Below are 57671 nucleotides of genomic sequence, written 5' to 3'. Positions count from 1 at the left end.
CCCGGAGTTCCACGCCGTCGGAGTCGCCCACCCACAGCGGGGCGGTGGCGCCTCGCACACGCCCCGACGTGCTCTCGGGTGTGTCCCGGTCGGCGGCGTGCTCGGTGTTGTGGGTCTCCACGTCCTGCCAGCCCGACCAGGCGCCGGTCTCCACGGCGCGGGTGCGGACCTGGACGCGGCCGTGCAATTCGGCTTCGGGGTCGTCCCAGACGACCCCGACGAGGGAGAAGTGGCGTACGGCACGGCGGGGCAGGCCCTGCTCGGTGGCAGGGGCGGAGGGGGTGGCGCGGTTGCGGGTGAGGGGTTCCAGGGGGAGGGACTGGGTGCTGCCGGGGGTGAACGGTTCGGCAGCGCGGCGGGTGGTCGTGGGCGGCGTCCCCGCAGGGGGCGCGGGTCTCGCCGCCGTGGCGGCTTCCCTGGTCGGCACCGGTCCAGCGGTCGCCGCGAGGGCGGGCGGGGTGAGGGGAAGGGCCAGAGCGGCCGCACAAGTGACACCGATCGAGGAGGCAAGGAATCCACGCATGCCCCTGATCTTGGACATAGTCGTATAAGTCTGTCTATTTGGGAGTTGACGGACTGTCGGTCGGGGTTCGGCCGAACCGGTGGCGGATTCGCGCCGGGGCGGTGGGCGGGCCGTTGGGTGCGGGCCCGGGTGTTGCGTACGCTTGCGCGGTGAACGCCACCGATCGCACCCCCGCCGACCTGCTGGGTTCCGCGCTCGCCGCGGATCCGGGACGTCCCCTGGTGACCTTCTACGACGACGCCACGGGCGAACGGGTCGAACTCTCCGTGGCCACCTTCGCCAATTGGGTGGCCAAGACCTCGAACCTGCTCCAGGACGAGTTGTCCGTCGAGCCCGGGGACCGGGTGGCGCTGCTGCTGCCCGCGCACTGGCAGACGGCGGTGTGGCTGCTGGCGTGTTCGTCGGTAGGGGCCGTCGCGGACATGACCGGGGAAGTCCGGGCCGCCGATGTCGTGGTGAGCGGACCGGACGGGCTGGAGACGGCTCGGGCGTGCTCCGGGGCACGGATCGCGATGGCGCTGCGGCCGCTCGGCGGGCGGTTCCCGCAGGTGCCCGAGGGCTTCGTCGACTACGCGGTGGAGGTGCCGGGGCAGGGGGACCGGTTCGTGCCGTACGCGCCGGTGGATCCGGAGGGGCCCGCACTGATCGTGGCCGGACGGGAGTTCAGCGGGGCCGAGGTCGTCGAGCGGGCCCGGGCCGAGGCGACGGGACTGGGGCTGACCGGGCCCGGGTCGCGGATTCTGTCGGCGCTTGCCTACGACACGTGGGAGGGGCTGAACGCGGGGTTGTACGGGCCGCTCGCCACGGGGGGTTCCGTGGTGCTGTGCCGGAACCTGGAGCGGGCCGGGGACGGGGTGCTGGACAAGCGGATCGAGAGCGAGCGGGTCACGGCCGTCGCCCGCGGCTGAGGAAGACCGCGGCCGGGCCCCTCCCCCGTTCGGCCCATCCCCACCCCTCCCCCGGCGCCCGGCCGCGCCACAGTCGTAGGAACAGTGCGCGCGGCACGTTCGCATGTCAGGCGTCAGGAGGGGTGGTCCCTGTCGTGGCCGACACCGGTGGTGTGTCCTTGCGGAGGCTGGGGCCGGGGGCCGGGGCCTCCGCCAGCGGCCGGGGGCTGGTGCGGCGGCGCCGGCGGCGGTGGGTGCGGATCGCGGCGTTCGGGGTCACCGGTGTCGTCGTCGCGGCCGGGGGCGCCGGCTGGGTCGTGTACGCCAAGCTCAGCGGGAACATCACGCCCGACGAGGCGGCCGCGGCCGAACTCGCGCGGTACGACAAGGAGCGGCCCACCGCCCTGGTCAAGGACGCGCGGAACATCCTGCTGATCGGATCGGACTCGCGTGAGGGCGACGGCAACGCCCGGTACGGGAGAAACCCGGGCACCGAGCGGTCCGACACCGCGATCCTGCTGCACCTGTCCGCGGGCCGGCGCAGTGCCACCGCCGTCTCCCTCCCCCGGGACCTGATGGTGGACATGCCGGGCTGCCGCCGCCCGGACGGGTCCCGCAGCGCGCCCCGGTTCGCCATGTTCAACCAGGCCTTCCAGGTGGGCGGTTCGGCCTGCACCATCCGGACCGTCGAGAAGCTCACCCGCATCCGCGTCGACCACCACGTCGTCGTCGACTTCCACGGCTTCAAGAAGATGGTGGACGCGGTCGACGGCGTCGGGGTGTGCCTGCGGGAACCGATCGACGACCGCGCCGCCAAGCTGAGCCTGCCCGCCGGGCGGGTGACGCTCGACGGCGAGCAGGCCCTCGGCTACGTCCGCGCCCGCAAGTCCCTCGGCGACGGCAGCGACACGGAGCGGATGGAGCGGCAGCAACGATTCCTCGGGGCGCTCGTCAACAAGGTGCGCAGCAATGACGTTCTGCTGAATCCGGCAAAGCTGTATCCCGTGCTGGACGCCGCCACGTCCTCTCTCACAACCGACCCGGATCTGGCGAGCCTGCGCGGCTTGTACGAACTCGTGCGGGGTCTGCGCCACATCCCCATGGAACAAGTGCAATTCCTCACCGTCCCCCGGGAGTCGTACGCGTACGACGCCAATCGCGACCAACTCGTGGAGCCCGAGGCGGAGAAACTGTTCGAACGGCTGCGCACCGACACACCCGTGGTCGTGGCGGGAAACGTACCGCACGGTTCCGCCCCGCTGAGGCCTCCCGACGCGCGTGCCGGGCCCCACGGGGATTCACATCCGGGGCCTTCCGGGAAGCCCTCCGTCACCGTTTCTCCTCCACCGACGTTCCGGGGGAACACGGCAGCCGAGGACACCTGTGAGTAAAGCGGGCACCAAGGTCACTCCAAGGGAACGAACTCTTCACCTGAGAAATGGGCGAATTGCCCAGGTGTAGGGACGTGGAATTTGTCACGGTCGTCGTTTGACGCTGGAGTGGGCGGTTAGTGTGAGCGATCCGGTGCGCCCGGCTCTGAGGGACGGTCCTGAGTTCGCGCACTGTGACCGAGACCCGAGCGCCTTGGAGGGGAAGGCGCCGCGTGCCCCGACGGAGGAATCAGACAACCGTGGACGCGCAAGGCCGTGGGCGGGCGGACGACATCGATCCCGCAGACCAGTGGGTGCTCAACCCGGACACCGGCGAATACGAACTGCGACTGGGTTCTTCCGCACCGCAGTCGGCCGTCCCCGGGCCCCGCAGGCCGCCGTCCTCCGACGCGGACCCGCCGGCGCGCGGCCGTACAGAGGCGCGCGGCCGTACAGAGGCGCGCGGCGGTACCGAGGCGCGCGGCCGTACGGAGGCGCCCGGCCGGCCGCGACGCGAGACGCAGGGACGTGCGGTGCAGCCGCGCAGGCGCCGCGGGGCGCCGGAGGAGCCGCTGCCGGGGCGGCGCGGCAGGCGGCCGGCCAAGAAGGCCTCGAAGGGCAGGAAGGCCCTGCTGTGGACCGGCGGCACGATGGCGTTCGTGCTGGTCGCGGGTGCGGGCGCCGCGTACTTCTACATCGAGCACCTGAACGACAACATCGCCTCCTTCTCCGACGACGGCGCGAGCACCGGTGGCTTCGAGAAGGACAAGGCGATCAACATCCTGCTGATCGGCACCGACAAGCGCACCGGCAAGGGCAACGAGAAGTACGGCGACGCGGGCAGTGTCGGGCACGCCGACACCACCATCCTGCTGCACGTCTCCAAGGACCGTTCGAACGCCACCGCGCTGAGCATCCCGCGTGACCTGATCGTGGACGTGCCGGACTGCCCGACCACGCAGGAGGACGGCTCCCAGAAGGTCATCCCCGGCACGCAGCAGGTCCGCTTCAACACCAGCCTCGGCCAGGACGGCCGTACGCCCAGCTGCACCATGCGGACCGTGACCGAGCTGACCGGGGTCAAGCCGGACAACTTCATGGTGGCCGACTTCAACGCGGTCAAGACCCTGACCAGCGCGGTGGGTGGGGTCGAGGTCTGCCTGGGCAAGGACATAGACGACCCGGACTCGCATCTGAAGCTGTCGAAGGGCACGCACACCATCGAGGGCGAGCAGGCGCTGGCGTTCGTGCGGACCCGGCACGCCGTCGGCTTCGGCGGCGACCTGAGCCGGATCGGGCTGCAACAGCAGTTCCTGAGTGCGCTGATGCGCAAGCTGAAGTCCAACGACACGCTGACCAACCCGTCGAAGATGCTCGACCTGGCCGAGGCGGGCACGAAGGCGCTGACCGTCGACTCGCAGCTGGACAGCATCGGCAAGCTGAAGGACCTCGGTCTGGAGCTGGGCAAGCTGGACACCAAGAACCTGACCTTCACCACCGTGCCGGTGATCGACAACCCGGCGGAGACGGTGAAGGCCACGGTCGTCCTCAACGAGTCGACGGCCCCGCAGGTCTTCAGCATGATCAGGAACGACGTCTCCTTCACCGCGGTCAAGGAGCAGAAGAAGAAGGAGGCCGCCGCGGTGGCCGCCCGGCTGAAGGGCACCAAGGCCCCGGCCTCCGAGGTGCGGGTGCGGATCCTCAACGGCGGTGCCGTCGCCGGGAGCGCGCAGGAGACGCTCAGCTGGCTGCAGAACGAGGAGGGCGTGACCAAGTCGGAGAACGCCGGCAACGCGCCCGCCGCCCTGGCGAAGACGACGCTGGAGTACGCGCCCGACCAGGCCGAGCAGGCCCGCCGCCTCGCCGACATCATGGGCCTGTCCGGGTCCGCGATGAAGCCGGGCAAGAGCGTGACCAACTCCCAGGGGCTGCCCGCGATGACCCTGACCCTCGGCAAGGACTTCGAGGGCGCGGGCGTCTCCCTGACCGCGCCGGCGAAGGCACCGGAGGGCGTCGACAAGTCCACGGCGGACAAGGTCGAGTGCGCCGAGTGACCTGACCGGCCCGCCGTACGTCTCACAGGGCGTACGGCGGGCCGTGTCCGATGACGCGCGAACGCACGCGGGGTGGGGAAGCGGGAGAGATGGCGCAGGGCAGCAGTGTGTACGGGGAGGGGACGAAGCCGGGTGCCGTTCCGCGGGGTCCGGCCACGGACGGAAGCGGACCGGACAGGTCCGCGGGTGCCGGCGGCTCCGGGGGCCGGCCGCCCGGCCGCCGCGGCGGCCGCGTCCTGCGCTGGTCGGTTACCGGCCTCTCGGTGCTCGTCCTCGCGACGGCCGGTGCCGGCTGCGTCTACTACGAGCACCTGAACGGCAACATCCACAAGGGCCGGCGCAGCAGCGGCGACTTCGAGGCCACCAGGGCGGAGCCGAACGCGGCGGGGCAGACGCCCCTGAACATCCTGCTGATCGGCTCGGACAGCCGTGCCTCCGACGAGAACGTCCGGCTGGGCGGTGGCCGGGACAGCCGCGGCAACCCCCCGCTCGGCGACGTGCAGATGCTCATCCACCTGGCCGCCGACCGCAAGAGCGCGTCCGTGGTGAGCATTCCGCGCGACACCCGGGTCGACATACCGAAGTGCACCGACCCGAGGAGCGGCCGGACGTACCGGCCGGTCAACACCATCATCAACACCTCGCTGGCCCGTGGCGGAGCGGGCTGCACGCTGGCGACCTGGGAGAACCTCACCGGGGTCTACATCGACCACTGGATGACGATCGACTTCGCCGGCGTGGTGCAGATGGCGGACGCCGTCGGCGGGGTCGAGGTCTGCGTGAACCAGAACGTGTGGGACCGCCCGCTGCCGGGTGTGCCCGGCGGCTCCGGCCTGAAGCTGCGGGCCGGCCACCCGAAGGTCAAGGGCGAGCAGGCGCTGCGGTGGCTGCGCACCCGCCACGCCTGGGGCAGCGACCCGCTGCGGGCCCGGGCGCAGCACATGTACATGAACTCGATGATCCGCACGCTCAAGGCGCAGAACGTCTTCACCGACACCGGCAGGCTGACGGACCTCGCGGAGGCGGCCACGAAGTCGCTGCACGTCTCGGAGGAGATCGGCACGGTCAAGAAGCTGTACGACCTGGGGACGCAGCTGAGGACGGTTCCGACGGACCGCATCACCATGACGACGCTGCCCACGGCCGCGGACCCCCGGGACGCCAACCACCTGGTTCCGGCCGGCGCCGACGCCGACCGGGTGTGGCAGATGCTCCGCGACGACGTGCCCTTCGACGGCAAGGGCGGGAAGCGGGGCACGGCGAAGAAGGCCGGAGCGAAGCCCTCCCCGGACCCGGCCGCCCCGGACGGCGAGATCGGCGTCCTGGTGCGGAACGCCACACGTTCGAGCACGCTCGGGCCGGTCGCCGGACGCGCGGGCGCCGTCGCGCAGTCGCTCGTCGGGAAGGGCTTCACGAAGGCCGCCGCGGACACCTCCGGCGCGCTCTCCGAGGAGCGGACCGTCGTGCGCTACCCGGGCGCCGAGCTGGAGGGTGACGCGCGGCGGGTCGCCAAGTCGCTGGGCATCCCGTCGAGTTCCGTGCGGCGGTCGACCGACGTCTCGGGCGTCACGGTCGACGTGGGCGCCGACTGGCGTACGGGTACGGCGTATCCGAAGCCGCCGAAGCCCAAGGCCGAGGATCTGCCCGGCGACGCGGACGCGCTCAACGGCTCGGACGCCGGTACGTGCATGGACGTCTACAAGCCCTATCGCTGGTAGCTGCCGGAGCGTCACACGCACACGGGTCCGCCGAATCCCCGTTCGCGGACTTGGGATGTATTGCCCCGTGTGTGGATGTTGAATTTGTCATTCAGCGCACACCGACGTTCAACTGGGCGGATAGTGTGAGCGATCCAGTGCTTCTGTGATGACCAAGTACCCGTGCGCGCCTTCCGGGGGGAGAGGGCGCCGCGTGCCCCGACGGAGGAATCGGACGACCGTGGACGCGCAACACCGTGGGCGGGGGGGCCAGACGGACCCCGCAGACCAATGGGTACTCAATCCGAAGACCGGTGAATACGAACTGCGACTGACCCCGTCCGCATCGCGGTCGCCGGTTCCCGGGACACACGCATCCACGGCGGCTCCGCGTACGGCGGCCGCCCGTTCAGGAGCCCCGCGTACGGCGGCTCCCCGTGGAGGCGCGACCCGCAAGGACGTTCCGCCGCAGCGCAGGCGCCGCGCCGTGCCCGAGGAGCCCGCGGTGGGCCGGCGAGGTGGACGCCGGTCGGTGCAGCGCAAGCCCAAGAAGGCGAAGAAGGCGCTGATGTGGACCGGCGGCACGATGGCGTTCGTGCTGGTCGGGGTCGGCGCGGCCGGCTACTTCTACCTCCGGCACCTGGAGGGCAACGTCAAGACGACCGACATCGGCAGCGCCGGTGCCGGCAACTTCAGCAAGGACGAGGCCTTCAGCATCCTCATCATCGGCACGGACAAGCGCACCGGTGAGGGCAACGAGGGCTACGGCGACAAGGGCAGCTCCGGGCACGCCGACACCACGATCCTGCTGCACGTCGCCAAGGACCGCTCCAACGCGACCGCGCTCAGCATCCCCCGGGACCTGATCGTGAACATCCCCGACTGCCCGACGAAGCTCGAGGACGGCTCGGAGAAGATCGTCCCGGGCCAGCGGGGCGTCCGGTTCAACCGCAGCCTCGGGGAGAGCGGCCGGGACCCGGGCTGCACGATGCGCACGGTGAAGGAGAACACCGGCATCTCCGTCGACCACTTCATGATGGCCGACTTCAACGCGGTGAAGACGCTGACCACGGCGGTGGACGGGGTCGACGTGTGTGTGGAGAAGGCGGTCAACGACAAGGAGTCCAAACTCGTCCTGCCCGCGGGCCCGTCGAAGGTCGAGGGCGAGCAGGCCCTCGCGTTCGTCCGGACCCGCAAGAGCTTCGGCAACAGCGGTGACCTCGACCGGATCAAGGTGCAGCAGCAGTTCCTCGGCTCGCTGATGCGCAAGATGTCCTCAGGCGACACCCTCACGAGCCCCTCCAAGCTGCTGAAGCTGGCCGAGGCCGCGACCGAGGCGCTGACCGTGGACAAGGCGATCGGCTCGGTCGGCACGCTGAAGGATGTCGCGCTGGAGCTGAAGCAGGTGCCGACGAAGAACATCACCTTCACGACGGTCCCGGTGAAGGACAACCCGGCGGAGACGGTGAAGGCGACGGTCGTCCTCAACGAGTCGCGGGCTCCCCAGGTGTTCGACATGATCAAGAACGATGTCTCCTTCACCGAGGTCAAGCAGCAGAAGAAGAAGGAGAAGGACGCCGAGGCGGCGCGGCTGAAGGGCACCAAGGCCCCGGCCTCCGAGGTCCGGGTCCGGATCTTCAACGGCGGTGCTGTCGCCGGCGGTGCACAGAAGATGGTCCGGTACCTCCAGGTCGAGGAGGGCGTCACCAAGTCCGAGAACGCCGGCAACGCGCCCGCCGCGCTCGCGAAGACGACCCTCGAGTACGCCCCCGACCAGGCCGATCAGGCCCGCCGCCTCGCCGACATCATGGGCCTGTCCGGGTCCGCGCTGAAGCCCGGCGAGAGTGTGACCAACTCCCAGGGGCTGCCCGCGATGACCCTGACCCTCGGCAGGGACTTCGAGGGCGCCGGCGTGAAGCTGAACGCCCCGGTCGAGGTGCCGGACGTGGAGAAGTCCACGGCCGACAAGGTCAAGTGCGCGAGTTGACCCGCTGAGGGCAACTGACAGGCCCGTCGTGCGTCTAACAGGGGGCAGGACGGGCCTGTTGCATGCGCCGGGGGCGGAGAGGACCGGGGAAGTGACGCAGAGCGGTGTGCGGGAGGACGGAGCGCGACGGAGCGTCCGCGAACCGGGAGTGGACGAGGTCGAGCCCGGCACCCGGGGCACGGACGGTGACGAGCCGGCACCGGGCGCCCAGCGGCCTGCCGGCGACGGAACATCGGCGACACCGGGCAATGACCGCCGGGCACGGAACACGAAGACACCCGCCGACGGCACCCCGGCCGACGACGCGAACACCCCCGGCAGCGACGGCACTCCGGCCAAGGACGCGAAGACACCCACCCGCGAGGGCAGCGGTGCGCGAGCGCACGACGGGGACACACCGCCGCGCGGCGCCCCGGCCTCCGGCCGCGACGGCGGTTCGGGCAGCGGCGGTGAGGGCAGCGGCCGGCTCCGCGGCGCCCGCCCTTCGCGTCGGCGGCGGGCCCTGAAGTGGGCCGCGGTCGTGCTGGCCGTTCTGATACTCGGGACCGCTGGCGCCGGTTACGTCTACTACCTGCGTCTGAACGGCAACATCAAGAAGGACGACCTCAACCTCGGCGACAGCAAGGTCGCCGCTCCGACACCGAACGCCGCCGGTCAGACGCCGTTGAACATCCTGCTCATCGGATCCGACGCGCGGGACACCGAGGAGAACCAGAAACTCGGCGGTGCCCGCGAGACCTTCGGCGGCACCCCCCTCGCGGACGTCCAGATGCTGCTGCACCTGTCCGCCGACCGCACCAACATGTCGGTCATCAGCATGCCCCGCGACACCCTGGTGAAGATCCCCAAGTGCACCGACCCGGACGACGGCAAGGTGTACCCGGCGACGCGGGGCCGGACGATGACCAACCAGAGCCTCGGGCACGGCGGCCCCGGCTGCACCGTCGCCACCTGGCAGGAGCTCACCGGCATCCGCATCGACCACTTCATCATGGTCGACTTCGCGGGCGTGGTGTCGATGGCGGACGCCGTCGGCGGAGTCCCGGTGTGCGTGGACGCCAACATCCACTCCCGCACCTCCGACGGCAAGGGCTCGGGCCTGAAACTGGAGAAGGGCACCTCCTACATCCAGGGCGAGCAGGCCCTGCAGTGGCTGCGCACCCGTTACGGTTTCGAGGACGGCAGCGACCTCGCCCGCGCCAAGGCCCAGCACATGTACATGAACGCGATGGTCCGCCGGCTGCGCGACAACGCCACCCTCAGCAGCCCGAACCAGCTGCGCAGGCTCGCCGAGGAAGCCACCCGGGCCATGACCGTCGACCCGGGCCTCGACACCGTCAGGAAGCTCTACGACCTCAGCAACGAGCTGCGCAGGGTGGAGCCGGAACGCATCACCATGACCACCATGCCCAACCGGTACGTGGGCGCCCGGGTCGAGCCCACCGAGGACGCCGAGCAGCTGTTCCGGCTGGTGAGGGAGGACATCGCCCTGGACGGCAAGGACGAGCCGAAGAGGGCGACCGAGGAGAAGGCCTCCACCGACCCGGCCGCGGCCGACGACGCCATCGCCGTCCAGGTCCGCAACGGCACCCGCACCGACACCCTGGCCCCGGCCGGTGGGCGTGCGAGCACGGTGGCCGGGCTGTTGAAGGAGAAGGGCTTCACCGAGGCCGTCGCCGACACCGGCGGCTCCTGGAGCGAGGGCACGACCGTCGTCCGCTACCCGAGCGCCGACCTGGAGGGCGACGCCCGGCGGGTGGCCAAGTCCCTCGGTATCCCGCTCGGTTCGGTGAAGCGGTCGACCGACGTCACGGGCGTCACCCTCGTCGTCGGCGCGGACTGGCGTACCGGCACCGACTACGAGGCACCCGAGCGCAACAACAAGACCCCCGAGTCGGCCGACGCCCTCAACGGCGCGGACGACAAGGCCTGCATGCACGTGAACCCGGGCTTCACCTGGTGACGGGAACGGGCTCCCTCCCGAACGGGAAGGAGCCCGTGATCGCGCCCGGTCAGCTCGCGGCCGCGTCCGCGCGGACCGCCGGCCGCCGGGAGGCGATGACCTTCTTCGCCAGCGACCGTGGACTGGTCAGGAAGCCCCAACCCCACGACATGTGCATCGTGGCGAGCGCCACGGGGATCTGCAGCCGCGCCTTCAGCGGCAGCCCCTTGCCCGCCGGCACCGAGCCGAGCAGGATCGCCGCGAGATAACCGCCGGGCACCACGAAGCCCCACGGCGTCAGCAGCGCGCCCACCACCGCCCCGGCCGCGATCGCGCACACGGCGGTCGGCGGGGCGAGGTAGCGCAGGTTGATCGAGCCCTCGTGGTAGCGGGCGACGACGTGCCGCCACCGGCCGTAGTCCTTGTACTGCTTGGCGAGCGCCTTCACGCTCGGCCGCGGCCGGTACGACACCTTGAGCTCGGGCGAGAACCAGATGAGGCCCCCGGCCTCCCTGATCCGGAAGTTCAGCTCCCAGTCCTGGGCGCGGATGAACTCCACGTTGTAGCCGCCCTGCTGCTCCAGCGCCTCGCGCCGGAACACTCCCAGGTAGACGGTCTCGGCGGGGCCCGCCTGCCCGCCCGTGTGGAAGGCGGCGTTGCCGACCCCGATCTTCGAGGTCATCGCGGCGGCGACGGCGTGCTCCCAGTCGTTCTCGCCCTCGGCGTGCATGATGCCGCCGACGTTCTGTGCTCCGGTCTCCTCCAGGAGCCGTACGGCGGTGGCGATGTAGTTCGGCGAGAGCATCCCGTGCCCGTCGACGCGGACGACGATCGGATGCCGGGAGGCGTTGATCGCGGCGTTCAGCGCGGCCGGCGTACGGCCCGTGGGGTTGGGAACGGTGTGCACACGCTTGCTTGTGAGAGACGCGGTTTCGGCCACGAGCTCGGCGGCGATCTCGTCCGTGCGGTCCGTGGACGGACCGAGGGCGATCACGACCTCCATCTCGCCGGCGTACTCCTGCGCGAGGATCGCTTGGACTGCTCCCCGCAGATGCCGTTCCTCGTTGAGGACGGGCATGATCACGGAAACGGCGGGGAGCCGCACGTCGGGATTGGCGTTCATAGGGGGCTCACGTTACCGCGAACGGGGGACACCGGTGCGCGCCACCGGGGCGGTACCGCGGGCCGCAGATCGTATCGGCCTACGGTTTCACGGATCCCACGTACGGCCGTCGTCCGGAGGTGTCCCCATGCCCACGCCGCCGCGATCCCCTCGGTCCACCGCCGCCTCGCAACGCCGACCGCAGCAGCCCTCCCCCCACCCCCGTGCTCCGCGCCGGCCCGCACCACCCGCCCGGCGCCGGAAGCCGCAGTGGGGCGTGCGTGCCGTCACCACGCTGTCCGTGGTGGTCCTCGCCTCCGCCGGGATCGGGCACGCGGTGATGACCAGCCTGGACGCGGACATCGCCCGGGTCGACCCCTTCAAGGACATGAAGAACCGGCCGCAGGCGGGCCACGGTATGAACGTCCTGCTGGTCGGCACCGACGGCCGCGAGAAGATCAGCAAGGAGGAGCGGCGGAAGTACCGGCTGGGCGGTGCCCCCTGCCACTGCACCGACACGATGATGATCGTGCACATCTCCCAGGACCGGAAGCGGGCGAGCGTGGTGAGCCTGCCGCGCGACTCGTACGCCGTGACGCCGGCGCACGTCGACCGTACGTCGGGCAGGCGGCACCACGGGCACCCCGTCAAGCTGAACGCCGCGTACGCCGAGGGCGGTCCGCAGTTGACCGTGCGCACCGTCGAGAGCATGACCAAGGTGAAGATCGACCACTACCTGGAGGTCGACTTCACCAGCTTCATGAAGACCGTGGACGTGGTCGGCGGCGTGCGGATCTGCACCGCGGACCCCCTGAAGGACAGCTACACCGGCCTGGACCTGCCGGCGGGCCGGCACACGCTCGCCGGCGGGCAGGCGCTTCAGTACGTACGCGCCCGCCATGTGGACGGCTCGTCCGATCTGAGCCGCATGAAACGGCAGCAGCGGTTCATGGCGGCGCTCGTGGAGCGCATCACGTCCTCCGGGCTCCTCCTCAACCCGATGAAGTTCCGGGACGTGACCCGGGCGGTGCTCGGCTCGGTGCGGGTCGACAAGGGCTTCGGCACGGAGGAAATGCTGGACCTGGGGCGGGCCATGCGTAACTTCTCCCCCTCCTCGTCCGAGTTCACGACCGTCCCCATCGGGCGGATGGGCTACGCCGTGAAGGGTGTCGGCTCGACCCTGAAGTGGGACCCCGTGAAGGCCGAGCGCCTCTTCCACGCCCTGCGCCAGGACCAGCCGCTGTCCGCGAACCGGCCGCACGGCACGGCCCGGATCGTCCCGGTCGCCCCGCAGCAGATCCGCGTCCAGGTGGAGAACGGCACCCGCACCCCCGGCCTCGGGCACCGGATGGACGCGGCCCTGGCCTCGACGGGCTTCCGCACGACCAAGGCCCCGGTGAACGCCGCCGACCGCGATGTGAAGCGCACGATCGTCGCCCACGACCCCCGCTGGGACCGCTCGGCCAAATCCCTCGCGGCCGCCCTGCCGGGCAGCGAACTCCGCGCGGTCAAGGGCCTGGGCCCGACGCTGAAGGTGATCGCGGGCACGGACTTCGAACGCGTGCGGAAGGTGCGGGCCGAGGACCCGGGGCAGGGCGAGTTCGGGGTGGTGCGGGGGGACGAGGTGGCGTGCTCGTAGGCGCGCGTCAGTCCTCGAACCCCTCCGCCGCCCGCTTCTCCCGGAGTTCCATGATCGCCCGGCGGCGGGCCAGGCGGTGGGTGCGGCGGATCTGGGCCTCCTGGTAGCGGCGCTTGTCGCGCTCGGTCTCCGGGAGGACCGGCGGGACCCGGCGGGGCTTGCCGTCGGCGTCGACGGCGGCGAAGACGAGGTAGGCCGATCCGACCTGGGTGGGCGGGGCGGACTCGTTCCAGCGCTCGGCCAGGACCCGGACACCGACCTCCATCGAGGTCCGGCCGGTCCAGTTGACCTGTGCCTTCACGTGGACCAGGTCACCGACGCGGACAGGCTCCAGGAACGCCATCTCGTCCATCGACGCCGTCACCGCCGGCCCGCCGGAGTGGCGCCCGGCGACGGCCCCCGCCGCGTCGTCGACCAGCTTCATGATCACCCCGCCGTGCACCGTCCCCAGAAGGTTCGTGTCGTTGTGGGTCATGATGTGGCTGAGGGTGGTGCGGGAGGCCGAAGTCGGCTTGCCCGGGATCTCCGGAGTGCCGGAATCCGCAGCCGGCGCCTGGTCTGTCATGGCCCCTACCTTATGCCGAGGCGGTATGAGGGGTTTTTGTGTCAGCTTCGCCACAGCCGTGCTCTGATTTTCCGACGACTCTTGTATGGCCCACTGCGGTGACCTGCACACTGGGGCGCATGAACACTTGGCCCGAGGGACGGTCCGACGACAACCGCGGCAACCGCTACGGACGCGGAAGCTCGAGCGCCCAGCCCGAGAGCGCCCGCGTCATGCGGCAGGTCCGCCGCGGCCCGGCGGCGTCGCCCGGGCCGGCCGGCTACGGAGGCGCCCCGCCGTACCAGGGCGGAGTGCCGCAGCAGCCGTCGTACGTCGACGGCGGCGGCCACGGTCCCGCCGACCGTTACGACAGCGGATACAACACCGGCCAGGTCTACGGCTCCCCCGGCGGCAGAGGCCCGGGCGGTCCGGGCGGTCCGGGCGGTCCGGGCGACGGAGGGTACGAGCCGCGCCCCGCGCCGAACTGGCGCCGCCGTATCAAGGTGACGACGATCACCGTGGTGACGGTGCTGGTGGTGACGAGTGTCGCCACGTACTTCTGGGCCGACTCCAAGCTCAACCGCGACGTCGACCTGTCGAAGGTCATCGAGCGGCCGGAGGCGGGCGAGGGCACCAACTACCTGATCGTCGGCTCCGACAGCCGCGCGGGCATGTCGGCCGAGGAGAAGAAGAAGCTGCACACCGGGTCCGCCGAGGGCAAGCGCACGGACTCGATGATGATCCTGCACACCGGCGGCAACGGCCCGACGCTGATCTCGCTGCCCCGTGACTCGAACGTCACGATCCCGTCCTTCAAGGGCTCCGACTCCGGCAAGTTCTACCCGGCCACGGGCCGCCAGGTGAAGCTGAACGCGGCGTACGCGGAGGACGGCCCGGAGCTGCTGGTCCGTACCGTCGAGGCCAACACGGGCCTGCACATCGACCACTACGTGGAGATCGGCTTCGGCGGCTTCGCGAGCATCGTGGACGCGGTCGGCGGGGTCGAGATGGACATCCCGCAGGACATCAAGGACACCAAGTCGGGTGCCGACCTCAAGAAGGGCAAGCAGACGCTCAACGGCGAGCAGGCCCTCGCCTTCGTCCGCACGCGCTATGCCCTCCGGGGCTCCGACCTGGACCGTACGAAGAACCAGCAGAAGTTCCTCTCGGCCCTGGCCAACCAGGTCGCCACGCCGAGCACGGTCCTCAACCCGTTCAAGCTGTACCCGACCATGGGCGCGGGCCTGGACTCCCTGGTGGTCGACAAGGACATGGGCCTGTTCGACCTGGCGTCGATGTTCTGGGCGATGAAGGGCGTCAGTGGCGGTGAGGGCAAGTCGATGAACATGCCGATCGCGGGCAGCTCCGCGAACGGCAACCTGCAGTGGGACACCGCGAAGGTGAAGACGCTGGTGAACCAGCTGAAGAACGACGAGAAGGTCACCGTCTCGGGCAACTGAGCACAAGCGGCAGGAAGGAAGGGGGCACCCGGGCGGGTGCCCCCTTTCGCCGTGAGGCGGTCTCACATCGTGGCGGCCGACATCGAGCGGCACATGTCCGCGCAGCGGCGACACGCCTCGGCGCAGCGCATCATCTGCTCGTCGTCCGGCATGGACATACACGCCTCGGCGCACATGTCACAGGCGCGGGCGCACATCGCGCACATCTCGGCCGCGAGGGGCGAGCGGCGCATCATCATGTCGGCGCACATGCGGGTCATCTCGGCGCAGTCCATGACGGCACTCATGATCTGCATCTGGGCCGGGCCGCCCATCTGCAGGCAGGAGCTCATGGTCTCCTCGCACACGCTGTGGCAGGCCATGCACGCCTGGACGCAGTCCTGCGTCTCCTTGCTCAGCGGGGTCGCGGTGGCGGGCTGCTGTGTCATGACTTCCTCCCGGGGGACGACGGGAGCCGCGGATCGGCGCCCGCCCCTCCGTCCTACGCCTCTCACCCCATGAGCACCACAGGACGCCCGCCCGTGTGCGGTCGCCGGTGCGGCGCTCTCCACACGTGAGGCACGCCTCACCCGGGTCTGCGTGAAAACGCCGACAGCGGCAAAGAGGGTGTGCAGGCGCGTCCCCGGGGCGCCCGGTGCCGCGCAGGTGGGGGCGGCGAGCAGCCCGTGGCAGGGGAGACCACACGTGACACAGCAGACGTACGACGAACGGCGGGGGCCGGGGCAGACAGAACCGGAGGCGCGGAAGCAGCGGCTGCGCAGGCGGCTGGAGCGGCTGATCGGCATCGCCGCGACCGAGGGCAACGAACTCGTGGCGCTGCGCAACGGCGACGAGATCTTCCCCGCCATGCTGGCCGCCATCCGCGCCGCGGAACACACCGTCGACATGATGACGTTCGTGTACTGGCGCGGCGAGATCGCGCACGAATTCGCCGCCGCCCTGGCCGAGCGGGCACGCGCCGGCGTACGGGTGCGGTTGCTGCTGGACGGCTTCGGGGCCAAGGAGATCGAGCCGGACCTGCTGGACGCCATGGACGATGCGGGTGTCCAGGTGGCCTGGTTCCGCAAGCCCACGCGCTTGTCGCCGATGCGGCAGAACCACCGCTGTCACCGCAAGGTGCTGGTCACGGACGAGCACACCGCCTTCACCGGGGGCGTCGGCATAGCGCAGGAGTGGTGCGGCGACGCCCGGAACCCGGACGAGTGGCGCGACACCCACGTGCGGGTCCGCGGACCCGCAGTGGACGGCATCGCCGCGGCCTTCGCCCAGAACTGGGCCGAGTGCCACGACGACCTCTACGACGACCATGACCGCTTCATCGCGCAGGACCAGCCGGGCCGGGCCACGGTCCAGGTCGTGCGGGGCTCGGCGGGCTTCGGCTGGCAGGACATGCAGACGGTCCTGCGGGTGGTGATCCGCTCGGCGCAGGAGCGCCTGCGGCTGGCCACGGCCTACTTCGCGCCCGACACCTACTTCATCGGCCTCCTCGCCGCCGCGGCCCGCCGCGGGGTCCGGGTCGAGATCCTGCTGCCCGGGCCGCACACCGACCAGCGGGCGTGCCTGCTGGCCGGGCGGCAGCATTATCAGAGCCTCGTCGACGCCGGGGTGGAGGTGCGGGAGTACCAGCCGACCATGCTCCACACGAAGATCATCACCGTGGACGGGGTGTGCTCCCTCATCGGCTCCACCAACTTCAACCGCCGCTCGATGGAGCACGACGAGGAGGTCGTCCTGGCCGTCCTCGACGAGGACTTCACCGCGGCGCTCGACGCGGATTTCGAGGCCGACCGGAAGCTGAGCGAGCCGATCGATCCCTCCCGCTGGAAGCGGCGCCCCCTGCCCCAGCGCCTCACCGAGGCCGCGGTCACCCCGATCCGCCGCTTCCTGTGAGGGCATGGCCGGGCCGTCGGCAGCCGCCCGTGGAACGAGCGCGGCCCCCGGCGGGAGCCGGGGACCGCGGTGTCGCGCGAGGCCGAAGGCTCCGGCCGGCGAGACCGGTTACGGCAGGTTGCGGGCCATGACGATCCGCTGGACCTGGTTCGTGCCCTCGTATATCTGCGTGATCTTGGCGTCACGCATCATGCGCTCCACCGGGTAGTCCCGCGTGTAGCCGTAGCCGCCGAGGAGCTGAACGGCGTCCGTGGTGACCTCCATCGCCACGTCCGAGGCGAAGCACTTGGCGGCGGCCCCCTGGTAGGTGAGGTCGGCGTCGACGCGCTGGGAGGCGGCGGCGGCCTGGTACGTCAGGGCACGGGCTGCGGAGATCTTCATGGCCATGTCGGCGAGCATGAACTGGATGCCCTGGAAGTCCGCGATGGGCTTGCCGAACTGCTTGCGCTCCTTGACGTAGCCCTTGGCGTAGTCGAGGGCGCCCTGGGCGATGCCGAGGGCCTGGGCGGCGATGGTGATGCGGGTGTGGTCGAGGGTCTTCATCGCCGTGGCGAAGCCGGTGCCCTCCTCGCCGATCATGCGGTCGGCGGGGATGCGGACGTTGTCGAGGTAGACCTCGCGGGTCGGGGAGCCCTTGATGCCGAGCTTCTTCTCCGGGGCGCCGAAGGAGACGCCCTCGTCGGACTTCTCGACGACGAACGCGGAGATGCCCTTGGAGCGCTTCTCCGGGTCGGTGACCGCCATCACCGTGTAGTACTCGGACTCACCGGCGTTGGTGATCCAGCGCTTCACGCCGTTGAGGACGTAGTGGTCGCCGTCGCGGACGGCCTTGGTCTTCATGCCGGCGGCGTCGGAGCCGGCGTCCGGCTCGGAGAGGCAGTAGGAGAACATGCCGTCGCCCTTGGCGAGCGGGGTCATGTACTTCTTCTTCAGCTCCTCGGATCCGGAGAGGATCACCGGAAGGGAGCCGAGCTTGTTGACGGCCGGGATGAGGGAGGACGAGGCGCAGACACGCGCGACCTCCTCGATCACGATGACGGTGGCCAGCGCGTCGGCGCCCGCGCCGCCGTACTCCTCGGGGACGTGCACGGCGTGCAGGTCGTTCGCCACCAGCGCCTGGAGCGCCTCGCGCGGGAAGCGGGCCTCTTCGTCCACCGCGGCGGCGTGGGGCGCGATCTTCGCCTCGGCCAGGGAGCGGACGGCGTCACGGAGCATGTCGTGCTCCTCGGACGGGCGGTACAGGTCGAAGTCAGCCGATCCGGCCAAGGTCTCTCACGCTCCAAAACGCTGCGATGCTGACGCTAACTACCGTTAAGTAATCAAAAGTTTATGGGGTCGCCCAGGCGAGTGGATACGTGAGGTAGGCGACAGCGGAGAAGTTGCCCTGTGAAGCGTGCCGTCATGCCCCGGCTATGCTCGGGCGCGCACGACATGCCGCAGACCCCTGGAGCATCCATGGCCCTGAAGATCACCGTGATCGGCACCGGTTATCTCGGTGCGACACATGCGGCGGCCATGGCCGAGCTGGGCTTCGAGGTGCTCGCCCTCGACATCGTGCGCGAGAAGATCGAGAAGCTGGAGCGCGCCGAGGCCCCGATGTACGAGCCGGGGTTGGATGACCTCCTGCGGCGGCATGTCGCGGGCATCGAGGGCTCCAGCGGGCGGCTGCGCTTCACCCAGGACTGGGCCGAGATCGGCGCGTTCGGTGACGTGCACTTCGTCTGTGTGAACACACCGCAGCGGCACGGCGAGTACGCCTGCGACATGTCCTACGTGGACTCGGCGATGGCCTCGCTCGCCCCGCATCTGCACGGTCCGGCCCTGGTGGTCGGCAAGTCGACCGTGCCCGTCGGGTCCGCGGACCGCCTCGCCACCTACCTGGCCGCGCACGCGCCCGCCGGGGAGGACGCCGAGCTGGCCTGGAACCCGGAGTTCCTGCGTGAGGGCTTCGCGGTCGACGACACGCTGCACCCCGACCGGATCGTGGTGGGCGTGCGCAGCGAACGGGCCGAGAAGCTGCTGCGGGACGTGTACGCGACGCCGATCGCCGAGGGCTCGCCGTTCGTGGTGACCGACTTCCCGACGTCCGAGCTGGTGAAGACCTCCGCGAACTCCTTCCTCGCGACGAAGATCTCGTTCATCAACGCCATGGCGGAGGTGTGCGAGGCCGCCGGCGGTGACGTCGCCAAGCTCGCCGAGGCGATCGGCTACGACGACCGCATCGGCAAGAAGTTCCTGCGGGCCGGGATCGGCTTCGGCGGTGGCTGTCTGCCGAAGGACATCCGGGCGTTCATGGCGCGCGCCGGTGAGCTGGGCGCGGACCAGGCGCTGACGTTCCTGCGGGAGATCGACTCCATCAACATGCGCCAGCGTGGGCAGATGGTCGAGCTGGCCCGGGAGGCGCTGGGCGGCGGGCCGTTCCTCGGCAAGCGGGTGGCGGTGCTGGGCGCGACCTTCAAGCCCGACTCGGACGACGTCCGGGACTCCCCCGCGCTGAACGTCGCCGGGCAGATCCACCTCCAGGGCGGGCAGGTCACGATCTACGACCCCAAGGGCATGGACAACGCCCGCCGGATCTTCCCGACCCTCGGCTACGCGGAGTCGGCGCTGGAGGCCGTGCGGGGCGCCGACATCGTGCTGCATCTGACGGAGTGGCGGGAGTTCCGCGAACTGGACGAGGAGGCCCTCGGCGAGGTCGCCGCGGCCCGGGTCGTCCTCGACGGCCGCAACGCCCTCGACCCGGAGCGCTGGCGCAAGGCCGGCTGGACGTACCGGGCGATGGGCCGCCCGAAGGCCTGAGCGCGCGACGCCGAGACGGGTGACGCCGGTTCGGCCGAGGCTCAGTCGGCCGGACCGGCGTCTTGGTGCATTCCGCACCACGGGGCCGGGCTCGGGGTGCTACACCTCCTTGGCCCGGTACCTGCGCATCTTCGCCCTGGCCCCGCACACCCGCATCGAGCACCAGCGGCCGCGGCCGGCCGGGCTGCGGTCGTAGTAGGCCCAGTGGCAGTCGGGGGCCTCGCAGGCCTTGAGACGGGTCCAGGTGCCGGTGATCAAGGACTCGGCGACGGCGGCTGCCACGCGGGCGTGGAGGGAATGGTCGCCGGCGGGGGTCAGGGCGGCCGAGCCGTCCGCCGCGTCGACCGTGACGACCAGGGGGGCCGCGGCCAGGAGGTCGCCGAGCGGAGGCACCCGGCGGTGCGGCGGGTGGCCCGCGTGGGCGAGGAGGGTCGCGCGCAGGGACTCCCGCAGGGCACGGGCCCCGTCCGTCTCCCCCGGTCCGATGCCGAAGCGCGCCCGGCCCTCAAGCGTGTCCAGCGCGTCCGCGCCCGACTCGATGTCGAGCGTGTTCACCAGGGCCTCGACCAGGGCCAGGCCGCCGGGCGCGGGCGATCTCTCCGTCATGGCTGGACCGTACCTCTCGCGTTTCCCTTGCGACGTTACCGCCAATGCGGGAGCATGCGGTAACGGTTACCGGTTACCCGCACCATGAAGGTAACCAGCATGAAGCAACCAGCATGAAGCCCACAGCCACTTCAAGGAGGAAGTCATGGCTCTCGCCAAGCTGGGTGTCGTCGTCCTGGACTGTCCCGACCCGCGCGCACTGGCGGGCTTCTACGCCGAGGTGCTCGGTGGCACGCCGACGGTGGAGACCGACGGCGAGGACGAGTGGGTCGACCTGAAGGTGCCGGGCGGACCGGCGCTGGCGTTCCAGACCGCCCCGGGATACGTACCGCCGCAGTGGCCCTCGCCCGAGCACTCGCAGCAGTTCCACCTCGACTTGGACGTGGAGGACCTGGACGCGGCCGAGAAGGGCGTGCTGGCGCTCGGCGCGAAGCCGCTGGACGCCGAGGACCGGACGCGGAGCTTCCGGGTTTACGCGGATCCGGCGGGGCACCCGTTCTGCCTCTGCGCCTGCTGACACCGGGAGGCTCCATGCCTGTTGTGGCACGTTTCCGTTCCGTCGTCGTGGACTGCCCCGATCCGCGCGCGCTGGCCCGCTTCTACGCGGCGGTCGGAGGCGGCACGCCCGAGGAGGACGACCCGGACTGGGTGGTGCTGCGGATCCCCGACGGGCCGCGGCTCGCCTTCCAGCGGTCACCCGGGTACACGCCGCCGGAGTGGCCGCGGGCCGACCGCAACGCACAGCAGTTCCACCTCGACTTCGACGCGGGGTCCACCTGGGAGGAGGTCGACGCGGCCGAGGCACGGGTGCTCACGCTGGGGGCGCGGGTGCTGCACCGGGAGGACTACGAGAAGAAGGACTTCCGGGTGTACGCCGATCCGGTCGGGCATCCGTTCTGCCTCTGCCGCATAGAGCACACCTAGGCGACCGGCCGCTCACCCGTCCAGCTCGGCGATCGTCGCCGTCGACGGCTCGCGCCGCTGCTGGGCGGCGCGGGCGGTGAAGTCGGCGCCGCGCAGGACGCGCTGGACGTTGCCCCAGGTCAGCAACGCCACGTCGGCCTCCTCCCAGCCGCGCCGCAGCAGCTCCGCGATCAGCCGCGGATAGCAGGAGGTGTCGCCGAGTTCCCGCGGGTGGGCCGAGCCGGAGTCGTACGTACCGGACAGGCCGAGACTCTGCGCGCCGGCGACGGCCCGGATGTGGTCGAGATGGTCGGCGACGTCGCGGACGGTGGCCCCGGTCTGCTCGGCGGTCAGCGGCACCAGGCACAGGCCCTTGGCGGCCCCCAGTTCCCGCAGCAGGTCGTCGGGGAGGTTGGCCGGGTGGGGGCGGACGGCGCGGGCGGCGGAGCGGCTGCACAGCACGGGCGCCCGGGAGAGGGCCAGGACGCGGCGGATCGTCCGGGCGGAGGCCCCGGAGAGATCGGCGACCATGCCCAGCCGGTTCATCTCGCGCACGACCTCCTCGCCGAACCGGGTCAGCCCCGCGTCGCTCGCCCAGGACACCCCGGTCAGCGTCAGTACGCGCAGTCCCAGTGCGTGCAGTTGACGCAGGATGCCCAGCGAGTCGCCGATGGCGGGGGCCGCGGCGGGGCCGAGCAGCACGGCGACCCGGCCGCAGGCGCGGGCGTCCGCGGTCTGCCCGGCCGTGCAGGCCAGCCGCAGGCCCTCGTCACAGGCCAGGGCGAGGGCCTTCGCCCGGTCCAGTTGCTCGATGGTGGCGCCGACGGCCCGGTCGCCGGCGAGGCCCTCAGGCAGGTGCAGTGACCAGAACAGTGCGCCCACGTGCCCGCGGCGCAGGCGGGGCACGTCCGTGTCGACGGTGCTCTCGCCGAGTTCCAGCTCGTACCAGGACAGGCGCTCGAGTGCCAGGGCAGCCCGTTGTAGCCGTCGGCCACGGGGTGCGCGGCGAGGATGGCGTGGGCCCGGATCACGGGCGCTTGGTCCGGGTCCGAGACCGGTTCGCAGGGCCCCGCCGTGACCATGACCTCGTCCGGGTACGGCTCAGCCAGATCGTCGAGTTCGCCGGCCTCGGGGGTGGGACGCAGGTCGTCCTGGAGGTCTCGCATGGCGGCTCCGTACGGTCGGCGTGCAGTACGGTCACCGTCGCACGGAGCAGAGGGGGGTTCCTGGTGGGCGGGGCGTTCGGGGTACGGAAGTACGGGGCGTCCGGGACGGGGCAGTGCCCCGGGTTCGAGTCAGGGCATGTGGATGTCATGTTCTGTTCGGGTCCGCTGGATCTACGCGGCGAACCGCGGCCGGAACACGGTCCCGCTCGCCGACCCGGTCCGCCCCGAACTCGCAGTCCGGGACACGGTTCTCCCTGGCGGGGACGGCTTCGAGACCTTTGCCGCGCTCAGGGCTGCCTGCGTCGAGGCGCCGTGCTGTTCCTCTCCGCGCGGGACGACACTCACAGCGACATCGAGGCGGGATCGAAGTCGCTGCGAAGCACTCAGCCGTCGAACGACCCGATCGTGGCGTTGGACGGCGACCGCGAAGCCTGAAGCCCCCGGGCCACGTCCTCCGCCGCGTCCAGGACGCGTACCGCGTTCTTCCAGGTCAGCTTGGCCAGATCAGCCTTCGACCAGCCTCGGTCGAGCAGTTCCGCGAGGAGGTTCGGGTAGCCGGAGACGTCGCTGAGCCCGTCGGGGGTGAAGGCCGTGCCGTCGTAGTCGCCGCCGATGCCGAGGTGGTCGATGCCGGCGGCCTCGCGCATGTGGTCGAGGTGGTCGGCGACCGTGGACACCGTGGCGACCGGGCGCGGGTGCCGTTCCTCGAAGGCGCGGTGGACCTTCATGGCCTCAGCGGTCGTGTCGAGGTGGTGGAAGCCGTGGGCACGCATGTTCTCGTCGGCCGCGGCGGTCCAGTCGACGGCCGCCCGGAGCACGAACTTCGGCACGAACGTCACCATCGCGACGCCCCCGTTGGCGGGCAACCGCTCCAGGACGTCGTCCGGGATGTTGCGCGGATGGTCGCAGACGGTCCGCGAGGAGGAGTGGGAGAAGATCACCGGGGCGGAGCTCGTGTCGAGCGCGTCCCGCATCGTCGTCGCCGCGACGTGGGAGAGGTCGACGAGCATGCCGAGCCGGTTCATCTCCCGTACGACCTCGCGGCCGAACGCGGTGAGACCGCCGGCCCTCGGTTCGTCGGTCGCGGAGTCCGCCCAGTCGACGTTGTCGTTGTGGGTGAGCGTCAGGTAGCGCACACCCAGCCCGTACAGGCCGCGCAGGGTGCCCAGGGAGTTGGCGATGGAGTGGCCGCCCTCCGCGCCCATGAGGGAGGCGATTCGGCCCTCTGCGCGCGCGGCCTCCATGTCGGCGGCGGTGAGCGCGGGGCGCAGATCCTCCGGGTGGCGGGCCAGCAACTGCCGTACGCAGTCGATCTGTTCCAGTGTCGCCGCGACCGGGTCGCGCGAGTCCGTGCGCACGTACACCGACCAGTACTGCGCGCCGACCCCGCCCGCGCGCAGCCGCGGGATGTCGGTGTGCAGATGGGCGGCCTGGTCGGCGCCGATGTCACGGGCGTCGAGGTCGTAGCGGACCTGCTCGCGCAGCGCCCAGGGCAGGTCGTTGTGCCCGTCGGCGACCGGGAACTCGCTCAGGAGTTCCCGGGCCGCCTCCAGGGAGGTCATCGTCACTTCCCCGCGCCGAAGCCGAAGCCACCCGAGCCCTCGACCTTGGCCCGCAGGCGCTTGCCCTTCTCGGTGGCCTGGTCGTTCAGCTCCTGCTGGAAGTCGCGCATGCGGCCGCGCAGTTCCTCGTCGTGCGCGGCGAGGATGCGGGCCGCCAGCAGACCGGCGTTGCGGGCACCGGCGACCGAGACCGTGGCGACCGGGACGCCGGCCGGCATCTGCACGATCGACAGGAGGCTGTCCATGCCGTCGAGGTACTTCAGCGGGACAGGCACGCCGATGACCGGCAGCGGGGTGACGGAGGCGAGCATGCCGGGCAGGTGGGCGGCGCCGCCCGCCCCGGCGATGATCACCTTGAGCCCGCGGGCGTCGGCCTGCTCGCCGTAGGCGACCATCTCGCGCGGCATGCGGTGCGCGGAGACGACGTCCACCTCGTAGGCGATCTCGAACTCGTCGAGGGCCTCGGCGGCGGCCTCCATGACGGGCCAGTCGGAGTCCGACCCCATGACGATGCCAACAACAGGGCTCATTCGGTGATGGTGCCTCTCAGGTAGCCGGCAGCGTGACGGGCGCGCTCCAGCACGTCGTCCAGGTCGTCGCCGTAGGTGTTGACGTGACCGACCTTGCGGCCGTGCTTCACGTCCTTGCCGTACATGTGGATCTTGAGCTGGGGGTCGCGGGCCATGCAGTGCAGGTACGCGGAGTACATGTCCGGGTAGTCGCCGCCGAGGACGTTGACCATGACCGTCCACTTGGCCCGGGGGCGCGGGTCACCGAGGGGCAGGTCCAGGACCGCGCGGACGTGGTTGGCGAACTGGCTGGTGACCGCGCCGTCCATCGACCAGTGGCCGGAGTTGTGCGGGCGCATGGCGAGTTCGTTGACCAGGATGCGGCCGTCGCGGGTCTGGAACAGCTCGACGGCGAGGTGGCCGACGACGCCCAGTTCCTTGGCGATGTTCAGCGCCATCTCCTCGGCCCGCAGGGCGAGGCCCTCGTCGAGGTCGGGCGCCGGGGCGATGACCGTGTCGCAGACGCCGTTGACCTGACGGGACTCCACGACCGGGTAGGCGACGGCCTGGCCGTGCGGGGAGCGGACCACGTTCGCGGCGAGCTCGCGGACGAAGTCGACCTTCTCCTCGGCGAGCACCGGGACACCGGCCTTGAACGGGTCGGCGGCCTCCTCGACGGAGCCGACGACCCACACGCCCTTGCCGTCGTAACCGCCGCGGACGGTCTTGAGGACGACGGGGAAGCCGTCGCCCTCCGCCGCGAAGGCGGCCACGTCCTGCGGATCGGAGACGATCCGGTGCCTCGGGCAGGGCACGCCGATCGCGTCGAGCTTCGCGCGCATCACCCCCTTGTCCTGGGCGTGCACGAGCGCGTCGGGGCCGGGGCGCACGGGGATGCCGTCCGCCTCCAGAGCCCTGAGGTGCTCGGTGGGTACGTGTTCGTGATCGAAGGTGATCACATCGCACCCTCGGGCGAACTCGCGCAGCGTGTCGAGATCGCGATAGTCGCCGACGACGACATCGCTCACGACCTGCGCAGCGGAGTCCTGCGGGGTGTCACTGAGAAGCTTGAACCTGATGCCGAGCGGGATGCCTGCCTCGTGTGTCATACGAGCGAGCTGGCCCCCGCCGACCATGCCGACTACCGGGAACGTCACTCCCCCAGGGTATCGGCCGCGCCAGGGTGGCCGGTTCCCGTCCCTCCCTTGCCCTGCCCGGACCATCTCCGGCCGTCCACCGGCGTCCACAGGAAGATCACGGGGGAGGGTGGTTAGCATGGCTGGGTTGACGCCGACTCGGACGGGGGCCTGCATGGCCATGGGACATGGTGCCTCCGGGCTCCGACGGCTCGTCCGCGAAGTCGCCAAGTTCGGCGCGGTGGGCGGTGCCGGGGTGCTGGTCAACCTGCTCGTGTTCAACCTGGTGCGGCACGTCACCGACCTCCAGGTGGTCCGCGCGAGCGTCATCGCGACCGTCGTGGCGATCGTCTTCAACTACGTCGGCTTCCGCTACTTCACGTACCGCGACCGCGACAAGACCCGCCGTACCCGTGAGATGACCTTGTTCCTGCTGTTCAGCGCGATCGGCCTGGTCATCGAGAACGGCGTGCTGTACGCGGCCACGTACGGCTTCGGCTGGGACACCCCGCTGCAGAACAACATCTTCAAGTTCCTCGGCATCGGCATCGCGACCCTGTTCCGCTTCTGGTCGTACCGCTCGTGGGTGTTCCGCGCCCTGCCCGTCCAGGGCGCGGTGGCGGACGCGGAGCCGGCGCTGAAGAGGGAGAAGGCCCGGCAGGGCGCGGGCTGAGCAGCGGGTGCCTTCTCCTGGTGCGGTGTCCGGCGGGTCCCTCGCGCGCCCCGTCCCGGTCGGGTGGGCGGCCGATTCCCCGGCGGCCTGACTCGAACGACAGGCCCTAGCGGACCATCGGCTCGTCCTCGCCTTCGAGAGATTTCTGGAGCGGCGTGCGGGACAGGAACAGGCCGAAGACCGGGGGCTTGGTCTGGAGCATCTCCAGGCGGCCGCCGTCGGCTTCCGCGAGGTCGCGGGCCACCGCCAGGCCGATGCCCGTGGAGTTGCGGCCGCTGATCGCGCGTTCGAAGATGCGCGCGCCCAGGTCGGCGGGAACACCGGGGCCCTCGTCCGTGACCTCGATGACGGCCTGGTTGCCGATGACGCGGGTGCGCAGAGCCACCGTGCCGCCGCCGTGCATGAGGGAGTTCTCGATCAGCGCGGCCAGGACCTGCGCGACCGCGCCGGGCGTGCCAACGGCCTGGAGATGCCGTTTGCCGGAGCTGACGATCGCCCGGCCCGCGCTGCGGTACGCCGGCCGCCACTCGGCGAGCTGCTGCTGGATGACCTCGTCGAGGTCGAAGGTGACGGCGGAGCCGGTGCGCGGATCGCGGGAGTTGGTCAGCAGCCGTTCCACGACGTCCGTGAGCCGCTCGACCTGGGTCAGCGCGATCGTCGCCTCCTCCTTCACCGTGTCCGGGTCGTCGGTGAGGGTGATCTCCTCCAGCCGCATGGACAGCGCCGTCAGCGGCGTCCGCAGCTGGTGGGAGGCGTCCGCGGCCAGCCGCCGTTCGGCGGTCAGCATGCGCGCGATGCGCTCGGCGGAGCCGTCCAGCACGTCCGCCACCCGGTCCAGCTCGGGCACCCCGTACCGCTTGTGCCGCGGGCGCGGATCGCCCGAGCCGAGCCGCTCGGCCGTCTCCGCGAGGTCGGTCAGCGGCGAGGCGAGCCGGTTCGCCTGGCGCACGGCCAGCAGCACCGCGGCCACCACCGCCAGCAGCGCGACCAGCCCGATGATCAGCAGTGTCCGGCCGACCTCGCGGGTCACCGAGGAGCGCGGCTCCTGGACGGTGACGGTCTCGCCCTCCTCGCCGGGGGCGGTCGCGCTGATGACGTCACCGGCCGGCTTGGTGCCGACCTCGATCGGCGCCTCCCCGGGGATCCGGATCATGGCGTAGTAGCGGTCCTGCGTGACCTGGTCGCGCAGCACCTCGGCGTCGACCTGCTGCGCCCCGAAGAGCCTGCTGTCGACGATGCTGGCCAGCCGCACCGCCTCGGACTCCACCCGTTCCTGGGCGCTGTTGCTGATGGTCCGGGTCTCGACGATGACGAGGGAGACGCCGAAGACGGCGATCACGACGAGTACCACGGCGAGCGTGGACTGGATCAGTCGGCGGCGCATGTCCTGTCACCCGAGCCTGCCTCGCGGCTCAGCTCTTCTCGAAACGGAAACCCACACCGCGCACGGTGGCGATGTAGCGGGGGTTGGCGGCGTCGTCGCCGAGCTTCTTGCGCAGCCAGGAGATGTGCATGTCGAGCGTCTTGGTCGACGACCACCACGTGGTGTCCCAGACCTCGCGCATCAGCTGGTCGCGGGTGACGACCCGGCCCGCGTCGCGCACCAGCACCCGCAGCAGGTCGAACTCCTTCGCGGTGAGCTGGAGCTCGTCCTCGCCCATCCAGGCGCGGTGCGATTCGACGTCGATGCGCACGCCGTGCGTGGCGGGCGGCTGCTGCGGCTCGGCGGCGCCGCGCCGCAGCAGTGCCCGGACGCGCGCCAGCAGCTCGGCGAGCCGGAACGGCTTGGTGACGTAGTCGTCGGCGCCCGCGTCGAGCCCTACGACGGTGTCCACCTCGTCGGCGCGCGCGGTCAGGATGAGGATCGGGATGCTGTGGCCTTCGCCACGCAGGCGGCGGGCCACCTCCAGACCGTCCATGCCGGGCAGACCCAGGTCGAGCACGACCAGGTCGACGCCGCCCTGCATTCCGGCGTCGAGAGCGGTGGGTCCGTCCTCACGCACCTCGACCTCGTAGCCCTCCCGGCGCAGAGCACGGGCCAGCGGCTCCGAGATGGACGCGTCGTCCTCGGCGAGCAGTACTCGGGTCATGAGGTGATGGTAGACCTGCGAGGCCCTGAGCTGGGGTGTGACCGGAAGCCCAGATTCTTACCAGGCGCATACCCGCTTCTCACCTTTGGCGGGAACCCGCACGAACCTCTGCCTATGGGGTGCGATCCTAGTAAGGATCATGGAAACCCGGGGTACGGTTCCCCAGAAACCTGTGATTCGCCTCTCAAGGCCTTCCATATGCGTCGGTGTCCTGCCGTATGGTGATTCAACGCCTGTAGCACCACGGCGACCTTCGGAGGCCTTTTGCCCTGAAGGTCTCTTTTGTGTGTGGGCCGGTTTTTCGCCGGCCCCGACGTGACACGACCTGTGGCCGGGCCTCGTCGTGCGGCGACGCGCGTAGAGGCGTGGATCCCGGTGGCGGCCGCCCACCGTTCCGTGACCCGGAGCGGACCCCGTAGGCGTCGGGCGGACGGCCGTACGCACCGGTGCCGGCAGCCCCCACCGGGCGCACCACCGCTGCCGCGGGGCGCGTCCCGAGCAGCAAGGAACGACCATGGCGTCCAGCCTGACGAAGGACTCGGCCCGTCCGGGCACCCCCGGCTCCGAGAAGACCTTCTTCGGCCACCCCCGCGGACTGGCCACTCTGTTCATGACCGAGATGTGGGAGCGGTTCTCCTACTACGGCATGAGGGCCCTGCTCCCGCTGTACCTGGTGGCCCCGGGTGGCCTGCACCTGAGCGCGGGCACGGCGACGGCGATCTACTCCGTGTACCTGTCGCTGGTGTACCTGCTCACCCTGCCCGGCGGCTGGTTCGCCGACCGTGTGCTCGGCCCCCGCAAGACGGTCGCCGTCGCCGGCCTGGTCATCATGCTCGGCCACCTGTGCCTGGCGCTGCCCGCGGCCGCCAGCTTCTACGTCGGCCTGGGCCTGGTCGCCATCGGTTCCGGTCTGCTGAAGGCCAACATCTCCACGATGGTCGGCCACCTCTACGACGGCCCGGAGGACCCGCGCCGGGACGGCGGCTTCACCGTCTTCTACATCGGCATCAACCTCGGCGCCTTCGTCGCGCCGCTGGTCATCGGCACCGTCGGTGAGAACGTCGACTGGCACCTGGGCTTCGCGCTGGCCGCGCTCGGCATGGCGCTGGGCCTCGTACAGTTCCTGCTCGGCAGCCGCCACCTGAACGCCCGGAGCAGCGAGGTCCCGACCCCGCTGTCGCCCGCCGAGAAGGCGTCCACCCTGCGCAAGGGCCTGATCTGGCTGGCCGTCGCCGTGGTGTTCTACGGTCTGGTCGGCGGCACCGGCCACTTCACCCTGAACTGGGCGCTGATCCCCCTCACGCTCCTCGGCCTGATCGTGCCGATCATGGTCATCACCCGCATCCTGCGCGACAAGGACCTGGACTCCGGCGAGCGCTCGAAGGTGTCGGCGTACGTCTGGTTCTTCGTCGCCGCCGCCGTGTTCTGGATGATCTACGACCAGGGCGGCTCGACCCTGTCGCTGTTCGCCAGCGAGAAGGCCGACAACACGATCTTCGGCTGGGAGTTCCCGGTCTCCTGGTACCAGTCGGTCAACCCGGTCCTGATCATGGCCCTGGCGCCCGTCTTCGCCTGGCTGTGGCTGTGGCTGAACCGGCGCGGCAAGGAGCCGAGCACCATCGTGAAGTTCGCCTCCGGCCTGGTGTTCGTGGGTGCCTCCTTCTTCCTCTTCCTCGCTCCGCTGTCCCTCGCGGAGGGCGGTCACAAGGCCGCCGCGATGTGGCTGGTCGCGATCTACTTCGTCCAGACCGTGGGTGAACTGACGCTGTCGCCGGTGGGTCTGTCCGTGACGACGAAGATGGCGCCGGCGAAGTACGCCTCGCAGATGATGGGCGTGTGGTTCCTCGCGGTCACCGCGGGCGACTCCGTCACCGCGCTGCTGTCCAACCCGGCCGTGGGCGGCGTCAACCTGGACCGGACGAACTTCGTGGCGCTGGAGGCGGCGCTGGCCGTGGTCGCCGGGTTCGCGGTGTACATGTTCCGCAAGAAGGTCAAGGGGCTCATGGGCGACGTCCGCTGACCCTGTCGGACCCCTGGGAAGGGCCGTCGCACCCCTGTGGTGCGGCGGCCCTTCCTCATGCCCTCACGTCTTCGGCGGTCTCGGCGGGTCGGCTTCCGGGGCGAACCAGGGCGGGGCCGGGGCCGGCCGGCGGCAGGTTTGACGTCGACGACCTCGGCCCGGGCCGCAAAGGCGGCCATCCACACCGCCGAGCCGGCCAGGGCCGGGGCGGACGCGAGCGCGGCGGTTCGATTCCGGTACGACGACACGGTCCACTCCCCTTCCTGACGGAGTATCAGATCGAGCCGTCGGGGTACGCCCGGGGCGTTGAGGAAGGAAGACACAGTGCGGGCCGGTCCTGTGACGATCCGGCGGGCGGTGAGTGAGGCAGGAGGGAAGGTACGGCGGGGGTTTCACGGCGACGGCCGGCCGGGCCGGGTGCCGAAGCGGCGCCGGTGAGGAGCCCTCCCGCGAGTCAGGTGGCTCAGGTTCGGAAAGCCGGGCTGGAGCGTTCCAGGGTTTCGGTCACCCGAACGGCCCAGCGAAGGCCCGGGAGCCGGGAGGAGAAGGCGATGCCGGGCACCGGCGGGCCGGGGACACCCGGAGGCGCCCCGCACACCCTCGACATCAGGCAGGCGCGCCCAGTTCCGCCCACACCGTCTTGCCCGCGACCCCCGGTGTGCGCACCACGCCCCAGTCCAGGCACAGCCGCTGGACGATGAACATGCCGTGACCGCCCGGGCGCCCGGCCCGGTGGGGCGTACGCGGTGCCGGCTGGCCCGTGCCCCGGTCGGCGACCTCGATTCGGATCACCTTGTTGTCGCAGGTGATCCACAGTTGGTCCGGCCCCTCGGCGTGCAGGCAGGCGTTGGTGACCAGCTCGGACACGACGAGCAGGACATCCTCCGCGGCGGCCCGCTGGTCGGCGGAGTCGGCCGGCAGCCAGCCCCACGCGTACAGCGCCTGGCGGGTGAAGTCGCGGGCGAGCGGGACGACACCGCTCTCGCCCTCGAAGCTCAGCCGACGCACCTGCCGGCCGCCCCCCGGCGGCGCCACGGCTCCGGACGGCGCGACCACGCCCTCGCCGGACGGGCCGGTCGCCGGTACGCCACCCTCAGACGCGCCGGAAGCGCCGCTGGGCTCCGGCCCGCGGTCGCCCGGCGGGTAAGGCCGGGTGGTGCTCATCAGCGCTTCACCTCACCGATTCACCAGTTCAGAATTCAAAAAATTCAGTACACCGTCAATCACGCGGTGCTCGGCACGCCGGTTGCGCGGCGCGGCCGCCACCCCGGTGGCCGACAGGTTCAGGATGTCTCCTGCCCGGGCGGACCCGCGGAACACCCATGTATTCGGCACGAAGCTCGTGACGGGCGCAGAACGCCGGTCACAGGGGGACAGCCGGGGCTCAGCGCACGCACGCACCGGCGCTCAGCCCGACTCTTCGGCCAGAGCCGCCTCTAGCGTGTCGTGAACACTGAAGACCGCATCCGCCCCCGTGATCTCGAACACGCGCGCCACCACCGGCTGCATTCCGACGAGCGCGACACCGCCACCGGCGGCCTCCGCCTTCAACCGCGCGCCGAGGAGCACGTTGAGCCCCGTGGAGTCGCAGAACTCCAGGCGCGCGCAGTCGATGACCAGGCGCTTGAATCCCTTGGCGAGGCAGTCCTCGAGTGGCTCACGCAACAGATCGGCGGTGTGGTGATCCAACTCACCCGCCGGGGTCACGACGGCACTAGAGCCCTCTTCCCGCACCTCCACCAGAAGCCGGCCAGACTGTGCGCTGCCGACCGTCCCGCGGTCCATGCCGTCTCTCTCTCCCGACGTCGTGGCTGCTTGCTGACGCCCTCGAACACTACGCCTTCCCGCCGCGCTTCGACACCCGAACAACTACACAGAAACGGACATATGCCTACAGAGCGCACTTGCGGTGGGCTCAGGAAAGCGGGTAGGCCTAGTAAGGACACGCACCCGACACGGCCGGCTTTGGAGGCGCCGCACACCGCAGTGCACGTACTGGCCCCGGCAGCCAAATGCCGAGAACGATGGAGGACATCATGTCACCCCGGCTCGACGCATCGCGTACCCACAAAGCGACGTCGACACCCCCTCCGGAACATCTGGATCCCATCGAGCAGAACGAGATGCTCGTCACACAGGACGACCTTCTCGCCGGACTTCCGGACATCCCCCCGTACGAGGAAGTCGACGCGGTCGACGCACGGGCCCTGTCCAAGACCCTCTTCGAGCGCCTCGAGTCGCTGGAGGAAGGGACCCACGAGTACTCGTACGTCCGCAACACGCTCGTCGAACTGAACCTCGCGCTGGTCAAGTTCGCCGCGTCCCGTTTCCGCTCCCGCAGCGAGCCGATGGAGGACATCATCCAGGTCGGCACCGTCGGCCTGATCAAGGCGATCGACCGCTTCGAGATGTCGCGCGGTGTCGAGTTCCCCACGTTCGCGATGCCGACCATCATCGGCGAGATCAAGCGCTTCTTCCGCGACACCTCGTGGTCCGTGCGCGTTCCGCGGCGGCTCCAGGAGCTGCGGCTCGACCTGGCCAAGGCCGGTGACGAGCTGGCGCAGAAGCTGGACCGCGCCCCGACGGTGTCCGAACTGGCCGAGCGCCTCAACCTCTCCAGGGAAGAGGTCGTCGAGGGCATGGCGGCGTCGAACGCCTACACCGCCTCCTCGCTGGACGCCCAGCCGGAGGAGGACGACTCCGAGGGCGCGCTCGCGGACCGCATCGGCTACGAGGACCACGGGCTCGAAGGCATCGAGTACGTCGAGTCGTTGAAGCCGCTGATAGCAGAACTGCCGCAGCGTGACCGCAAGATCCTGTCCCTGCGGTTCGTCGCGGGCATGACCCAGTCGGAGATCGGCGAAGAACTCGGCATCTCGCAGATGCACGTCTCGCGTCTGCTGTCGCGGACGCTGGTACGGCTGCGCAAGGGGCTGACCGTCGAGGAGTGATCCTCGCTCGACGACGCTGTACCGGGTGACGCTGTCCTTCGGGGGCGGACCGAACGGTCCGCCCCCCGGGCGGTTCTCCCGCGGGCCTCGGTTCGCCCGCTGCTCCTTCACCCGCAGCCGGTCGGCGAGCTCACGGATCGACGCGTCGTCCGGGCCGCGGTCGATGCAGATGAGCAGCGCACACGGCCCCCTTCACCACGACCCGTCTCGATATGCCGCTCATGCTGCGCGGGTTGTCGGTCACGTCCTCCCTTCGTCGGTCAGAGCACCCGCTCGCCGCGCCGCCAGACTCCGGTGACCAGCGGGACACCCGGCCGGTAGGCCAGGTGGACGTGGCTCGGTGCGTCGAGAAGCGTGAGGTCGGCGTACGCGCCCGGGGTGAGGCGGCCGATGTCGGTGCGCCGGAGGGCCGCGGCGCCGCCCGCCGTGGCCGACCAGACGGCCTCGTCCGGGGTCATGCCCATGTCCCGTACGGCGAGCGCGACGCAGAACGGGACGGAGGAGGTGAAGGACGAGCCCGGGTTGCAGTCGGTGGAAAGGGCCACGGTGACGCCCGCGTCGAGGAGGCGGCGGGCATTCGGCCACTCGGCGCGGGTGGAGAACTCGGCGCCGGGCAGGAGCGTGGCGACCGTACGGCTGTTCGCCAGGGCGTCGACGTCCTCCTCCGTCAGGTGCGTGCAGTGGTCGGCGCTGGCCGCGTCGAGTTCGACGGCGATCTGCACGCCCGGGCCGTAGGTGAGCTGGTTTGCGTGGACGCGGGGGTGCAGGCCCCGCGCCTTGCCCGCGGTGAGGATCGCGCGGGCCTGGTCGCCGTCGAAGGCGCCCTGCTCGCAGAAGACGTCGACCCAGCGGGCGTGGGGCGCGCAGGCGTCGAGCATCTCGCCGGTGACGAGGGCGACGTAGCCGGCCGGGTCCTCGGCGAACTCGGGGGCGACGATGTGGGCGCCGAGGTAGGTGACCTCGTCGGTGTGGCGGGCGGCGACGCGCAGGGCGCGGGACTCGTCGTGGGCGGTGAGGCCGTAGCCGGACTTCGTCTCGAACGTGGTGGTGCCCTGGCGGAGGGCCTCGGCGAGGTAGCGGGTGACGTTGGCTTCGAGTTCCTCGTCGCTCGCGGCGCGGGTGGCCGCGACCGTCGTGCGGATTCCGCCCGCGCTGTACGGGCGCCCCGACATCCGGGCGTTGAACTCCTGTGTCCGGTCGCCCGCGAAGACGAGGTGGGAGTGGGAGTCGACGAAGCCGGGGAGGACCGCCCGGCCGCCGGCGTCGACCCGGTTGTCAGTGGCGGGTGCTTTGCTGTGATCACCGGTCCACGCGATGCGGTCGCCTTCGATGACGACGGCCGCGTCCTGGATCAGTCCGAGGGGGGAATTGTCACCGAGGGAGGGGTCGTTGGTGACCAGGGCGGCGATGTTGGTGATGAGCGTGCTTGCGGTGCTCGCTGAGTGGGCGGGGCTGACGGTCGTCGCGTTGCTCATGGCGTCCTTGCTGGCCTGGTCGGCGGTGGGGTGGGGTTCGGGAGCCGCCCCTGAGGGGCGGCCCGGGATCATCCGCGCAGGGCTGCGACGGCGTCCGCGAGGGCTCGCGGCACATCCGGTACGAGCGTGTGCACCCCGTCCCGTACGACGTGCCGGCCTCCCACGACCGTATGCGACACGTCCGCTGCCGACGCGGCGAATACGGCCGTCTCGGCCCCGAGCCGCGGAAGCGGCCCTGCCGTCCTGACCGAGTCGAGGGCGATCGTCGTGAAGTCGGCGAGCGCGCCGGGCTCCAGGGCACCCGCGTCGTCCCAGCCGAGGGCCGCGTGGCCGTCGGCCGAGGCCGCCCGCAGGAGGGCCGCAGCCGTCCAGTGACCTCGTGTGCGGGTGCGCAGCCGCTCGTTCAGCTCCATGGCCCGTGCCTCTTCGAGCAGGTCGATCACGGCGTGGCTGTCGGAGCCGAGGGACAGCGGCGAGCCCGCCTGCTGCAGGGCGACGGCGGGCCCGATGCCGTCGGCCAGATCGCGCTCGGTGGTCGGGCACATGCAGGTGCCGGTGCCGGAGCCGCCGAGCAGGGCGATGTCCTCGTCGGTGAGGTGCGTGTTGTGGACGCCCGTGGTGCGCGGCCCGAGCACGCCGTGGTCGGCGAGCAGCCGGGCGGGGGTGCGGCCGTGGGCTTCCCGGCAGGCGTCGTTCTCGGCGGTCTGCTCGGACAGGTGCACATGGAGCGGGGCCCGCCGCTCCTCGGCCCACCGGGCGACGGTCGCCAGCTGGTCCGCGGGCACGGCCCGCACGGAGTGGACGGCCGCTCCGATCCGCGCGTGGTCCCGTTCTTTGAGAACCGAACAGCGTTCGGCCCAGTTCTCGGCCGTGCCGTCGCAGAAGCGGAGCTGGGGGGCGGTGGGCGGCTGCCCGAAGCCGGAGGAGAGGTAGGCGGTGTCGAGGAGGGTGATGCGGATCCCGGCTTCGGCGGCGGCCGCGATCAGGGCCTCGCCCATCGCGTTGGGGTCGGCGTAGCGGGTGCCGCCGGGGGCGTGGTGGACGTAGTGGAACTCGCCGACGGCCGTGATGCCGGCCAGGGCCATCTCGGCGTACACGGCGCGGGCGAGAACGTGGTAGCTGTCCGGGGTGAGCCGGGCGGCCGTGGCGTACATGACCTCGCGCCAGGTCCAGAAGCTGCCGGAGCCGACCTGGACGGTGCCGCGCAGGGCGCGGTGGAAGGCGTGGCTGTGGGCGTTGGCGAGGCCGGGGAGGGTGAGCCCGCGCAGGACCTCGGCGCCGGGGGGCGGGGCGGGGGTGTCCGGGCGGACGGCGGAGATGCGGCCGTCCCGGACGTCGAGGGCCACGCCCGGCTCGATGGGGGTCCCCTCTGCTCGAGCGGAGCCCAGAGCCTGGGGGAGGGTGCCGAGCCAGGCGTGCTCCAGCCAGTACGTGCGCGTGGCTGCTGTGGTCACCTGCACGCCAGTCCTTCCAGTACGTCGGCGAGTGCGAGTACCCCGGCCACACAGTCGTCCTCGGCAGCGAACTCGGACGGGGAGTGGGAGACGCCGGTGGGGTTGCGCACGAACAGCATGGCGGTCGGGATGCTCCCGGACAGGATCCCGGCGTCGTGTCCGGCACCGGTGCCCAGGACGGGGACCTCGAGGTCGGTGTCCCGGCCGAGGATGCGGGCGAGTTCGTCGCGCAGGGCGTGGTCGAACTCGACGACGGGGGTGAACGACTCGCGGACCACGGCGAGGTCGACCCCGTGGGCGGCGGCGTACTCCCCGGCCGCCTTCTCGACGCCGGCGACCACGGCGTCCAGGCTCTCCTGGTCGGCGGCGCGCGAGTCGAGCCAGCCGCGCACCAGGGAGGGGATGGCGTTGACGCCGTTCGGCTCCACGGCAATCTTGCCGAAGGTGGCGACGGCCCCGGCCAGTTCGGCCTCGCGGCGGGCGGCGAGGACGGTCTCGGCGTAGGACAGCATGGGATCGCGCCGGTCGGCGAGCCGGGTGGTGCCGGCGTGGTTGGCCTCGCCCCCGAAGTCGAACCGCCACCGGCCGTGCGGCCAGATCGCGCTGGCGATGCCGACCCGGTCACCGGACAGGTCCAGGGCCCGGCCCTGCTCGACGTGCAACTCGACGAAGGCACCGATGCGGGCGAGCCGTTCGGGGTCGGGACCGATGGCGTCCGGGTCGTATCCCGCGGCCTCCATGGCCCGGGGCAGCGTCACGCCGTCACCGTCGGTGAGCCGGTGCGCCTGCTCGCGGCTGAGCTGCCCGGCGGTGAGCCGGGACCCGACACAGGCTAGCCCGAACCGGGCCCCCTCCTCGTCCCCGAAGTTCACGATGCCGAGGGGCCGGTCGAACGACACGCCCCTGCTCCGCAGCTCGTCCAGCGCGGCGAAGGCGGACACGACTCCCAGGGGCCCGTCGAAGGCGCCGCCGTCCGGCACGGAGTCGAGATGCGACCCCGTGACGACGGCGTCGCCCCGGGCCGGGTCCCCGAGCCAGGCCCACTGGTTCCCGTTCCGGTCGACCTCGTAGCCGAGGCCGCGCGCCCGGGCCTGGCCCTCGAACCAGTCCCGGCATTCGGCATCGAGCCCGGTCCAGGCGAAGCGGCGGTAGCCCCCGGAGCCGGGGTGACGGCCGAGGGGGAGCAGGTCGCGCCACATCTGGAGGAAGGAGTCACCGGCGTCGGCCGGTACAGGCTGTGGGGCGCCGGGCCGTGGGGCGCCGGGCCGTGGGGCGCCGGGCCGTGGGAGGGCGTTCCGCATCGTGGAACGGGTGGGCCCGGCCGGGCCCTCGGGCGGCGGCGACGCATCAGCCCCCGCCGCGGGGTTGCCGTTCGGCGCAGTCACGTGTCGTCCCCCTCACGCATCGGTACCCGCACGCCCCGCTCCCCCGCCACCGACTCCGCGATGTCGTACCCGGCGTCGACGTGCCGGATGACGCCCATGCCCGGGTCGTTCGTGAGAACCCGGCGGATCTTCTCCCCGGCCAGCTTCGTACCGTCGGCCACCGTCACCTGCCCCGCGTGGATCGACCGCCCCATGCCGACTCCGCCCCCGTGGTGGAGGGAGACCCAGGACGCCCCGGACGCCACATTCACCATGGCGTTCAGCAGCGGCCAGTCGGCGATCGCGTCGGAGCCGTCGAGCATGGCCTCCGTCTCCCGGTAGGGCGACGCGACGGACCCGCAGTCGAGGTGGTCGCGGCCGATGACGACCGGCGCGGCCAGCTCCCCGCTCGCGACCATGTCGTTGAACCGCTCACCTGCCTTGTCCCGCTCCCCGTATCCGAGCCAGCAGATCCGCGCGGGCAGCCCCTGGAAGTGGACCCGCTCCCCGGCCATGCGGATCCAGCGGGCGAGGGACTCGTTCTGGGGGAAGAGGTCGAGGATCGCCTTGTCGGTCTTGGCGATGTCGGAGGCCTCGCCGGACAGTGCGGCCCAGCGGAACGGGCCCTTGCCCTCGCAGAACAGGGGGCGGATGTAGGCGGGGACGAAGCCCGGGAAGGCGAAGGCCCGGTCGTACCCGGCGAGTCGCGCCTCACCCCGGATGGAGTTGCCGTAGTCGAAGACCTCGGCGCCGGCGTCCATGAAGCCGACCATGGCCTCGACGTGCCGTGCCATGGACTCGCGGGCCCGGGTGGTGAAGCCGGCCGGGTCCTTGGCGGCGTAGGAGGCCATGTCGTCGAAGTCCACGCCCAGCGGCAGGTAGGCCAGCGGGTCGTGCGCCGAGGTCTGGTCGGTGACGATGTCGATGGGAGCGCCCATGGCGAGGAGCTGCGGGACCAGCTCGGCCGCGTTGCCGAGCACGCCGATGGACAGCGGGCGCCGGGCGTCACGCGCCTCGGTCGCCAGTCGGAGCGCGTGGTCCAGGCTGTCGGCCTTCACGTCCAGGTACCGGTGCTCGATGCGCCGCTCGATCGCCCGCGGGTCGCAGTCGACGCAGAGGGCCACACCGTCGTTCATCGTCACGGCGAGCGGCTGGGCACCGCCCATGCCGCCGAGACCGGCGGTCAGGGTGATCGTGCCCGCCAGCGTTCCGCCGAACTTCTTCGCGGCGACGGCGGCGAACGTCTCGTAGGTGCCCTGGAGAATGCCCTGGGTGCCGATGTAGATCCAGGAGCCGGCGGTCATCTGGCCGTACATCGTCAGGCCCAGCTGTTCGAGCCGGCGGAACTCCTCCCAGTTGGCCCAGTCGCCGACGAGGTTGGAGTTGGCGATGAGGACGCGCGGTGCCCACTCGTGGGTCTGCATCACACCGACCGGGCGGCCGGACTGGATTAGCATGGTCTCGTCCTGCTTCAGCCCCTTGAGCGTGCGCACCATCGCGTCGAAGGAGCGCCAGTCGCGCGCGGCCTTGCCGGTGCCGCCGTAGACGACGAGCTTGTCGGGGTGTTCGGCCACCTCCGGGTCGAGGTTGTTCTGCAGCATCCGCAGGGCGGCTTCCTGCTGCCATCCCAGGGCGCTCGGTTCCGTGCCGCGCGGCGCTCGGACGGGACGGGGTCCTGACATGGTCTGCCTCCTGGTGGGCTCCCGGCGGAATGTTGCTACTCCTATTCACATCCTGACCTTGTGAATAGAGCTAGTCAATACGTCGAGGGGTTCGGCGCGGCCGTGCCGTGGATGTTTGGCTGGACGCATGGGCGCACACATCGAGACAGAAGAGGCGGGCGACTTCGGTGCCGGGCGCGCGGCCCGGCGGGACGAGGCGGTGCGGGCCGCCGTGGAGAAAGGGCTGCTCGGGCCCGACAGCCCCATCGTCGGGCTGCTGGACGTCACCGGCATCCGGGAGTCGGCGGCGGAGCTGAGGGCGGCGTTCGACGCGGTGACGGCACCGGGCACGCCCGTACTGCACGCCTTCGCGGTGAAGGCGACCCCGCTGGTGCCGGTGCTGCGGCTGCTGCGCGAGGAGGGCATCGGCGCGGAGGTCGCGAGCCCGGGCGAGCTGGCCCTGGCGCGGGCGGCCGGGCTGCCGCCGGACAGGACGGTGCTGGACTCGCCCGCGAAGACACCTGCCGAGCTGCGTGAGGCACTGTCCCTGGGCATCGCCGTCAACGCGGACAACCCGCAGGAGCTGGCGCGCATCGACGCCCTGAGGGGGACGGGAACCAGCCGCTCGCCGCTCGGGATGAGGGTGAATCCGCAGGTCGGTGGGGGGTCCATCGAGGCGTTGTCGACGGCGACGGCGACCTCGAAGTTCGGGGTGGCGCTGCGCGACGCGGGGGCCCGGGAGTGGGTCGTGCAGGCATACCTGGACCGGCCGTGGCTGACCCGGCTGCACGCGCACACCGGGTCCCAGGGGATCCCGCTGTCCCTGATGGTGCGGGGCGTGGCGGAGACGTACGCGCTGGCGGAGGAGATCAACCGGCGGGCCGGGCGGCGGCAGGTCGACACGCTCGACATCGGCGGCGGGCTGCCGGTCAACTTCGCGTCGGAGGCGACGACGCCGACGTACGCGCAGTACGCGCGGATGCTGGCCGAGGAGGTGCCGGGACTGTTCGACGGGCGGTACGGCCTGGTCACCGAGTTCGGGCGGTCACTGCTGGCCAAGCACGGGACGGTGGTGGCGCGGGTCGAGTACGCGAAAACGTCGGGCGGGCGGGCGGTCGCGGTCACGCACGCCGGGGTGCAGGTGGCCGCGCGGACGGTCTACGCGCCGGGGAGCTGGCCGTTGCGAATCGCGGCGTACGACGCGAAGGGGCGGCCGAAGGGCGGGCCCGACGTGGTGCAGGACGTTGCCGGGCCGGCCTGTTTCGCGGGCGACCTGCTGGCCGAGGGGCGGTCCATGCCGTTGCTGGAGCAGGGGGACTACGCGGCGGCGCTGGACACCGGGGCGTACTACTTCGCGCACCACTACGCGTACAACTCGCTGGTGCGGCCAGGGGTTTACGGGTTCTGGCCGGAGGGGCGCTTCGCGGTGGTACGGCGGGCGCAGACCGTGGAGGAGGTCGTGGCCGAGTCCGGTGGGGAGCAGGTGGACGCGCTCGCGGAATCGCCGTAGGGGCTTGTGCGGCCGGGCTGCGCGACCGTTGGGGCCGGTCGCGCAGTTCCCCGGGCCCCCGAGCAGGACCACTCCGGCCCGATCACACGAGTGCCGGTGATTTCCTTCGTGCCCCGCCCGGAGCCGCGTCACCGGCCGCGATGCCCGTGCTGCGGTAGGACCTGACCGGCTTGCCGGCCGGACCGCCCGAGCCCGAGCGCAGCCAGTCGACCCGGACCCAGAGCAGCACCGCGTCGGCCTGCTCGCGCCGGCCCAGCCACGCCGCCTTCAGCCACAGGCCCGCTCCGCAGCCGGCCAGCAGCATGCCGCCCGCGGCCGGTACGGCGAAGGCGGAGCCCAGGGCCGCCGCGAAGGCGAGCAGGAGCCACCGGCGGTGGACCCGGCGCCAGTTGCGGGTCGTCACCGCTCGGTCCTGCAGCACGTCGTGCTTGCCGGCGCGAGCCGCCGAGGCGGCCAGGGTGGCATAGCGCTTGCGGCGGCCGTAGGAGACCACCGCCACGGCCAGGACGAACACGGCCGACCCGGCCAGAATGCCGATGCGGCGGCCGGTCAGTCCCGGGACCAGCGATCCGATACCGGCCGCGAACACGCCCAGCCACCACAGCGGGGCGGCCCCCGCCCGTACGACGACGGCCACCCGGGCCAGCCCCTGTCCTCCGCGCTTCACGTTCAGCCCTCCGTCCGGATGCGAAGTGTCTGAAGAGTGTTGTAGGAGAACCACGTCAGCGACGCAACGGGAGACGGGTCCGAGAAGACACCGGACGGGCCGTCAGTCGACGAACAGGCCCCGCGAGGCGGCCTTCGCGTCGAACTCCTCCAGGCGCGCCTGGGCCTCGGGCAGGTCGTCGCAGATGGCCTCCAGCAGGACCCGTCCGAGCAGCATCGGGGCGCAGGCCGTGTCGAAGGCGAGGCCGGTGCCGACGGCGGCGGGGAGCAGCAGGTCGGACACCTTGGCGACGGGAGCGAAGGCGGAGTCGGCGACCGTGACGACGGTCAGCCCGGCCTCCTCCTTGGCGTAGGCGAGGGTGTCGAGGACCTCGCGGGGGTGCCGGGGCAGCGCGAAGCAGAGCAGTGCGCTCGCGCCGGCCCGGACGGCGGCGTCGATGCGGTCGTGGAGCATCGTGCCGCCCTCGTTGAGGAGGCGTACGTCGGGGTGAACCTTGGCGGCGAAGTAGGCGAAGCCGTGCGCCTGGGCCGCCGCCGCCCGCAGTCCGAGGACGGGGAGCGGCCGGGAGGCCGCGAGGAGGCGCCCCGCGCGCTGCACGGGCCCGGGGTCGGCCAGCGCCTGAGCCAGGTGTCGCAGGTTCTCGATCTCGGCCTCGACGGCCTGCTGGTACTCGTTCCGGTCCCGGGCCCCCGCGGCGGTTTCGGCCGGGGCGACCTCACGCAGGTGGCGGCGCAGGGCCGGGTAACCGTCGAATCCGAGAGCGACGGCGAAGCGGGTGACGGACGGCTGGCTGACCCCGGCCAGCTCCGCGAGCTCCACGCTCGACAGGAACGGCACGTCGGCGGCGCGCCGCACCATGCTGTGCGCGATGCGCCGCTGGGTCGGCGTCAGCCGGTGGCCCTCGAAGAGCGCCTGCAGCCGCGCGGCAGGGCTGTCGGTCACGCTCATGACGTGCTCCCCCTCGCCTATTCAGTAGCTGAGGATTCTGCATGAGCATATGCAGACCGGCAAGCGGGACCGCAGGGCCGGCCCTGCCGAGCGGCGAGCCGAAAGGAGAGTGCGCCCCTCCATGAGAGGGATGTAGATCACTTTCAGGAAGGGCGGTGATGCCGCCACGTCGATCAGCTCTGGTCACGGCTCCGCGAGCCGGTGAGACGTGCGCGTCGTGGTGATCGGATGGCTCGAGCGAATCGGAGTCGACCGTGGGCAGTGGGCAGTGGGCCGAGCACCGTGATCCCCGCGGTCGCCGCCGTAGACGGAATGCTCGAGCCGCGCAGCCGTCCCCCGGATGAGGAACGGTGATTGACACCTGTCGCCACTTTCATGACGCACGTCACCGGTCGCCCGGCGCAGCCCCTCGCCGACCGGCCCGAGCCCTAGGGTCGAGCATGCCCCAAGTGCCCACGGGCCGACGGGTGGAGCAGGCATGGAGGAGCGAATGAACGAAGTGGAACGACCACGAGTGACTGCGGTCGCCGTGGAAGGTCTGTGGAAGGCGTACGGAAGCCGCGAGGTGCTGCGCGGCATCGACTTCACCGTGCCGGAAGGGGCCATTTTCGCCCTGCTCGGGCCCAACGGCGCGGGCAAGACGACCACACTGGAGATCCTTGAGGGCTTCCGCGGCCGGGACAAGGGCCGGGTGGAGGTGCTCGGTCTCGACCCCGGTGTGCCCGGTGAGGCCCGTCAGCTGCGCGAACGGGTGGGGCTGGTCCTGCAGGACATAGCCGTCGAGCCGTACCTGTCCGTGCGCGAGACGATCGCCCGCAACGCGGGTTACTACCGAACTCCTCGCGACGTCGACGGGGTCGTCGACCTCGTCGGTCTGAGCGACAAGCAGAGCGCCAGGGTCAAGGACCTCTCGGGAGGGCAGAAGCGCCGCCTGGATCTGGCCCTGGGGGTGATCGGAGACCCCGATCTGCTGTTTCTCGACGAGCCGACCACGGGCTTCGACCCCAGTGCCCGGCGCAGCACCTGGCAGGTGATACGCGATCTGCGTGATTCCGGCACCACCGTCGTGCTGACCACGCACTACATGGACGAGGTGCAGGCGCTGGCAGACTGCGTCGCCGTCATCGCGGACGGTCAGATCGTCGAGTCCGGCACGCCGGCCACGCTCGGCGGAAGGGACAGCGACGTCGCCCGGATTCGCTTCGAGCTGCCGCCGGGAACGGAAGTCTCGGATCTGCCGGTCCCCACCGGTACGGCCACCGTGGAGGGGACCCTGGTCACCGTCGAGGTGCCGGAGCCGACCGCCGTGCTGCATGCGCTCACCGGCTGGGCCCTGGGCCGCGGCGCGACGCTCGGACGACTGACCGTGGAGCGGCCGTCCCTGGAGGACGTCTACCTCGACATCACCCGTTCCTTCGAACGCGAACCGTCCCCGAAGCCCGCCGCCACACGAAAGAATCGACTGATTCGGAGCCGTTCATGACCGCTTCGTCGTTGCCGTCCGCGTTCGACGCGGCGGACACGTCGCCGGACGGCACGCGCCTGAAGGGCACCTCCTCCGGCCGTGGCCGGATGGGTCTGCTGGTCCATCAGATCCGCTACGAGCAACTGTCCTTCTGGCGCAATCCGCAGGCCATGATCTTCACGTTCCTTCTGCCGGTGGTCGTCGTCGTCGTCTTCGGCGCGGCTTTCGGGGGTGGCGGGAAGCAGGCCTTCTACTTCGGCATGACCGGCATGGAGTACTACACGCCGTCGATCGCCGCCGTCTCCGTGCTCGGAGCCTGCTACGGCCAGCTGGCCATCGTGCTGTCGACGCGGCGTCAGTCCGGCGAGCTGAAGAGGCTGCGCGCGACCCCCCTGCCGGCCTGGATCTACTTCGTCGGCCTGTTGACGCACTGCGTGCTGGTCAGTCTCGTCGACGTCCTCCTGGTTCTCGGTGTCGGGAAGCTGTACGGGGTCGCGCTGCCCACCCACTGGGCGGCGATCGTCCTGACGCTGGTTCTGGGCGCGGCGAGCTTCTGTTCTCTCGGAGTCGCCGTCGCGTCGTTCGTCAGGAGCGCCGAGGCCGCGCCGGCGCTGGTGCAGTTCATCCAGTTTCCGCTGGTGTTCATCTCGGGCAGCTACTTCCCGATCCACGCCGGCATGCTGAACACCATCGCCGGTCTGCTTCCTGTCAAGCCCTTCAACGACGCCCTGATGGCCCTGTTCAGGGACGGCGGCGGCTACGAATGGAAGGAACTGGGGGTGCTGTCGGTGTGGGGCGTCCTGGGCGCGGTCGTCGCCGTCCGGCGCTTCCGCTGGGACCCCCGGCCCGAATGACGGCCACGGGCAGACACAGTCCGGGGGTGGGTACACACGCACGTGCCCGCCCTCTGCCTGCGGCCGCAGCCGCTCGGAGCAGGGGCCGTACGTGCAGGACGCGTCCGGCACGTACGGCCGTCATGGCACGCTTCCCCTCCCGCCCGTGCAGGACGCATCCGGCACCGCGGCCGTCATGGGCACGCTTCCCCTCCCGTCCGTGCCGTACCGTGTGCCCCGGCTTCGTGGGCGTAGAGCCAGGCTCGTTCCCGAAGTCCGGTCAGGCCTGCGGCCCGGCGCATCAGCTGGTCCCTTTCCCGTTGCCGCAGGCCGTCGGGCAGGTGCATGGTCTCCGTCTGGCCTCGTGAGCCCCGCTGGATGGCCGCCGTACGCGGTGCGCGGGCCTTCTCGTACCTGACCAGGAGTTCGGGCACCTCCTCGCGGCGGGCACCCGCCAGCAGTGAGGCCAGTTCCACCGCGTCCTCGACCGCCTGGTTCGCGCCCTGCGCCATGAAGGGGAGCATCGGGTGCGCGGCATCGCCGAGCACCGTGAGCCGACCAGTGGACCAGGTACTCAGCTCCGGCCGGTCGTACAGGGCCCAGCGGCGGACCGGGTCGGCGGCGCGGGCGATGTCCGGCACCAGGCCGCCCCATCCTTCGAAGGCGGACACCAGGTCGGCGGGATCGCAGACCGCCGACCAGGACTCCGCTCCCGCATGCAGGAGCGGAGCTATGGCGGCGAAGCTCAGCAGACGGCCGCCCGCCACGGGGTAGCACACGAAATGCCGGCCCGGGCCCAGCCACATCCTGATCAGCGGCTCCCGGGCGGGCGCGGGCAGCCGGTCGGCCGGAACGAGCCCCCGGAAGACACCGAGACCGGAGAACACCGGTGCGTCGCGCACCAGCGACTTCCGGACCACGGAGCGAATGCCGTCGGCCCCCAGCACGACGTCCGCACGGTGCGTGGTCCCGTCCTCGAAGGAGAGGACCAGGTCGTCACCGTCCCGGAGGACCGCTCGCAGCCGCTGCCCCAGCCGCAGCGGCCGCGGTCCGACCAGCCGCAGCAGGGCCTGCTGCAGGTCCGCACGGTGAGCGGCGTACAGGGGTGCCCCGTACAGCCGCTCGCAGGCGGCTCCGAACGGAGTGTGAGTGATCGGTTCCCCTTCCCAGCCGTACACCCGCATCTCCTCGATGGCCACGCAGCGCTCCCGCAACGTGGGCCCGAGCCCGAGCCGTTGCAGGTGTCGCGCGGCGTTCGGGGCGAGCTGCACCCCGGCTCCGATCTCCGCCATGGAGCCGGCCTGTTCGAACACCTCGCACCGGGTGCCCGACCGGGCGAGCGCCGCCGCCAGGGTCAGCCCCCCGATACCGGCTCCCACCACGGCGATGCGCGGCTGTGCGGTCACGGCCGGTCTCCGTGAACGGTGGCCGGGGAGGGGAAGAGGTGCGCCAGCCAGGCGTAGGTGCGCAGTTCGTCGAAGATCGTCCGGCCCAGACGGTTGTGGAACATGTGCACGTGCGAGACGAGGATCCGCCCGGGGACCGCCGGCGTGGTGGTGCGTATCGCCTCCACCAGATCGCACAGGGCCGCGTGCCATGCCTCGAACGGGCCGTGCCGGGTGGGCTCGACCGGCTTGAGAGTTCCCGGCGTGACGCGGCAGAGCCGGTCCAGCTGTTCCTCCGTGGAACCGAGCCCGGCCGCCCAGGCCCGCCAGCCCGCGAGGCTGCCTGCGTAGTAGGCGGCCTGTTCCGCCTCGTCGCCGAGGGCGGCGGCCGCGGACACCGTGGCACGCAGGGCGAGGGCGGAACGCGTCTGCGGAGTCGTCACGTGCGGCAGAAGGGCCGGCACCAGTTCGCTGGACAGCTGGAACAGCCTCTCCGTGCGCGGCATCAGGTCCGGGCCGCCGTATCGGTCGGTCTCCGGCTCGTAGACGGCACGGTGGACGCCCGGGGCGTGCAGCGCCTGCACGTCCGCGTCGGGGCCGTACTCGTTCCGGGCGAGCAGGCGGGCCCGGGCCCGGTAGTCCGCCTCGCTCACCAGGGCTTCGCCGGCGGCCGGCCGGCCGGCGCTCTCCAGCCGCTCCCGCAGCAGCCGTTCCACCCGGTGGAAGTCCGCGGGGCTCAGATCGCCCATGCGCAGTCTGAGGTGAGGGCCGCCCTGCCAGTAGCGGATGAAGAACCACGGCGCGCCGTCGAACGCCCCGACCGTGGGCGCGATGACGTCCTTGACCACTCGGTCGAGCAGTGACTGCTCGTTGGAGGCCAGGTGCAGATGCCAGGCGCTCCACCGCGTACGGGCCGCCGTGTCACCGCCGGGCCCGGGGCGGTCGGGTGCTGTGTGCTGTGCCAAGACGCTCTTCCTCTCAGACTCTGATGTCCAGTTGGGCGTGCACCGGATACCTCGGCGCACCGGCCACCGCGGAGAGCGCGATCATCTCGTCCGGATCCAGTTGGAGGACGCGCCGCGTCGGTGTCTCCTTGAAGGCACGGACCGGGCGGGTGAACATCCCGTACGCCGTGGTGGACAGGCACAGGCCGTGCAGGGCCCAGCCGCAGTAGTACTGCGCCGCACTCCACCCCCTGGGTCCGAGGGACCTGAAGATCGTGCGCGGCTTGACCGACATGAACCAGATCACCGAGGCGTTCCGGATGTCGCAGCCGGCCTGCGGAGTCAGGCTGTACTCGTACTCCGCCTCCAGCCGGGCGGCAGCGGTCCGGTCCGCGCGGAGCAGGACCGCCTCGCCGTCGCGCACGCGGTAGACGCCGTCCTCGAGGCCCTCCACGTCCTGGATCACGGCGGTGAGCGTGACCAGTTCGGAAACGGCCGACAGACTGCGTCCGGGTGGTGGTACACCGAGCCAGCGGATCGCGTCCCGCACGGAGTCGACGGGCATTCGTGTGCGCCGGCCGCTCATGCCGTACAGACGGCGGGGCATACGGCCGGAATTGCGCCGCCACATCAGCTCGGCCCAGGACCACGCGCCGGGCGTCGGCAGTGGACGCGCCGGCACGGCCGGGGGCACGGGAGCGGCGGGCTCGTCGAAGGAATGGGCCCGGTTCATCCGAACCAGATGCCGCAGTGCCGGGTCGTCCGCGGGCTCCTCGGGTTCCGCTCGGACCGGCTCCGGCAGGTCAGGGCGGGGAGCGGCGTGGTGCGGCCCGAGCTCGACCACCAGGGGCAGCGACCATTCCCAGGCGGGCGTGAGCCCGAGTTCGTCCAGCAGAGCGGTCGAACCCCGGTGCGGCAGCACCAGCCGGCCCGACAGCCCGAACAGTTCGAGCGCCAGCGCCAGACAGCGCAGGGTGATGCCCAGTTCCAGGTTCACCAGAGAGCCGCGGAACGATTTGTAGGCGCGCGGGACGCGCGTGTACCTCCCGGTCAGTGCGATGCGCCGCTGCCGTCCGTGGTGGCTGCCGGAGGTGAGCGCGGTGAGCGAGTGCCGTTCGGGTTCGAGCAGGTGCCAGCGCTCGCCGTCGTCGACGAAGACGTGCACGGGGTAAAGGCAGCGGGGGGAGGCGTAGCCGCGGTGCGGGTTGAAGACGTTCTCCGGTTCGTACCACTGCGTTCCGAAGCTCGCGACGAGCGCCCGGGCGAGTGCCTCGTCCGGGTCGGACAGGGCTGCCCGGCCGTGCGGGAACGGCAGGGCGCCGAGCAGCTCCGCGGTGCCGCGGGGCAGCGGGGCGCGCCGTGCGTCGCGGACACAGGCGGGCGGGGGCGGAGCCGTGTGCGACTCCGTGGGCGGCTCCGCCGCCCACGTCCAGGAGGGCAGGGAGGGGTCGTCGCAGCCGGCGCCGAACTCGTACCACAGGAGCTCGCGCTCGACGGGGCTGTCGCCCTGGGGCGGCGGCTGGTTCGACGGGGCCCGCCGCCCCGCGGCGGTCGCTCCGTCGTTCATACCGGTCCTCTCCCGGCGTGACGCCGTGCCGGGCCGCTCACGGGAAGGGGTGCGGGTCGTAGGGAATCTTCCGGTTCTCCTGCGGTGTCCCGGCGAGTGCGGCCGTCAGGCGGGGCAGGTTCCCGAGACGCTGTTGGGCGTGGCCGAAGCACATCGGCAGGATGCCGGGGACGACGGCCTTGGCCACCGAGACACCCACGTCGTTGTGTTCGCGGGTGCTCTGGTCCACCAGGACGATCCGGTCGAGCCCGGCGTTCGCGTACAGCTCGCGCAGGTGGTCCAGGGCGCCGCGCACCGTCCCGCCGGAGGCCCGCCGCAGGATGTCCGGCCATCCGGGAAAGGCGTCCCGCACGGTGATCTCCGGTCCGCCGAGGACCCGCGTGACCCGCGGCAGGGCCTCGGGGACGGTGTACAGCTGGGGGTGGTGTTCGAGCTCTACAACCAGCCAGGGATCGGCGAGCATCTGCTCGGCCTCTTCGCGGTTCCACTCCATCTTGTTGGTGACGAGCTGTGCCACCTCGCGCAGCGCGCCGCGGATCGCGGTGTGCGGGTCGGCTCCCGACCCTCCGGACGAGAAGGAGGCGGGGAAGGCGTCTTTGCGGTTCACGGCCAGCACCCAGACGATCGGCAGGTCGATGTCCTGCTTCGCCACGAGTATGTGCACGTCGAAGCCGCGCGTCTGGATCAGGTCGATCAGGCTCCGGTTCTCGGGATCCGTGATCGAGGCGTTCGGGATCCGGGGCAGCGGTGTCCGGCGGTGCCAGGAGAGCAGGAAGGCGTCACGTTCGGCGAGTTCGAGCAAGGAGTGCAGTGCGGCCTCCTCCAGGCTCGCTCCGGCCGCGCAGCCGCTGGAGGAGTCGTCGAAGTACTTTCGCAGGTGGCCGCGTTCGGGCCTGCGGCCTGCCGCGCGGGCGTCCCGGGCGGCCACACGTGCGGTCCGCGCCGCATGCCAGTCGCGCTTGTACCGCAGCTCGTAGCGGTAGAAACCCACCTCGGCGGGCACGAGCGCGGGTTCGCCGGAGGCCAGGTCGTGACCCCACACCCAGTCCATGGGCGTGTCCGCCGTGCGGGGAAGCACCTGGCAGTCGGGGTGGGCCAGTTGCTCCTCGGTGTACTCACCCAGGGTGGTCGGATCCAGGGCATGGTCGGACACCTCGCGGTAGCCACGCTCCAGGAGGAGCGGGGTGTCGAAGGGGAAACTGCCGAGTCGTTCGTAGGTCTCGATGATCCCGACGGGGTCGGCCTCGGAGAACGTCCTGGCCCGGCCGTGCCCGGAGGCACCCGCGTCGGGCGCGAGGCACATGCTCATGGCGAAGGGAACGTTCGACTCCCGCATGATGGCCCGGACCGGCCCGTAGCGGGCGTCGACCAGGCGGTCGCGCAGGGCGCCGGGCTCCATCAGGTGCGTGCCGCCGGTGCCGCGCGTGGGGTCGCCCGGGGAGAGGGGCTCGTCGCGCGGCTCCAGCGGGACGGGTCGCCAGTCGTCGGCCAGCCCCTCTCGGGGACCGGCACACGACGGGCACAGGAAACTGCGCGGGACGCGATGGCGCCGTACGTACCGGGTGCCGACCGCGTACAGTTCGCCCGGCTGCAGGGGGTGGGCCGCGAGGTTCGCCAGGGCGGCGTCGAGCAGGAGGGGCAGCAGGGGCGCGGAGGCGCGCGGAACCAGACGGGGTTCCTCGGGGGCGTCCCGCAGGGGGTGCTCGGCGGTGTTGCGCTCACGCACCTCGGTGCAGCCGGCGCACCCGGAGTCCGTGCCGGGCGCCCACCGGGGTCCGACGATCACCTCGTCGTCGTACACCCGCACCGAGACGAGTTCCTCACCGCGAGCGGCACTGCTCTCCCACTGTGCGCGCTCCCAGGTCAGGTCCCAGCCGCGGTTCACCGTGACCCTGGCGCGCAGGGCGCCGCCGATCCGCTGGAGCGTCTCGTCCCAGGAGACGTCGCGAGTCGCGGCGATGCCGGGTCCGTACTGGTTCTCATCGTGCATGCCGGGGCTCCTGCGTGAGCGTGCGGGCCTGGACGGGGCCGGACCAGAAGGGAATGGTGCCGAGCGCGGGGTCCGCCCGGCGGGCGAGCCCCTCGTAGGCCGTCTCCCGCGACGTGGCGAGCCGGTCCACCTGCTCGCGCAGTGCGCGGATCCGTTCCTCGTCCGCGAAGTTGACGGCGTCCGTGCGCAGCAGGGGAAGGCCGGCCCCGCCGTGACGCGTCGCGTCCAGTTGGGCCCGTGCGAGCGCCGTGCTCAGGGCCTCGCGCACCGCGGTGTCACCGTCGGGAGCCCATGCCGCCCCCAGGACGTCGCCGCTGTCGGTGAGTTCGACACGGGCCAGCTGCCAGTCCAGTCCGGGCACGTGCGCGGGGCGGACCACGAGGGGCTCCGGCCGCACGGACTCCAGGATCCGCCGGATGCGGGCGGTCTCCTCACTCTCCGTCACGGCGCTGAGCGTGTCCTGTGCGTCGTCGGCGAGCAGGCGCAGCACGCCGTCCAGGAGCCAGCGCTCCTCGGTCACGCCGGCGGCGCCCGTCCCGCCCCCGGCGGAGGGGCAGGAGCGCCGCAGAGCCTCCAGAGCGGCACCCACGGTCGCGGACCACTGGTCCGGCCCCCATACGGTGATCCGTCCGCCGGTGTCCGTCCGCGGCTCCATCTCGCGTACGGCCAGAGGCATCTGGAGGAGGGTCTGCTCCGTGTCCGCCGGTGTGAACAGGCCCTTCCACCGGGAGGTGAGGGTGTTGACCCGCTCGATCGCGTCGTCGAAGTCCACAGCCGGTTCGGCCGGGGCGTTCCTCAGTGTCCTGGGGCCTTCGTCCGTCGTGTCCGCCGCCCCGAGGAGGAACCGTTCCGCGACGAGCTCGGCGCCGTACACCACATGCACGGCGTCGCCCTGGTCGATCCCGGCCAGGGCGTCGAAGATCAGCTGCCCGGCGAGCGCCCCGATCATGGCGTCCGCGACCGGCCGGGCAGCCGGCCCGAGGTCCTCTCCGCGCGCCCACCCGAGCACCCTGGCGCGGAGGGTGGACAGCAGCGGGTGCCGCCCGGCGTCCGGGAGGACCGGACCCGCCTGGAGCACGAGGTCGTCGAGCAGGACCGGCAGGACCGGCACGCCGTCCGGCAGCCGAGCGGTGCCGGGCACGAGGAGGCCTCCGGCCCGCAGGGCCTCGTCGGTCCCGCACCACAGGACGGCGTCCACGGCGTCCAGGGTGTCGTGGACGCCAGGGTCGGCGGGGTCCGCCGTGAGCACCTGGCCGACACCGGCGCGGGCCAGGCCCCGGGCCGCCGGGCCTGTCGCGTCGGGCGTCCCGAACAGCGCGACCCTGGCGGCGCGGACGCGGGCGAACACGGCGTACGGCTCGGCGCACACCGACTCCAGGTAGGCGAGCGAGCCCGCGTACCGCTCCCGGTCCTCGCCGCTCGGCCGGGGACCGCTCAGGGCGTCCTCGTCCAGCAGCATCCCGTGGTCGCGCAGCCCGTTCGTCAGCCGGCGCACGACGGGCCGGGCCCGTTCCGTGCCCAGGGCCGCCACGAGTTCGTCCTCGGTCGTTCCCCGTTCCAGGAGCGGGACGCACACGTCCGCGACCTTGAACAACTGGTCCCAGCCCTTGAGGACGAACTGGGCCCGCGCGCCACTGAAGTACACACCGCCCGGCACCGGCGCACAGTGCAGATGTGGTCGCGCTCTCATCGTCATCGGTTGTCTCCCTCGTACTGGAACCGGCCGCCCGGGCGCCGCGCCATCTCCACCACCCACTCCTGCGCGTGCGTGCCGCCGGCCACCGCGGGCAGGGCCTCCTCCAGGTAGGTGACGGCCTCCTCGTCCGTCACCCGGCGGTTCAGCATCTTCGGGAACACCCGCGTGCTCAGCACACTGGAGAGATCCACGTACTGCGGCTTGTGCTGGAGACGGCGGGGCACCGCCTCGGCCGGATCGAGTGTTCTGGGCGGGCCCTGCCCGAAGGCCGTCTTGACGACGATCTCCTCGGGGATGCCGTACCGCGCGCGCCAGGCGGTCAGCGCGAGCAGCCGGTCGTGCTCCGCGGGTCCGGCCTCCAGCACGGAGGCCATCTCCGCACCGCCGTACCAACGGCGCCGTGACAGGACGACCTGGCCGATCGAGATCCCGGGGGCCGTCAGTGTGTGCCGCTCGTCCCCGGAGTGCGCCTGGTGCCAGCCGTCGACCAGGCCGTTGTTGAGCCGGCCCGAGGCGGACAGGGACATCGCCAGGGACAAGGGAGGGGGATAGAGCCCCGGGTGGCCCGTGCCGAGCGGAAGGACGCGCAGCCGCTGCCCTTCCGCGTCCTCCACGGCGAGCGTGTCGGTCTCCGTGTCGTGCACCAGGTCCAGCGCGTACCAGTCGTCGGACCGCAACCCGTGCGGCAGGACGCGCGGATGGGCGTTCACGTTGAGGCGGTGCAGTCCGAGGTCGTCCACCACGCGGGCGCCGTCCCACCCGTACCGCTCCTGAAGCCGCCGCGCCAGGCGGGGAACGGACCCGCCGGCCAGCTTCCGGTCGGCGTCGAGGAAGCGGGCGTACAGCATGCCGTGCCCGGGCAGGCCGTCGTTGAACACCAGCCGGTCGCCCGCGGCCTGCGTCATCACTCCGTAGCTCAACGGCTCCCGGCGCAGGCGCTGCGGCATTCCGGAGGCGAGGTCGATGGCCTCCGAAGGGGACAGCGCGACATCTGGAGCTCCGTTCTCCACGGCCTTGGTGAGGCGCCGGTGGATCTCATCGGCCACCCGGCGCCGCACGGCGAAGAGCTGTTCCAGGCTGCCGTCCGCGGGGCCCAGGCCGTCGAGCGCCGACATGTCGCCCCGGGCGTAGGACTCGCCCGTCACGGCCGCGCGCTCGGCGACCTCACGGATCAGGGACTCGGCGTGCTCGGTGAGCGGAACGCGGGCCCCGGCACCGAAGCGCCGCACGAATGCGGCCGTCGTCAGGATCCGTACGTCGTGCAGCCAGTCGAAGACCGACAGCAGCTCCACCGTCGCGCTCATGTCGGCCAGCGGCCGCTGCCAGCGGCCGGAGTCGACGGTGAACGGTGAAAGGACGTAGTCCTCTTCGACGGCGCCCCGTGCCGGACGCCGGGCCAGCCGGGCGAGCTGCGCGAAGTCCTCCTCGATGGCGCGCAGTTCGCCGCGGCGCTCGGCGACCGGCCCGGTCGCGAGGCGCGGCAGCCGCGCCTTGAGGTCCTCCAGCAGTTCGGAGCCCGGAGCGCCGGGGCGGGTCAGCATCGCAGACAGGTCGACGGACCCGTCCTCGGGCTCGTTGTAGGTGCACAGGATGCCCTGGTGGACCGCTTGCAGCAGGGCTTTCGCGGCGTCCTGCGCCGAGCACTTCGTCTGGGCGGCTATGTGCGACACCACCGAGCGCACCGGTCGGGGGCCCATGGCGGTCGCGTCGACCAGCGCGCGGACAAGGCCCTTGACCGGGGCCGACAGCCGTTGGAGGCCGGAGTCGGTGGGCCTGAGGAAGTACAGCGTGCTGCGCTCCCCGTCGAGCGAGGAGGTGGGGGAGAGCGCCACCCAGGCGTCCAGGAGCGCGGCGCCGGTCGCCTGCGGCAGACCCCCGAGGACGTAGGCGAGCATGGCGCGGTCCACGCCCGGAAAGGCGGTGGCCCCTTCGAACCGCACCTGGCCCGGATCGACCCCGCCGGGCCCGGGAACGGCGATTCCGACGGCGGTGAAGCGGGAGAGCGGGCTGGTGCGCACCATGGCCCTGGTCACGTACTGGATGAGTCCCCGCTCCGACTTGCGCACGCGCGCGGAGAGCCGGCCTTCGGCCATCGCGGCGGCGTAGCGTTCCGATTCCTCGTACACCTCGGGGGAGACGAGGGCGAGCGAGCGGCGCAGGTGCTCGTCGCCGAGCAGCCGGACGAGTGTCCGGCGTTCCCGGTCCGCTGCCTGCTCGTAGTGGTGGGCGACCTCCGCCCGCAGGCGGTTTCGCCGCTCGGTGGCCCCGAGCCACGCGGCCACCGAAGGCGTGCCGGCTGGGGCGGCCCTGAGGGGGCGGTCGTTGTGGATGGCCCGGCGCGCGGCGATGAGTTGTCCGCGTCTGCCGTCGTCGGTCGTCGAGCCGATGAGGGAGTAGAGCTCCTCGGAGCACCACTCGGCGGCCGAACGCACGGCGCGTTCGGCGACCGTCAGCCGCTCCAGAAGCTCCCGGAGGGCGGGATCGGCGAGACGCGTGCGCAGCAGGGGGTTGATCCGCAGAAACCACAAGGGCTCCTGGTTCGCGGCGGAGCCAGGCTGCCGCGGCGCGGCGACGGCCGGTGTCCCGGGTGTGGTCACTGGGCGGCCCCCCGGGTCTCTGCCCAGCGCGTGCTTCCCGTGGTCAACCGCTCCTGCCAGGTCTCGCCGAGGACCTCGTCGATCGTCTCGGCGAGGGCGTAGCACGTGTAGTACCGCTGGATCGGGGAGACCGTGAGCAGCGGCAGTTGCTTGTAGAAGAGGTTGATCAGCAGGCGGTACGCGGCGAACCACGGAGTCGGGTCGTCGATCACCCCCGATTCCGCTGTGGCCCGGTGGAAGGCGGTGTCGGGATGCTTGCCCTGCGGCACCACGCCGGGAGCGGTGGGCGGGCCCATGAGGCTGTTGTCCACGGAGTCGTTGATCGCGTCCAGCGTCGCCGGGGTCAGCCGGCCTTCCCGCACCGCGCCGTCCAGGACACCGGTGCAGTAGGCGAAGGCCGTGCGCCACTGGGCTGCCGCGGGGCCGACGTCCCCGGCCAGGCGCTGCTCCACCACGGTGCGCAGCAGGGGCGCCTCCCGGGCCAGCCGGTCGGCGAACGCCGGGCGCATGTCCTTGCTGGGGGCCGCCCACGCGAGGAAGGCCTCGGCATGGGAGCGGAACGAGAACGCGCCGTAGGCCAGACCCAGGAAATAGGAGTCGCCGAGGGCGCAGAAGGCTTCCGCGAGCCGGGTGGTGGCCAGGGACGGATCGCGGGCCAGTTCCTCGATCGTGTTCAGCAGAGGCGAGGTCAGCGCACCCTGCACGACCTCCGTCTCACGCAGGGTGCGCAGCCGTGGATCGGCCGGGACAAGGTCGTCCCGCCCGAGGAACTCCACTTCCCCGTGCTCACGCATGGGCAGATACGGCGGCGGCACCGCTTCCAGGCGGCCGAACTCCCGGGCCTGGCGGAGATACGTTTCCTCGTCCAGCGCCCGCGCCGCGGGCAGGGGACCGGCGTCCAGCTTCCGTGCGACCGATTCCCAGTCGGGGTCCCGCCCCAACACGTTGTGCCCGATGACGTCCACGTGCGGGCCGTGCAGCCATCCTCGACGCAGCCGTACGACGGTGCCTGTGCTCTCACGCAGACTGCGGGCCAGGGGCACCAGCGTCGCGGAGAGCCACGCCAGGGTGACGGGCGCCCTGGTATAGAGCCGGACTCCAGCGAGACGGGCCCCTTCCGGAGTGTCGATACCGTGTTCTGGCGCATTGGCTCTCATGGGTACTCATCTTTCACGGATCGAATACGGTCAGAAAAGGACTGCCCGCCTGTTTGTTGACATGCGTCACCAACTCCGTGACATATGTACCGCTTTTCCGGAGGATTACTGCGCTAACCTGAGCAAGTGATCGGTGAATCTGGCACGCGAGAATTCAATGAGAGCCCGGCTCTGCACGGCGTGGCCACCTTGGCCGCTTTTGCGTTTTTCTGGGAGGCCCTGGGGGTCTCCGGACTGATGTCCCGGGCGTCGGCGCCGACCTCGCTGGGCATAGGGGTCCTGGCTGCGGCCGTGGGGGTCACTGTGATGGCTCTCCTCATTCGGTCCGGAAGGCTGCCGGGAACGAGGCGCGTGCGCAGGGTGGCGCCGAACATCTTCAAGGTTTTCGTCCTGGTCAACATCGCCCAGGTGGTGGCCATCGTCGCGGCCGTGGTGGTACTCGGCCGCCTCGGCCTGGGGTTCCACGTTCCCGCGGTGGTGTGCCTGGTCGTCGGGCTCCACTTCTTCCCGCTCGCACGGTCCTTCGCGCAACCGCAGTACTGGTGGACCGGCGGACTGCTGGTGGCCCTGGCGCTGGCCGGCTCCGCCACGCTCGCCGACGGCGGCGACGCCGCGGGGGTCCGCGTTCTGATCGGATTCGGGGCGGCCCTCGTGATGTGGGTGACCGCCCTGCACCTCGCCCGCCGAGGCTGAGCGGTGAACCCGGTCTTTCGGCCGGGCGGCGGTGTCCACCCGTGACGGGATGGACACCGCCGCCCGTTTTCAGCGGGTCAGGCGATCAGCCCGTCGTCAGCAGCAGGACGAGGAGCAGCAGGACGACGAGGACGACGTACCGCCGTTGCCGCCGGAGGCACCCATCTCGGGCAGGGCCACGCCCTGCGAGACCTCCAGGACCTCCAGTTCGGTCACGTCGAACGCGTCAAAAACCTGCTCGATGTCAGCGGTGTTGACCGAGACGTTCATAGGGAACTCCCTCAGTGGATTCCTTGTGTGACCAGTTGGCCACACAAGGGACTATTGCAAATTGCTGAGCTCGGGGCCATAGCGTGAGGCTTTTGATTGACGATTGTCATGCGTGTAGTTAGGGGCATCACGAGCATGTAAAACGGCAGCGGAAAACCTGTCGACGGGCATGAGAATTCCCCCCATCGCATAGACGGGGAAATCTTCGGGCAGGTCGCGCGGATTCTCAGGTTCGGTGCAGCACAGAACCGGCCCACGCCCCCCACTCGGGGTCGTTGACCCATTTCCAGCCCTGCCCTTGGTCCCAGATACCGAGCTCGCCCGGCGGACGGCTGCCCAGGATGAAGTCCCCCACGGACGACTCCCGCAGATAGTCCAGACCGAGGACGCGCGCCGACATGTCGGCGTTTCCGAGGCCCAGGCCGCACGGAGCGATACCCATCGCCGTGGCCACCAGGTACATGGTCTGGTACAGCACTCCGGTG

General features: G+C 71.3%; 47 protein-coding genes and 1 pseudogene (2 of these 48 only partly in view). 19 read left to right on the top strand and 29 right to left on the bottom strand.

Annotated elements, in window-relative coordinates:
• Positions 1-523 carry the start of a peptidoglycan recognition protein family protein gene (locus ACWD1U_RS27955; protein WP_451111585.1) on the bottom strand. The gene continues 938 nt to the left of window position 1, outside the view, so the window shows 523 of its 1461 coding nt (coding positions 1-523); the start codon lies at positions 521-523; its stop codon lies beyond the left edge, outside the window.
• Positions 524-672: 149 nt separating this feature from the next.
• On the opposite strand from ACWD1U_RS27955, the gene ACWD1U_RS27950 reads away from it, so the two are divergent.
• The 6 genes from ACWD1U_RS27950 (at position 673) to ACWD1U_RS27925 (ending at position 10481) form a co-directional block, all read left to right on the top strand.
• Positions 673-1431, top strand: coding sequence for a TIGR03089 family protein (locus tag ACWD1U_RS27950; RefSeq protein ID WP_451111584.1), 759 nt, complete (start codon positions 673-675; stop codon positions 1429-1431).
• Positions 1432-1565: 134 nt separating this feature from the next.
• Entirely contained in the window at positions 1566-2801 is a 1236-nt protein-coding gene (locus ACWD1U_RS27945) for an LCP family protein (RefSeq protein ID WP_451111583.1), read from the top strand.
• Positions 2802-3040: 239 nt separating this feature from the next.
• Entirely contained in the window at positions 3041-4834 is a 1794-nt protein-coding gene (locus tag ACWD1U_RS27940; protein WP_451111581.1) for an LCP family glycopolymer transferase, read from the top strand.
• 89 nt (positions 4835-4923) lie between these two features.
• Positions 4924-6552 carry an LCP family protein gene (locus ACWD1U_RS27935; protein ID WP_451111580.1) on the top strand — a complete coding sequence of 543 codons (1629 nt, stop codon included), beginning with the start codon at positions 4924-4926 and terminating at the stop codon, positions 6550-6552.
• Between the two features lie 220 nt (positions 6553-6772).
• A complete protein-coding gene (locus ACWD1U_RS27930; RefSeq protein WP_451111578.1) occupies positions 6773-8518 on the top strand; it encodes an LCP family protein in 1746 nt (581 codons plus the stop codon).
• Positions 8519-8609: 91 nt separating this feature from the next.
• Positions 8610-10481: an LCP family protein gene (locus ACWD1U_RS27925; protein ID WP_451111576.1), complete on the top strand. Its 1872-nt coding sequence runs from the start codon at positions 8610-8612 to the stop codon at positions 10479-10481.
• Positions 10482-10530: 49 nt separating this feature from the next.
• Here the strand turns inward: ACWD1U_RS27925 and ACWD1U_RS27920 are convergent, their stop codons facing one another.
• Positions 10531-11583, bottom strand: coding sequence for a glycosyltransferase family 2 protein (locus ACWD1U_RS27920; RefSeq protein WP_451111574.1), 1053 nt, complete (start codon positions 11581-11583; stop codon positions 10531-10533).
• Positions 11584-11710: 127 nt separating this feature from the next.
• Here ACWD1U_RS27920 and ACWD1U_RS27915 point away from each other — a divergent pair, with 127 nt between their 5' ends.
• Positions 11711-13201, top strand: a complete 1491-nt coding sequence (locus tag ACWD1U_RS27915) for an LCP family protein (RefSeq protein WP_451111572.1) — start codon at positions 11711-11713, stop codon at positions 13199-13201.
• A 7-nt stretch (positions 13202-13208) separates the two neighbouring features.
• Here ACWD1U_RS27915 and ACWD1U_RS27910 read toward each other — a convergent pair whose 3' ends face one another.
• On the bottom strand, positions 13209-13766 hold the full coding sequence (locus ACWD1U_RS27910; protein WP_451111570.1) for an acyl-CoA thioesterase: 558 nt from the start codon (positions 13764-13766) through the stop codon (positions 13209-13211).
• Between the two features lie 119 nt (positions 13767-13885).
• Here ACWD1U_RS27910 and ACWD1U_RS27905 point away from each other — a divergent pair, with 119 nt between their 5' ends.
• A complete protein-coding gene (locus tag ACWD1U_RS27905; RefSeq protein WP_451111568.1) occupies positions 13886-15205 on the top strand; it encodes an LCP family protein in 1320 nt (439 codons plus the stop codon).
• Between the two features lie 62 nt (positions 15206-15267).
• Here the strand turns inward: ACWD1U_RS27905 and ACWD1U_RS27900 are convergent, their stop codons facing one another.
• Positions 15268-15633: a four-helix bundle copper-binding protein gene (locus ACWD1U_RS27900; protein ID WP_451111567.1), complete on the bottom strand. Its 366-nt coding sequence runs from the start codon at positions 15631-15633 to the stop codon at positions 15268-15270.
• A gap of 256 nt (positions 15634-15889) precedes the next feature.
• Here ACWD1U_RS27900 and ACWD1U_RS27895 point away from each other — a divergent pair, with 256 nt between their 5' ends.
• Entirely contained in the window at positions 15890-17095 is a 1206-nt protein-coding gene (locus ACWD1U_RS27895; RefSeq protein ID WP_451111565.1) for a phospholipase D-like domain-containing protein, read from the top strand.
• A gap of 108 nt (positions 17096-17203) precedes the next feature.
• On the opposite strand, the gene ACWD1U_RS27890 is transcribed toward ACWD1U_RS27895, so the two are convergent.
• Positions 17204-18361 (bottom strand): acyl-CoA dehydrogenase, encoded by a 1158-nt coding sequence (locus ACWD1U_RS27890; RefSeq protein WP_451111563.1) that lies wholly within the window; start codon positions 18359-18361, stop codon positions 17204-17206.
• Between the two features lie 189 nt (positions 18362-18550).
• Here ACWD1U_RS27890 and ACWD1U_RS27885 point away from each other — a divergent pair, with 189 nt between their 5' ends.
• Positions 18551-19894 carry a UDP-glucose dehydrogenase family protein gene (locus tag ACWD1U_RS27885; RefSeq protein WP_451111561.1) on the top strand — a complete coding sequence of 448 codons (1344 nt, stop codon included), beginning with the start codon at positions 18551-18553 and terminating at the stop codon, positions 19892-19894.
• Between the two features lie 99 nt (positions 19895-19993).
• Here ACWD1U_RS27885 and ACWD1U_RS27880 read toward each other — a convergent pair whose 3' ends face one another.
• Entirely contained in the window at positions 19994-20500 is a 507-nt protein-coding gene (locus ACWD1U_RS27880; protein ID WP_451111559.1) for a CGNR zinc finger domain-containing protein, read from the bottom strand.
• Positions 20501-20645: 145 nt separating this feature from the next.
• On the opposite strand from ACWD1U_RS27880, the gene ACWD1U_RS27875 reads away from it, so the two are divergent.
• The gene (locus ACWD1U_RS27875; RefSeq protein ID WP_451111557.1) at positions 20646-21017 is read left to right on the top strand and encodes a VOC family protein; all 372 of its coding nucleotides are present in this window, start codon (positions 20646-20648) and stop codon (positions 21015-21017) included.
• A 14-nt stretch (positions 21018-21031) separates the two neighbouring features.
• Entirely contained in the window at positions 21032-21424 is a 393-nt protein-coding gene (locus ACWD1U_RS27870) for a VOC family protein (RefSeq protein ID WP_451111555.1), read from the top strand.
• Between the two features lie 12 nt (positions 21425-21436).
• Here the strand turns inward: ACWD1U_RS27870 and ACWD1U_RS27865 are convergent.
• The 4 genes and pseudogenes from ACWD1U_RS27865 to ACWD1U_RS27850 all read right to left on the bottom strand — a co-directional run bounded on the left by ACWD1U_RS27865 (position 21437) and on the right by ACWD1U_RS27850 (position 25797).
• A pseudogene (locus ACWD1U_RS27865) lies at positions 21437-22569 on the bottom strand (dipeptidase).
• Positions 22570-22952: 383 nt separating this feature from the next.
• Positions 22953-24131 (bottom strand): dipeptidase, encoded by a 1179-nt coding sequence (locus ACWD1U_RS27860; RefSeq protein WP_451111553.1) that lies wholly within the window; start codon positions 24129-24131, stop codon positions 22953-22955.
• Between the two features lie 2 nt (positions 24132-24133).
• Positions 24134-24661 carry a 5-(carboxyamino)imidazole ribonucleotide mutase gene (purE, locus tag ACWD1U_RS27855; RefSeq protein WP_451111552.1) on the bottom strand — a complete coding sequence of 176 codons (528 nt, stop codon included), beginning with the start codon at positions 24659-24661 and terminating at the stop codon, positions 24134-24136.
• Positions 24658-25797, bottom strand: coding sequence for a 5-(carboxyamino)imidazole ribonucleotide synthase (locus tag ACWD1U_RS27850; protein WP_451111551.1), 1140 nt, complete (start codon positions 25795-25797; stop codon positions 24658-24660). Before ACWD1U_RS27850 ends, purE begins: the two co-directional genes overlap by 4 nt.
• A 160-nt stretch (positions 25798-25957) precedes the next feature.
• On the opposite strand from ACWD1U_RS27850, the gene ACWD1U_RS27845 reads away from it, so the two are divergent.
• Positions 25958-26449 (top strand): GtrA family protein, encoded by a 492-nt coding sequence (locus ACWD1U_RS27845; protein WP_451111633.1) that lies wholly within the window; start codon positions 25958-25960, stop codon positions 26447-26449.
• A gap of 106 nt (positions 26450-26555) precedes the next feature.
• On the opposite strand, the gene ACWD1U_RS27840 is transcribed toward ACWD1U_RS27845, so the two are convergent.
• Together ACWD1U_RS27840 and ACWD1U_RS27835 are read right to left on the bottom strand one after the other, a co-directional pair.
• Positions 26556-27833 carry an ATP-binding protein gene (locus ACWD1U_RS27840; protein WP_451111549.1) on the bottom strand — a complete coding sequence of 426 codons (1278 nt, stop codon included), beginning with the start codon at positions 27831-27833 and terminating at the stop codon, positions 26556-26558.
• 28 nt (positions 27834-27861) lie between these two features.
• Positions 27862-28539 (bottom strand): response regulator transcription factor, encoded by a 678-nt coding sequence (locus tag ACWD1U_RS27835; RefSeq protein ID WP_451111547.1) that lies wholly within the window; start codon positions 28537-28539, stop codon positions 27862-27864.
• Positions 28540-29053: 514 nt separating this feature from the next.
• Here ACWD1U_RS27835 and ACWD1U_RS27830 point away from each other — a divergent pair.
• Positions 29054-30559 carry a peptide MFS transporter gene (locus ACWD1U_RS27830; protein WP_451111545.1) on the top strand — a complete coding sequence of 502 codons (1506 nt, stop codon included), beginning with the start codon at positions 29054-29056 and terminating at the stop codon, positions 30557-30559.
• 606 nt (positions 30560-31165) lie between these two features.
• On the opposite strand, the gene ACWD1U_RS27825 is transcribed toward ACWD1U_RS27830, so the two are convergent.
• Both ACWD1U_RS27825 and ACWD1U_RS27820 read right to left on the bottom strand, forming a co-directional pair.
• Positions 31166-31723, bottom strand: coding sequence for an ATP-binding protein (locus ACWD1U_RS27825; protein ID WP_451111544.1), 558 nt, complete (start codon positions 31721-31723; stop codon positions 31166-31168).
• A 243-nt stretch (positions 31724-31966) separates the two neighbouring features.
• Positions 31967-32344 (bottom strand): STAS domain-containing protein, encoded by a 378-nt coding sequence (locus ACWD1U_RS27820; protein WP_451111543.1) that lies wholly within the window; start codon positions 32342-32344, stop codon positions 31967-31969.
• A 239-nt stretch (positions 32345-32583) separates the two neighbouring features.
• On the opposite strand from ACWD1U_RS27820, the gene ACWD1U_RS27815 reads away from it, so the two are divergent.
• Positions 32584-33510, top strand: coding sequence for an RNA polymerase sigma factor SigF (locus ACWD1U_RS27815; protein WP_451111542.1), 927 nt, complete (start codon positions 32584-32586; stop codon positions 33508-33510).
• A gap of 260 nt (positions 33511-33770) precedes the next feature.
• Here ACWD1U_RS27815 and hutI read toward each other — a convergent pair whose 3' ends face one another.
• From hutI to hutU, 4 genes are all read right to left on the bottom strand, one after another.
• Positions 33771-35057 carry an imidazolonepropionase gene (gene hutI / locus ACWD1U_RS27810; protein ID WP_451111540.1) on the bottom strand — a complete coding sequence of 429 codons (1287 nt, stop codon included), beginning with the start codon at positions 35055-35057 and terminating at the stop codon, positions 33771-33773.
• A complete protein-coding gene (locus tag ACWD1U_RS27805; RefSeq protein WP_451111539.1) occupies positions 35054-36445 on the bottom strand; it encodes a formimidoylglutamate deiminase in 1392 nt (463 codons plus the stop codon). The genes hutI and ACWD1U_RS27805 overlap by 4 nt, the downstream gene beginning before the upstream one ends.
• On the bottom strand, positions 36436-37638 hold the full coding sequence (locus ACWD1U_RS27800; protein ID WP_451111632.1) for an allantoate amidohydrolase: 1203 nt from the start codon (positions 37636-37638) through the stop codon (positions 36436-36438). Before ACWD1U_RS27800 ends, ACWD1U_RS27805 begins: the two co-directional genes overlap by 10 nt.
• Positions 37639-37820: 182 nt before the next feature.
• The gene (gene hutU, locus ACWD1U_RS27795; RefSeq protein ID WP_451111538.1) at positions 37821-39485 is read right to left on the bottom strand and encodes a urocanate hydratase; all 1665 of its coding nucleotides are present in this window, start codon (positions 39483-39485) and stop codon (positions 37821-37823) included.
• Positions 39486-39612: 127 nt separating this feature from the next.
• Here hutU and ACWD1U_RS27790 point away from each other — a divergent pair, with 127 nt between their 5' ends.
• The gene (locus tag ACWD1U_RS27790; RefSeq protein WP_451111536.1) at positions 39613-40974 is read left to right on the top strand and encodes a diaminopimelate decarboxylase; all 1362 of its coding nucleotides are present in this window, start codon (positions 39613-39615) and stop codon (positions 40972-40974) included.
• 82 nt (positions 40975-41056) lie between these two features.
• Here ACWD1U_RS27790 and ACWD1U_RS27785 read toward each other — a convergent pair whose 3' ends face one another.
• Positions 41057-41641, bottom strand: a complete 585-nt coding sequence (locus ACWD1U_RS27785) for a hypothetical protein (RefSeq protein WP_451111535.1) — start codon at positions 41639-41641, stop codon at positions 41057-41059.
• 102 nt (positions 41642-41743) lie between these two features.
• Positions 41744-42589, bottom strand: a complete 846-nt coding sequence (locus ACWD1U_RS27780) for a MurR/RpiR family transcriptional regulator (protein WP_451111534.1) — start codon at positions 42587-42589, stop codon at positions 41744-41746.
• A 490-nt stretch (positions 42590-43079) separates the two neighbouring features.
• On the opposite strand from ACWD1U_RS27780, the gene ACWD1U_RS27775 reads away from it, so the two are divergent.
• Together ACWD1U_RS27775 and ACWD1U_RS27770 are read left to right on the top strand one after the other, a co-directional pair.
• Entirely contained in the window at positions 43080-44072 is a 993-nt protein-coding gene (locus ACWD1U_RS27775; protein ID WP_451111533.1) for an ABC transporter ATP-binding protein, read from the top strand.
• Between the two features lie 89 nt (positions 44073-44161).
• Complete coding sequence (locus ACWD1U_RS27770) at positions 44162-44908, top strand: ABC transporter permease (protein WP_451111630.1); 747 nt, start codon at positions 44162-44164, stop codon at positions 44906-44908.
• A gap of 173 nt (positions 44909-45081) precedes the next feature.
• On the opposite strand, the gene ACWD1U_RS27765 is transcribed toward ACWD1U_RS27770, so the two are convergent.
• From ACWD1U_RS27765 to ACWD1U_RS27735, 7 genes are read right to left on the bottom strand one after another with little or no spacing between them, the layout of a single operon-like run.
• Positions 45082-46293: an FAD-dependent monooxygenase gene (locus ACWD1U_RS27765; protein ID WP_451111531.1), complete on the bottom strand. Its 1212-nt coding sequence runs from the start codon at positions 46291-46293 to the stop codon at positions 45082-45084.
• Positions 46290-47237, bottom strand: coding sequence for a thiopeptide-type bacteriocin biosynthesis protein (locus ACWD1U_RS27760; protein WP_451111529.1), 948 nt, complete (start codon positions 47235-47237; stop codon positions 46290-46292). The genes ACWD1U_RS27765 and ACWD1U_RS27760 overlap by 4 nt, the downstream gene beginning before the upstream one ends.
• A 13-nt stretch (positions 47238-47250) precedes the next feature.
• Positions 47251-48783 carry a hypothetical protein gene (locus ACWD1U_RS27755; protein WP_451111528.1) on the bottom strand — a complete coding sequence of 511 codons (1533 nt, stop codon included), beginning with the start codon at positions 48781-48783 and terminating at the stop codon, positions 47251-47253.
• A gap of 37 nt (positions 48784-48820) precedes the next feature.
• Entirely contained in the window at positions 48821-50773 is a 1953-nt protein-coding gene (locus tag ACWD1U_RS27750; RefSeq protein WP_451111526.1) for a TOMM precursor leader peptide-binding protein, read from the bottom strand.
• Positions 50763-52469 carry a hypothetical protein gene (locus ACWD1U_RS27745; protein ID WP_451111524.1) on the bottom strand — a complete coding sequence of 569 codons (1707 nt, stop codon included), beginning with the start codon at positions 52467-52469 and terminating at the stop codon, positions 50763-50765. The genes ACWD1U_RS27750 and ACWD1U_RS27745 overlap by 11 nt, the downstream gene beginning before the upstream one ends.
• Entirely contained in the window at positions 52466-55066 is a 2601-nt protein-coding gene (locus ACWD1U_RS27740; protein ID WP_451111522.1) for a lantibiotic dehydratase, read from the bottom strand. Before ACWD1U_RS27740 ends, ACWD1U_RS27745 begins: the two co-directional genes overlap by 4 nt.
• The gene (locus ACWD1U_RS27735) at positions 55063-56223 is read right to left on the bottom strand and encodes a hypothetical protein (protein WP_451111521.1); all 1161 of its coding nucleotides are present in this window, start codon (positions 56221-56223) and stop codon (positions 55063-55065) included. Before ACWD1U_RS27735 ends, ACWD1U_RS27740 begins: the two co-directional genes overlap by 4 nt.
• Before the next feature lie 351 nt (positions 56224-56574).
• Here ACWD1U_RS27735 and ACWD1U_RS27730 point away from each other — a divergent pair, with 351 nt between their 5' ends.
• Positions 56575-56916, top strand: a complete 342-nt coding sequence (locus ACWD1U_RS27730; protein ID WP_451111519.1) for a hypothetical protein — start codon at positions 56575-56577, stop codon at positions 56914-56916.
• 96 nt (positions 56917-57012) lie between these two features.
• On the opposite strand, the gene ACWD1U_RS27725 is transcribed toward ACWD1U_RS27730, so the two are convergent.
• Together ACWD1U_RS27725 and ACWD1U_RS27720 are read right to left on the bottom strand one after the other, a co-directional pair.
• Positions 57013-57186: a thiazolylpeptide-type bacteriocin gene (locus ACWD1U_RS27725; protein ID WP_451111517.1), complete on the bottom strand. Its 174-nt coding sequence runs from the start codon at positions 57184-57186 to the stop codon at positions 57013-57015.
• A gap of 226 nt (positions 57187-57412) precedes the next feature.
• Positions 57413-57671, bottom strand: partial view of a SagB family peptide dehydrogenase gene (locus ACWD1U_RS27720; RefSeq protein WP_451111516.1) — the final stretch only. 1265 nt of this gene lie beyond the right edge of the window; only the last 259 of its 1524 coding nucleotides appear in the window; its start codon lies off the right edge, out of view — the gene reads right to left on this strand; its stop codon occupies positions 57413-57415.

Source organism: Streptomyces sp. NPDC002788 (genome assembly GCF_053592115.1).
Note: the sequence above shows the minus strand (reverse complement) of the source record. Positions and strands in the feature narration are given on the sequence as shown.

Excerpts from the sequence above, each read along its gene's own strand:
- ACWD1U_RS27755 (WP_451111528.1), bottom strand. The coding sequence starts at position 48,783 with ATGAACGACGGAGCGACCGCCGCGGGGCGGCGGGCCCCGTCGAACCAG.
- ACWD1U_RS27775 (WP_451111533.1), top strand. The coding sequence starts at position 43,080 with ATGAACGAAGTGGAACGACCACGAGTGACTGCGGTCGCCGTGGAAGGT.
- ACWD1U_RS27920 (WP_451111574.1), bottom strand. The coding sequence starts at position 11,583 with ATGAACGCCAATCCCGACGTGCGGCTCCCCGCCGTTTCCGTGATCATG.
- ACWD1U_RS27825 (WP_451111544.1), bottom strand. The coding sequence starts at position 31,723 with ATGAGCACCACCCGGCCTTACCCGCCGGGCGACCGCGGGCCGGAGCCC.
- ACWD1U_RS27770 (WP_451111630.1), top strand. The coding sequence starts at position 44,162 with ATGGGTCTGCTGGTCCATCAGATCCGCTACGAGCAACTGTCCTTCTGG.
- ACWD1U_RS27820 (WP_451111543.1), bottom strand. The coding sequence starts at position 32,344 with ATGGACCGCGGGACGGTCGGCAGCGCACAGTCTGGCCGGCTTCTGGTG.
- ACWD1U_RS27840 (WP_451111549.1), bottom strand. The coding sequence starts at position 27,833 with ATGCGCCGCCGACTGATCCAGTCCACGCTCGCCGTGGTACTCGTCGTG.
- ACWD1U_RS27845 (WP_451111633.1), top strand. The coding sequence starts at position 25,958 with ATGGGACATGGTGCCTCCGGGCTCCGACGGCTCGTCCGCGAAGTCGCC.
- ACWD1U_RS27815 (WP_451111542.1), top strand. The coding sequence starts at position 32,584 with ATGGAGGACATCATGTCACCCCGGCTCGACGCATCGCGTACCCACAAA.
- ACWD1U_RS27750 (WP_451111526.1), bottom strand. The coding sequence starts at position 50,773 with ATGCACGATGAGAACCAGTACGGACCCGGCATCGCCGCGACTCGCGAC.
- ACWD1U_RS27885 (WP_451111561.1), top strand. The coding sequence starts at position 18,551 with ATGGCCCTGAAGATCACCGTGATCGGCACCGGTTATCTCGGTGCGACA.
- ACWD1U_RS27860 (WP_451111553.1), bottom strand. The coding sequence starts at position 24,131 with ATGACCTCCCTGGAGGCGGCCCGGGAACTCCTGAGCGAGTTCCCGGTC.
- ACWD1U_RS27870 (WP_451111555.1), top strand. The coding sequence starts at position 21,032 with ATGCCTGTTGTGGCACGTTTCCGTTCCGTCGTCGTGGACTGCCCCGAT.
- ACWD1U_RS27915 (WP_451111572.1), top strand. The coding sequence starts at position 11,711 with ATGCCCACGCCGCCGCGATCCCCTCGGTCCACCGCCGCCTCGCAACGC.
- ACWD1U_RS27880 (WP_451111559.1), bottom strand. The coding sequence starts at position 20,500 with ATGACGGAGAGATCGCCCGCGCCCGGCGGCCTGGCCCTGGTCGAGGCC.
- hutI (WP_451111540.1), bottom strand. The coding sequence starts at position 35,057 with ATGATCCCGGGCCGCCCCTCAGGGGCGGCTCCCGAACCCCACCCCACC.
- purE (WP_451111552.1), bottom strand. The coding sequence starts at position 24,661 with ATGAGCCCTGTTGTTGGCATCGTCATGGGGTCGGACTCCGACTGGCCC.
- ACWD1U_RS27905 (WP_451111568.1), top strand. The coding sequence starts at position 13,886 with ATGAACACTTGGCCCGAGGGACGGTCCGACGACAACCGCGGCAACCGC.
- ACWD1U_RS27900 (WP_451111567.1), bottom strand. The coding sequence starts at position 15,633 with ATGACACAGCAGCCCGCCACCGCGACCCCGCTGAGCAAGGAGACGCAG.
- hutU (WP_451111538.1), bottom strand. The coding sequence starts at position 39,485 with ATGTCAGGACCCCGTCCCGTCCGAGCGCCGCGCGGCACGGAACCGAGC.
- ACWD1U_RS27835 (WP_451111547.1), bottom strand. The coding sequence starts at position 28,539 with ATGACCCGAGTACTGCTCGCCGAGGACGACGCGTCCATCTCGGAGCCG.
- ACWD1U_RS27935 (WP_451111580.1), top strand. The coding sequence starts at position 4,924 with ATGGCGCAGGGCAGCAGTGTGTACGGGGAGGGGACGAAGCCGGGTGCC.
- ACWD1U_RS27780 (WP_451111534.1), bottom strand. The coding sequence starts at position 42,589 with ATGAGCGTGACCGACAGCCCTGCCGCGCGGCTGCAGGCGCTCTTCGAG.
- ACWD1U_RS27745 (WP_451111524.1), bottom strand. The coding sequence starts at position 52,469 with ATGACGATGAGAGCGCGACCACATCTGCACTGTGCGCCGGTGCCGGGC.
- ACWD1U_RS27800 (WP_451111632.1), bottom strand. The coding sequence starts at position 37,638 with ATGTGGCGCGACCTGCTCCCCCTCGGCCGTCACCCCGGCTCCGGGGGC.
- ACWD1U_RS27830 (WP_451111545.1), top strand. The coding sequence starts at position 29,054 with ATGGCGTCCAGCCTGACGAAGGACTCGGCCCGTCCGGGCACCCCCGGC.
- ACWD1U_RS27910 (WP_451111570.1), bottom strand. The coding sequence starts at position 13,766 with ATGACAGACCAGGCGCCGGCTGCGGATTCCGGCACTCCGGAGATCCCG.
- ACWD1U_RS27790 (WP_451111536.1), top strand. The coding sequence starts at position 39,613 with ATGGGCGCACACATCGAGACAGAAGAGGCGGGCGACTTCGGTGCCGGG.
- ACWD1U_RS27725 (WP_451111517.1), bottom strand. The coding sequence starts at position 57,186 with ATGAACGTCTCGGTCAACACCGCTGACATCGAGCAGGTTTTTGACGCG.
- ACWD1U_RS27735 (WP_451111521.1), bottom strand. The coding sequence starts at position 56,223 with ATGAGAGCCAATGCGCCAGAACACGGTATCGACACTCCGGAAGGGGCC.
- ACWD1U_RS27875 (WP_451111557.1), top strand. The coding sequence starts at position 20,646 with ATGGCTCTCGCCAAGCTGGGTGTCGTCGTCCTGGACTGTCCCGACCCG.